The organism is Nitratireductor aestuarii, assembly GCF_014641695.1.
Classification (GTDB): domain Bacteria; phylum Pseudomonadota; class Alphaproteobacteria; order Rhizobiales; family Rhizobiaceae; genus Chelativorans; species Chelativorans aestuarii.
Map to the genome: position 1 here is coordinate 115,344 of NZ_BMIF01000008.1, position 57,671 is coordinate 173,014.

Consider the following 57,671-nt stretch of genomic DNA (forward strand, 5'->3'; position numbering starts at 1 on the left):
TCTCTCGATCATCGACCACCGCGACCATGGGGCGGTAGTGTCCCTACTTGCGAGCGTGGACGACGCGGCAGGCGGCTCTCTATGCGCCCTTGAAGCTACTGAACAGGCGGCACTTCTTGCGCGGCTGCGGGCGGAACGGCCCGGCGTTTTCGCGGTGATCGAGAGCATCGTCGCCCGCGCCTACTACCGCGACTCACGCGTGCTTGCGTCGATTGGCGTGGAACACCGTCCGCCGTTCCCAAAAGGTTATGAAGTTGAGCAGGGCGACTGGTCGCTGCTTGATCCTGTGCGCGAGCGCGGCAAGATCTATCGGGACGCGTAGCGCATCCGATCAAAACGTGGTTCGAATATTAAAGGAAGGGTTGGCTGGGGAACCTGGATTCGAACCAGGACTAACGGAGTCAGAGTCCGTGGGTCTACCGTTAACCTATTCCCCAACAGGCTTTCGCCGAGTCCGTCGAGCCGGTAGCAACTCGATGGGCGCTTATTTACTGATGCCTCACGCATAGTCAACCCACCTTGATGATCAAAATTGACAATTTAACAGGTCAGCCGTCCTGAAAGGCCTATCTGTCGCAGTTGGCGTGCAGGAACCCAACTTTACGCGAGGCACAAAGCTCAAATGTGTCCGTGCCTCTTGGTCATTTGGCCAGAGACTGCTAATCTGGTCTCAACAAGAGATGATACGCCGCACATCGCAAGATGGACGTACGGCGTGAAAGGATTAGCGGTGGACCACGATCAACGTGACGCACCGCCGGTTGCGAGGGCTGCTCGCGATCACACCCCCGCCAGGGGTGGCCGGAATCCGCAGGGACAACGGCCAAAAGCGGCTCCCGCCCCAACGGGCACGGAGCCGGTAAAACGCACACGGAAGCGCAAGAGAAAGCGCAGCCGCAATCGCGTCTTTATGCGGGGTGGTGAGTCGTCAGGACAGACCACTGTACCGGCGGTTCAAGGACAGGCCAAAGCAGGTCAGCCGACCGCGGCTGCCGAATCGGCTCCCTCCCATGAGAATCGCCAGCGACGCGAGAAGAGCGCTTCGACCCGGTATGCGCTCAGCAGGCCGGCCGAACGGCTCTATGCAGCGCTCGACCTCGGAACCAACAATTGCCGGCTGCTCATCGCTTCGCCGAGCAAGCCCGGGCGATTCCGCGTGGTCGACGCATTTTCGCGAATCGTGCGGCTGGGTGAGGGGCTGTCGGCGAATGGCCGGCTTGGCGAGGCGGCAATGGACAGGGCGCTCGGCGCGCTCGCCATCTGTGCGCAGAAGCTTGAGGGCAAGACGTTTTCCGGCATGCAGCTGATTGCGACGGAAGCCTGTCGCTCGGCTGCCAACGGCGAGGATTTCCTGACGCGCGTCAAGAAGGAGACCGGCCTGGCACTCACGATCATCGACCGGCAGACCGAGGCGCGGCTTGCCGTCGCCGGCTGCAGTTCGCTTGTCGGACGTGATACGGACGGCCTCGTGCTGTTCGATATCGGCGGCGGTTCTTCCGAGATCGCGCTGGTCGACCTCACCAAGAAGCGAACCGGTCGGCTTGCCGATCATATCGTTGCCTGGACGTCGCTGCCGGTGGGGGTCGTTTCCATTGCGGAACGCTTCGGCGGTCGCGACGTGACGCCTGAGAATTTCGAGGCGATGGTCGCAAATGTCAGCGATCTCCTGCGTGGCTTTGAGGGGGCCAACAGCCTCAAGCATGTTTCCGCAGGTGATAGGTTCCATCTGCTGGGCACGTCCGGAACGGTGACCACGCTTGCTGGTGTGCATCTCGGCCTGCGCCGTTATGATCGGCGTCGGGTGGACGGCCTCTGGCTCGACCGTGAACATGTGGACAGCATGATCGAGCGTATCCTTGGCTGGAGCTTTGACCAGCGGAAGGCCAATCCCTGCATCGGCGAGGAACGGGCGGACCTGGTTCTGGCGGGTTGTGCAATTCTGGAAGCGATCCGCCGGCAATGGCCGTCGGAGCGACTGAGGGTTGCGGATCGTGGCCTGCGCGAAGGCATGCTGAGTGAAATGATGGCACGGGACGGCGTCTGGCGACGCAAGCGGTTCCATGCGGCAGCGAGAGCATCATGAAAGACAAGAAGGCTGGCACCGGGCTCCGTCAGCTGAAGACCCGGGTCAAGAAAACCAAGCTCAAGAATTCGTCGCGCCGCTGGCTCGAACGGCATCTCAATGATCCCTACGTGCATCGCGCCAATGCGGAGGGCATGCGCTCGCGCGCGGCCTACAAGCTCATCGAGATCAACGAAAAGTACAAGATTCTGGCACCCGGCATGAAGGTGGTGGATCTTGGCGCGGCTCCGGGCGGATGGTGCCAGATCGCGGCGCAGGTGGTGAAGTCGAAGCCAGAATCGCCAAGCGTGGTCGGCATCGACTATCTGCCTGTGGATCCGATGGCGGGCGCGATCATTCTGCAGGCGGATTTTCTCGATGATGACGCGCCGGACAAGCTGATCGAGGCGCTGGGTGGAGCTCCGGACGTGGTGCTCTCCGACATGGCCGCGCCCACAACGGGGCACCGGCGGACCGACCATATCCGCACGATGCACCTTTGCGAGACGGCGGCCCATTTTGCCATTTCCGTGCTGAAGCCGGGCGGACACTTCCTCTCGAAGACGTTCCAGGGCGGGGCGGAAGGTGACGTGCTAACCATGCTCAAGCAGCATTTTGCCTCCGTTCACCATGTCAAGCCGCCGGCATCGCGGGCGGAATCGGTGGAGCTTTACATCCTCGCGCGCAACTTCAAGGGCCGGAAGGATGTACCAGTCGAAGATGGCGACGACGAAGACTAATCGGCTGGATGGCTACGGCCATCCGGTGGCGTTTTACGGCTGACTGCAACAAGTTCGCTGTTGCGACACGTTAACGGCTTTCATTTTTGTTCCGGAAGTGGTACGAACCGCCGCCAATCCTGAAAGGGAATTTTCCAGTGCGGGTCCTTGCTATTGCACGGGCCGGCTTTTTCTATTCCGAGGACTGGCAATGGCAAAAATCATAGAAACTGCGACAGGGTTCGAAGCACTCACCTTTGACGACGTGCTTCTTCAGCCGGGCCACTCGGATGTGATGCCGGGCGAGGTCAACGTCGGCACCACGATCGCCGGCGTGGAGCTGAACCTTCCGATCCTTTCCGCCGCAATGGACACTGTGACCGAGTCGAAGCTCGCGATCGCCATGGCGCAGGCAGGCGGCGTTGGCGTCATCCACCGCAACCTGACCCCGGCCGAGCAGGCCGAAGAAGTCCGCCAGGTCAAGAAGTTCGAGTCCGGCATGGTGGTGAACCCGCTCACCATCGGGCCGGAAGCAACGCTCGCCGACGCGATGGCGCTGATGGCGCAGCACCGCATTTCCGGCATTCCGGTGGTGGAGAATGGCGGCAAGGGCGGTCACACGACCGGCAAGCTCGTCGGCATCCTCACCAACCGTGACGTGCGCTTTGCCTCCAATCCGAACCAGCCGATCCGCGAGCTGATGACGCACGAGAACCTCGTTACCGTCACCGAGAATGTTCGGCAGGACGAGGCCAAGCGCCTGCTGCACGCGCATCGCATCGAAAAGCTGCTGGTGGTCGACAATGCCGGCAATTGCGTGGGCCTGATCACCGTCAAGGACATGGAAAAGTCGCAGCTGAATCCGTTCGCCAGCAAGGATGAGCACGGTCGCCTGCGCGCTGCCGCAGCCACCAGCGTTGGTGACGATGGGTTCGAGCGTGCTGAGCGTCTCATTGATGCTGGCGTCGATTTCCTCGTGATTGACACTGCGCATGGCCATTCTCAGCGCGTGCTCGACGCTGTTACCCGCGCCAAGAAGATTTCCGGCAACGTCAAGATAATCGCCGGAAACGTGGCGACGCCGGACGGCACGCTTGCCCTCATCGATGCCGGCGCAGACGCGGTCAAAGTCGGCATCGGACCAGGCTCCATCTGCACCACCCGTATCGTCGCAGGCGTTGGCGTACCGCAGCTCGCCGCCATCATGGGCGCGGTGAACGTTGCCCGCAAGCATGGCATCTCCGTCATCGCAGACGGCGGCATCAAGTATTCCGGTGATCTTGCCAAGGCGATTGCCGCCGGTGCGGACGCAGCCATGGTGGGCTCACTGCTCGCCGGTACCGATGAGACGCCGGGTGAGGTTTACCTCTACCAGGGCCGCTCGTTCAAAGCCTATCGCGGCATGGGCTCCGTTGGCGCCATGGCTCGCGGCTCGGCCGACCGCTACTTCCAGGCGGAAGTGCGCGACACGCTGAAGCTCGTGCCGGAAGGTGTTGAGGGCCAGGTTCCCTACAAGGGTCCGGTTTCCGGTGTCCTGCACCAGCTCGCCGGCGGTCTCAAGGCTGCCATGGGCTATGTCGGCGCGGGCGACATCAAGGCGTTCCAGGAGAAGGCTACCTTCGTCCGCATTTCGGGCGCTGGCCTGCGGGAAAGCCATGCGCATGACGTGACCATCACGCGCGAGAGCCCGAACTATCACGGCGGCCGCTAAGTACGCCGCTTCAAACGTCTATTTCTCCAAGCCCACTGCCTTGCGGTGGGCTTTTCTTATGCAGTCGGAGAGCGACTGGAGATCTTCGCTGCGGGGATTGGTCGTCCGCCAGCCAAGGCAGATGGTGCGTGAAGGCGAGGGCGCGACAAAGGGCAGGGCGCTGACGCCCGGCAGCCGCTCCGCCGTTTCCCGGGCGATTTCAGGGATCAGCGTCACACCTAACCCGTGGGAAACCATGTGCAGGAGGGTGGCGAGGCTCGTCGCGCCGAAGCTCTGCATCGCGACCGGCTCAACCTTGCTGCAGAGTGCGAGCGCCTGCGCCCGCATGCAGTGACCTTCCTCCAGCAGCATCAGGCGTTCAAGCGCCATCGCCTCATGGGCCACCGGAGGGGCAATGCGGGGAACCTCTGCGGTTGGTACGGCGAGCAGGAAGTGGTCCTCGAAGAGCGGGATATGATCGATGCCACTGGCTGAGAGCGGCTCGGCGGCGATCAGTGCGTCGAGATGCCCGTTGCTCACCTCCTCCAGCAAGGTGTCGGTGACGGATTCCCGCACCTCGAGCTGCAGCTTGGGGAATGCTTCCTTGAGGAGCGGGAGGAGATAGGGGAGCAGATAGGGCGCTACGGTGGGGATAACTCCTAACCGAAAACGGCCTTCAAGTATGTCCCTGCCGCGCATGGCGGCCCGCTCCAGATCTTCAACTTCGCTCAGGATGCGCTGGATGCGCGGGCGAAGCTCAGCGCCCTCGGCGGTCAGGCGGATGGATCCGCGGCCTCGCTCGAACAGGCGTATGCCAAGCTGGCCTTCCATCTCGGCAATCTGGGCGGAAAGGGCTGGTTGCGTGACGCCGGCCTCTTGGGCGGCGCGACCAAAGTGGCCTGTTTCAGCCAGATACTCAAAGTAGGCGAGCTGTTTCAGGGTCAATCGCATGATAAGAAAATCTTATCATCGCGAACAGCAAATGCAATTGGAAATTATTGAAGCGATCGGCTATGTTAGAACCATTCTAGGAAGCTTCAGTGATTCCGGTGCGCATCCAGCGCACGAGCTTTTATTGGGTGAGGTGCAAAAGGCATGGTTGATAAGCCAATTATGACGACGACTGCTGGTTCTCCGATTCCGGACAACCAGAATACGCTGACCGCCGGCGAGCGTGGCCCGGTCCTTCTGACCGATTACCAGCTCATCGAGAAGCTGGCCCACCAGAACCGCGAGCGTATTCCAGAGCGCGCCGTCCATGCCAAGGGCTGGGGTGCATATGGTACGCTGAAGATCACCGGCGACATCTCCAAGTACACCAAGGCGAAGGCACTGCAGCCTGGCGCCGAGACGCCGCTGCTTCTGCGCTTCTCCACCGTTGCCGGTGAGATGGGTGCAGCCGACGCCGAGCGCGACGTTCGTGGCTTTGCCATCAAGTTCTACACGCCGGAAGGCAACTGGGACCTCGTCGGCAACAACACGCCGGTGTTCTTCATCCGCGATCCGCTGAAGTTCCCGGACTTCATCCACACGCAGAAGCGTCATCCGCGCACCAACCTGCGTTCGGCAACGGCTATGTGGGATTTCTGGTCGCTTTCGCCCGAGAGCCTGCACCAGGTCACCATCCTCATGTCCGACCGCGGCCTGCCGGTTGCTCCGATGTACATGAACGGCTACGGCTCGCACACCTACTCGTTCTGGAACGACGCTGGCGAGCGCTACTGGGTGAAGTTCCACTTCAAGACCCAGCAGGGCCACAAGTTCTACACGAACGAGGAAGCCGAGCAGGTCATCGCCAAGACCCGCGAGAGCTATCAGGAAGAGCTGTTCGGCGGCATCGAGCGCGGCGAGTTCCCGAAGTGGACCGTCCAGGTTCAGATCATGCCGGAGCTCGACGCTGAGAAGACCTCCTACAACCCGTTCGACCTGACGAAGGTCTGGCCGCATTCGGAATACCCGCCGATCGAAATCGGTGTGATGGAGCTGAACCGCAACCCGGACAACTACTTCGCGGAAATCGAGCAGGCTGCCTTCTCGCCGTCGAACATCGTTCCCGGCATCGGCTTCTCGCCGGACAAGATGCTGCAGGCGCGCGTGTTCTCCTATGCGGACGCACACCGTCACCGCCTCGGCACGCACTACGAGTCGATCCCGGTCAACCAGCCGCGCTGCCCGGTTCATCACTATCACCGCGATGGCCAGATGAACGTCTACGGCGGCCTGAAGACCGGCAACCCGGATGTCTACTACGAGCCGAACTCGTTCAACGGCCCGGTCGAGAGCCCGGCTGCCAAGGAGCCGCCGCTGCGCATCTCCGGCGACGCCGCTCGCTACGACCACCGCGTTGGCAACGACGACTACTCGCAGCCGCGCGCCCTGTTCGAGCTGTTCGACGCTGGCCAGCGTGAGCGCCTGTTCAAGAACATCGCTGCAGCGATGGGCGGCGTTCCGGGCTTCATCGTTGAGCGTCAGCTTGGCCACTTCAAGCTCGTGCATCCGGAATACGAAGCCGGCGTTCGCCGCGCGCTGAAGGAAGCACACGGCTACGAGGCAACCGCCGTTTCGCTCGAAGAGCAATCGGCAGCCGAGTAAGCTGGATAACTGGTATGATGGGGAGGGCGCGGAGACATCCGCGCCCTTCTTCTTTTCGTGAGGTGCTTTCTCACATTGGCCATCATGCCTCACCCGCTGTGGCTTGCTAATCGGTTCGAGTGAGCTTAGCTAAGCGTCTGATCGGGTAAACCGGAAAGGATAGGCCATGCGTCTTGGTGGCAGGCTGGCAGCCGCTATTGAAGTTCTTGAGGATATCGAGACTCGAAATCGACCCGCCGCCGATGCCATGCGTGATTGGGGCCTGTCGCATCGCTTCGCCGGATCGGGCGATCGTGCCGCCATCGGCAATCTCGTCTATGGCGCACTGCGCCGCAAGGATGCCGCCGCGTGGCTGTTTGGCGAAAGCTCGCCGCGCGCGCTGGTCCTCGGCTCGTACCTTCTCGAAAACGGTCTCAACGTTGATGCGCTCACGGCCTCAATTGCCGGGGACAGTTTCGCGCCGCCGCCGGTAACGGAGGCTGAGCGCGCGAACGTAACAAGCAAGAACGTCGGCGAAATGCCCGAGATTGCCCGCGCCAATGCACCTGACTGGTGCCTGCCGCTCGTGCAACAGGCTTTTGGCGATGATTGGGTGAGGGAGAGCGAGGCGCTTTGCGAGCGGCCACCGCTCGATCTGCGCGTGAACACGTTAAAGTCAACGCGTGGAAAGGTTCTGGAGGCGCTTGAAACGCACGGGGCAGAAGCGGCCAGGATCGCGCACCATGGCATCCGTATCCCAGCCATCAACGGCAACGGCAGGCACCCGAACCTGCAGAGCACACCGGCTTTCCAGGATGGCTGGTTCGAGGTGCAGGACGAGGGCTCGCAGATCGTTGCTGAACTCGCGGGAGCGGCACCGGGCATGCAGGTGCTGGATTTCTGCGCCGGAGCGGGTGGCAAGACGCTTGCCTGTTCCGCACGCATGCAGAACCAGGGTCAGATTTTTGCTTTCGACGCCGATCCGCAGCGGCTGCAGCCGATCCATGATCGCGTGCAGCGAGCAGGATGCCGCAATGTGCAGGTCGTGAGCCAGGCCGCGCGTCTTGCAGAGCTCGAAGGCCATCTGGACCTTGTTCTAGTGGATGCGCCCTGCACCGGTTCGGGCACATGGCGGCGCAGGCCGGATGCCAAGTGGCGGCTGACCCAGCTGCAGCTTGATACGCGGATGGCGGAGCAGGCGGCGATCCTCGATGACGTCGCACGTTATGTGAAGCCGGGCGGGACGCTCGCCTATATCACCTGTTCGGTGTTCGATCAGGAAAACGGCGAGCAGGTGCAGGGCTTTCTCAGCCGCAACCCCGGCTTCAGGCTCGCCGACCACGCCGCGCTCTGGCAGGATCGTTTTCCGGCCGCATCGCTCAACAAGATCCGGACGGGCGCTAACGGCGGGATCACGCTGTCACCCGCGACAACGGGAACCGATGGATTCTTCTTCGCGCTGCTGGAGAAAAGTGTAGATTAACACGTGACGAATGGAATGCGGGATACGCGGCTCGGCAGGGCCAATCCCTTGTAGGAAAACGCAATCGTTCAGGTTTATGCGATTGCACTTGAACCGGACCTTAATTAAAGCCTCGCCATGAGCATTTCACACCACCCAGAAACAGTCCTGATCGTCGACTTCGGAAGCCAGGTCACGCAGCTTATCGCGCGTCGCGTGCGTGAGGCGGGCGTCTATTCTGAAATCGCGCCCTTCCAATCCGCTGAAGAGGCGTTCAAGCGCCTCCAGCCCAAGGCTGTCATCCTCTCGGGCAGCCCAGCTTCCACCGTCGATATCGGCAGCCCACGCGCTCCTGACATCATCTTCCAGTCCGGCCTGCCGATCTTCGGCATCTGCTACGGCCAGCAGCTGCTCTGCGCGCAGCTGGGTGGTAAGGTAGAGTCGAGCGATCATCGCGAGTTCGGCCGCGCGTTCCTTGACATCGCTGACGGCTGCGCCCTGTTTGACGGCCTCTGGGCCCCGGGCACCCGCCATCAGGTGTGGATGAGCCACGGCGACCGCGTCACGGGACTGCCGGAAGGCTTCCGCGTTGTTGGTACCTCCGCTGGCGCGCCCTTCGCGGCTATCGCCGACGACAAGCGCAAGTACTACGGTGTGCAGTTCCACCCCGAAGTGGTTCACACCCCGGACGGCGCGAAGCTGATCGCGAATTTCGTGCATCACATCGCCGGCCTCAAGGGCGACTGGACCATGGCCGCCTACCGCGAGCAGGCTGTCGAGGCGATCCGCAAGCAGGTTGGTTCGGGCAAGGTGATCTGCGCGCTTTCGGGCGGCGTCGACTCCTCAGTTGCAGCCCTTCTGGCCCACGAGGCCGTTGGCGACCAGCTTACCTGCATCCTCGTCGACCACGGCCTTATGCGCAAGGATGAAGCCGCTTCGGTCGTGCAGATGTTCCGCGAGCACTACAACCTGCCGCTCATTCTCGTCGATGCTTCCGACAAGTTCCTGTCGCAGCTCGAGGGCGAAGTTGACCCGGAGAAGAAGCGCAAGACGATCGGCCGTCTCTTCATCGAAGTCTTCGAGGAAGAGGCCAAGAAGCTTGGCGGCGCCGACTTCCTCGTGCAGGGCACGCTTTATCCGGACGTCATCGAAAGCGTTTCCTTTACGGGCGGTCCTTCGGTCACGATCAAGTCGCACCACAATGTCGGCGGTCTTCCTGAGCGCATGAACATGAAGCTGGTGGAGCCGCTGCGTGAGCTCTTCAAGGACGAGGTTCGCGTTCTTGGCGCAGAACTCGGCCTGCCGGAACACTTCATCGGCCGCCATCCGTTCCCGGGTCCGGGCCTTGCCATCCGCTGCCCCGGCGGCGTGACGCGCGAGAAGCTGGACATCCTGCGCCAGGCTGACGCGATCTACCTCGACGAGATCCGCAAGGCTGGTCTCTACGACGCGATCTGGCAGGCCTTTGCCGTGCTGCTGCCGGTCCAGACAGTTGGCGTGATGGGCGACGGACGCACCTACGAATTCGTCTGTGCGCTGCGTGCGGTGACCTCGGTCGACGGCATGACGGCTGACTTCTACCACTACGACATGGACTTCCTTGGCCGCGCTGCGACGCGCATCATCAACGAAGTCCGCGGCATCAACCGCGTCGTCTACGACGTGACCTCGAAGCCGCCAGGCACGATCGAGTGGGAATAATCGGCGCAAGCTGAGCATTTTCGAAACCGTCATCAGCGTGCAGTTGGTGGCGGTTTTTTGTTGGATGAACCATTTTCCCTTCTGGATGTTGTTGCAGTGTTTGGACCGTCCAACCCGATGCGGCAACTGACCACGAAGGAGACTACGTTGAACGCAAAGCTCACCAGCAAGCCAGCTCAGCCCCGCCGCAAAACGTCGACCAAGGCCACCAACCCTTCAGAGGTGCCGGTGCGCGGCAACGAAATTGCCGAGGGAACGCCGGGTGAGGCTCCTTCCATCCATGGCACCGGCTTCCAGCAGGAGAGCGGAGCAGTGCATCCGAGCTTTCCGGATCAGGGAAATGCATCTCTGGACGAGAGTGCCGAGCGGGCAACGGATGAGGAAGCCATCCGCCGCCGTGCCTACCAGATCTGGGAGGAAGAAGGTTATCCAGAGGGCGGACACGAACGCCACTGGGAGCAGGCTGCCCGCGAGCTGCGTGGTGAAAGGGATTAGAGCGGTTCCAGGAAAAGTGGGAACCGGTTTTTTCGTCTGGAACCGCCAAAAAAACAAAGAGCTAGAGCAGTTCAGAGTTTCTGTGAAAGTCTGAACTGCTCTAGCTACTCCAGCCAGAACGTCAGGGACTGCGGGCGCAGGTGCGGTGAGCTGGCCGCCGCGTCCGCCGCGCCGGGATAGCTGTAGAGGCAAACACCGCGCGGTTCCGGCAGGGTCAGTTCCTGCTCAGTGAAATTGCAGCGTAGCTGCAGCAGTTTCTCGCCCAGCTGCCAATCGATGGCGAGCGCTCCTTCTTCGACAGCAACGACGCGGCCGTAGTTTCCGCCCGCATTTTTGAGCAGTGGCACGATGTGCTTCTGTCGCAGGTCCAGCAGATTGCGGAAGCGGGCGAGCTGGGCCTTGCCTTCTGGCGTATCAAGCTTCTCCCAGTCGAGCTTGCTCTGGTTGAAAGTGTTGAGCGCGTTGGGGTCCGGGACAGTTTCTCCCTGATAGCTGGTAAAGTCGGCGAACTCCCTGCGCCGTCCCTCGCGGACGGCTACGGCCAGATCTCCGGTGAAGTCCGTGAAGAAGAGGAAGGGCCGCGTCTCCCCATATTCTTCGCCCATGAAAACCAACGGGATCGCCGGAGAGAGGAGCAGGATTGCCTGCAGCATCTCCAGCGCATGTGGGTCGGTGAGCGTCGTCAGCCGTTCGCCCAGCGCGCGGTTGCCGGTCTGGTCGTGGTTCTGCAGGAAGTTGACGAAGCTCGCGGGCGGCAGGTGCGCCGAAGGCTTGCCGCGCGGTTCGCTCTCCTGATGGGGCGAAGGTTCGCCCTGATAGATGAAGCCCTCTGCAAGCGAGCGGGCGAGCTTTGTCCAGATGTCGTCCGCGAAATCCTGATAGTAGCCGTCCGTCTCGCCAGTCGCGATGACGTGGCAGACGTTGTGGAAGTCATCGTTCCACTCGGCAGTGTGAAGCATCACCTTACCGTTCGGGCCGCGCTCGTGGAGGTGGGTGACGTTGCGGTTATCTTCGGTCGTCAGATGGATGTGGCGCTCGGGAAAGGTTTCGCGGATGCGTCGGGCGATGGTGAGGAGTATTTCCTCGTCCGACTTGTCGTCCTTGATCTGGTCGATGGCGTCGAAGCGCAGGCCGTCGAGGCGGATGTCGCGAAGCCAGTAGAGCGCATTGTCGATGAAGAACTGGCGCACGGGCTCGCGCTCGTAGGCGATGGCCGCACCCCAAGGCGTGTTGCGGCTTGGGTCGAAGAAGTCGGGCGCATAGGACGAGAGGTAGTTACCGTCCGGACCGAAGTGGTTGTAGACCACGTCGAGCAGCACCATCACGCCATGCTCATGGCAGGTGTCGATGAAGGCCTTCATGTCGTCCGGCGAGCCATATGCGTTGTGCGGCGCATAGGGAAGAACGCCGTCGTAGCCCCAGCCACGCGTTCCTCCGAACTGGGCAACCGGCATGATTTCGATCGCCGTGATGCCGAGGCTTGCCAGATGTTCAACCCGCTGGCTCGCCGCAGCAAATGTGCCCTCGGGCGTGAAGGTGCCGACATGGAGTTCGTAGACCACAGCCTCTTCCCACGGCCGCCCAAGCCAGTCGGAGCTGCGCCATTCATAGGCTTCCTGGTCGACGAGGAGGGAGGGGCCGTGCACGTCACCCGCTTGAGCCTGCGAAGCCGGGTCAGGAACGCGCGTTCCATCCGGCAGCAGGAACTGGTAGCGCGCACCGGGAGCGGCCGGCGCCGTGACGCCGAACCAGCCATCAGCTTCCGGGTTCATGGCCACGGCGTTGCCGTCGATCTCGACGGCAAGCGTATGTAGCGCTGGCGCCCAAAGGCGGAAATGTGCCTCGCCATCGTCCAGAAGCCTTGCGCCCCAGTGCTGCGGGCCAATGCTAGGCATATTTCGCCTCCACAAGCTGAAGGCAGCGGGGCGGCAGGTTGAAGGTCGTCTCCGCCGTCTTCCTGCCGAGGGGATCAGCCAGCCCCTCTGCCGTGTCGACCAGAACCTTCCAGCCGCCCTCGCGTTCCGGGAGCTGGAACTCAACGTCCTCGTGCGATGCGTTCATGAGCAGCAGCACGCTTTCGCTGTCGCCGTTGAGCAGCACCATCAGAGCCTTGGTAGCCGGATCGTCCCAGTGGCCGCCTTCCATCTCCTGTCCGGTGGGGCAGAGCCACTGGATCTCGCGCTCACCCCGTGTGGTCTCCCGGTCGTGCAGGAAGCGAGGCTGACGCAGCAGCAGGCGGTCACGCCGGATGGCGATCAGTTTGGCGACGAAATCGAGGAACGCTTCCTCGCGCTCACCGCGGTCTTCCCAGGTCAGCCAGTTGATCTCGTTGTCCTGGCAATAGCCGTTGTTGTTGCCTCCCTGCGAGCGGCCGACCTCGTCGCCCATCAGGATCATCGGCGTGCCCTGCGAGAAGAGAACCGTGGCCAGCATGGAGCGGCGCAGGCGGTCGCGCGTCTCGTTGATCGCCTGGTCTTCGGTAGGTCCTTCAGCGCCCCAGTTGTGGCTGAGGTTGTGGTCATGGCCGTCGCGGTTGTCCTCGCCATTCGCCTCGTTATGCTTGCCGTCGTAGCTGACCACATCCATCAACGTGAAGCCGTCGTGGGCGGCGACAAAGTTGACGCTCGACCAGGGCCGGCGACCACGCCGGTCAAAAATGTCGCTCGAGGCCAGTAGCCGGGGCGCGAGGCGCTTCACGCCGCCGTCATCGCCCTTCCAGAAGGAGCGGACGGTGTCGCGATACTGATCGTTCCACTCGGCCCAGCCGGGCGGATGGTTGCCAAGCTGATAGCCATCCGGCCCGATATCCCAGGGCTCGGCGATCAGCTTCACCTCGGAGAGGATCGGGTCCTGCCGCACAGCCTCGAAGAACACGGCGTTGTGGTCGAATTCCGCGCGGTCACGGCCAAGCGAGCTCGAAAGATCGAAGCGGAAACCGTCGACGCGGCATTCCGTTACCCAGTAGCGCAGCGAGTCCATCACCATCTGCAAGACGCGCTGATTGCGCATATTTACGGTGTTGCCGCAGCCGGTCGTGTCGAAATAATAGCGCTTGTCGTCGCCCAGTACGTAGTAGCTGGCGTTGTCTATGCCGCGGAAGGAGAGGGTGGGACCCATCTGGTTACCCTCCGCCGTATGGTTATAGACGACGTCGAGGATCACTTCGATGTTCGCCTCGTGCAGGCGGCGGACCATCAGCTTGAACTCGTTGATGTTGCTGCCGGGCGAGAGGTAGCGGGGTGCGGGCGAGAAGAAGCCGACCGTGTTGTAGCCCCAGTAGTTCACCAGCCCTTTCTCGACGAGATAGCGGTCGTCGTAGAAGGCGTGAACGGGCATCAGCTCAATTGCGGTTACGCCGAGCTTCACCAGATGATCGATGGCGCTCGGGTCCGCCAGCCCTTCGAACGTGCCGCGAAAGCGTTGCGGCAGCTCCGGGTTGAGCGCGGTCATGCCCTTCACATGGGCTTCGTAGATGATCGTGTTGTGCCACGGATGACGTGGCCTCTGGTCTTCGCCCCAGGTGAAGGCCGGGTCGACAACCACGCATTTCGGCATGACAAAGGATGAGTTGCGGCGGTCGAACGACAGATCCTCGCGCGGATGGCCGACGCGGTAGCCGAACACGGAATCGTGCCAGCGGATGTCGCCCCGCAGTTCCAGCGCATAGGGGTCAAGTAGCAGCTTGTTGGGGTTGAAGCGGTGGCCAGCCTCCGGCGCGTAGGGGCCGTGCACGCGGTAGCCGTATAGCTGACCAGGCCGAACATCCGGCAGATATCCGTGCCAGACCTCGTGCGTATATTCAGGCAGCACTACGCGTTCGGTCTCGCGGCGACCTGAATCATCGAACAGGCAGAGCTCTACTTTGGTGGCATTGGCCGAGAACAGCGCAAAGTTTACGCCTGACCCGTCCCAATGGGCGCCAAGAGGAAAGGGAGATCCTTCAAGAATACGGCGGGCACGCGGCATGATTTAGCTTTCCGATTTGAGGAATACGACTGCCAGCGGGGGAAGAGTGATTTCGATGGACTGGCTCTGACCGTGCCAGGCAACCGGTTGGGAGGGGATGGGAGGGTTGGTCACGTTGGAGCCGCCGAATTCGGCAGCGTCACTGTTCAGGATTTCGCTCCATTGTCCGGCGCGGGGAACGCCAATGCGGAAGTTTTCACGGACAACGGGCGTCATGTTGCAGACCACAACGACGGGGCTGACGTCGCCGCGGCTACGCCGTATGAAGGAGAAGACGCTGTTCTCTGCGTCATTTGCTTCCAGCCAGTCGAACCCGGCAGGCTCCGTGTCGAGTTCGTGGAGTGCAGGCTCTGCGGCATAAAGGTGGTTCAACCCGCGCACCAGCGATTGCACGCCCTTGTGCATCGGGTCGTCGAGCAGATGCCAGTCGAGCGACTGGTCATGGTTCCACTCGCGTTCCTGCGCAAACTCGCCGCCCATGAACAGCAGCTTCTTGCCCGGATGCGCCCACATGAAGGAGAGATAGGCACGGAGGTTGGCGAATTTCTGCCAGGGGTCGCCCGGCATCTTGCCGATCAGCGAACCCTTGCCGTGCACAACCTCGTCGTGGCTAAGCGGCAGGACGAAGTTTTCCGACCAGGCATAGACGAGGCCGAAGGTCATCTTGTGATGATGGTGGCGGCGGTGGATCGGATCATGCTGCATGTAGTCGAGCGTGTCGTGCATCCAGCCCATGTTCCACTTGAACGAGAAACCAAGGCCGCCATCATCGACGGTGCGGCTGACACCGGGCCAGGCGGTGGATTCTTCCGCGATCATCAGCGCGCCGGGATGGCGGGTCGTGACAAGCTGGTTGGTGTTGCGCAGGAAATCGACCGCGTCGAGGTTTTCACGGCCGCCGTAGCGGTTCGGGATCCATTGGCCGGGCTCGCGGCTATAATCGAGGTAGAGCATGGAAGCCACGGCATCGACTCGCAGGCCGTCAATGCGGAACTCATCCAGCCAGTAGAGGGCGCTGGCGGTGAGGAAGTTCGCGACCTCCAGCCGACCGAAGTTATAGATCAGCGTGTTCCAGTCCTGATGGAAGCCGAGGCGCGGGTCTTCGTGCTCATAGAGAGCAGTGCCGTCGAAGCGGACGAGACCGTGCGCATCGGACGGGAAGTGGGCCGGAACCCAATCGAGGATCACGCCGATGTCGGCTGCGTGAAGCCGGTCGACCATGCGGGCGAAGGCTGCGGGCGAGCCGAAGCGGCTTGTTGGCGCAAAGAGGCCAATTGGCTGATAGCCCCAGGAACCGCTGAACGGATGCTCGGTGACCGGCAGAAACTCCACATGGGTGAAACCCATATCCGTAATGTAGTCCACGAGTTGGTCTGCCAGCGTGTCGTAGTCGAGCATCTCGCCGTCGGCAGTGCGCCGCCAGCTGCCAAGATGCACTTCGTAGATCGAGATGGGTTTGTCGGCCCGCCGCAGTTCTTCGCGGCGCGCGGGCCAGCGATCGTCATGAGCGGAAGCATCCACGCCGTCACACACGACAGAGGCGGTGGCGGGCGGCAGTTCATGGGCGCGCGCTACGGGATCCGATTTCAGCGGCAGCACTTCCCCGTGCACGCCAATGATCTCGTACTTGTAGAGCTCGCCCGCCTTGAGGCCGGGAATGAAGAGCTCCCAGACGCCGACGCCAAGGCGTTTGCGCATGGGGTGACGGCGGCCGTCCCAGGCGTTGAAGTTGCCGACGACGCTCACACGCCGGGCATTCGGGGCCCAGACGGCGAAGCCCACCCCCTCAACACCCTCAAGCGTCATGGGATGTGAGCCAAGACGGTTGTAAAGCTCCAGATGCCGCCCTTCGCCCAGCAGATACTCGTCCATCTCGCCGAGTAGCGGCGGGAAGGCGTAAGTGTCGTCTTCCGTCCATTCGGCGTCTCCGGCGGAAAAGCGAAGGCGGTAGTCGAAGGGTTCGCGCTGGCCGAGATCGGCGGAAAAGAAGCCCTCCTGATGGATGCGCTCAAGCTCGCAGACTTCGGAACCGTCAGCCTTGGCGATGAGCCAGACGCGGCCTGCGGACGGGGCGAAGACGTTGACGCGGAGCCAGCCGCCGCCGTCCTGATGCATGCCGAGGATGGCGAACGGATTGCCATGGCGGCCGCGTACGATGGCCTGGATGTCATTGGCCATGGCAGAAGCATAGGCGGCCGTCATGCGTCTTCTCCGCCGAGCAGTTCCAGCAGTCCCGACATTGGCAGCTCCGCCCAAGCGGGCCGGTTGGAGAGTTCGTACATGATTTCGTAGGCAGCCTTCTGGATCAGGAACAGGTCGAGGAGTGCGGTCTCGAATTCACGATCCTCAGGGTGGACCGAAGAGCCTTCGATTTCGGACCGGTAGCCTTCCAGGAACTGCGCAACGGTCGTGTCCCGCCAGAGCTGCAACCGCTCCTGCGCAGCACGAGCACTCTCAGGTGGCAGGCCCCGCACGGTCTCGCGCAGGATGGAGCGGGCGAGATAGTCGATGGAGCGCAGCATTCCGGCCACGTCGCGGAGCGGGGACATCTTCGCGCGGCGTTCCTCGATAGTCCGCCGTGGCTCGCCTTCGAAGTCGATGATGATGAACTCGTCGTGCTCCACCAGCACCTGACCCAGATGATAGTCGCCGTGAATCCGGGTGCGTCCGCCGGAAGGCGTCAACGTCAGACCACGCTGCAGCCGTTCGAGCGTGCTGTCGTGCTTCGCCAGAAGTTCGTTGCGCAGCTCGGCCGCTCCCTCGGTGAGGCTATCTGCAGAAGCCCGCTCGAGCGCATCGAACATTTCCACCACGTCGGTGCGCGCAGCTTCCGTCCAGAGAAGGACATCAGCCTGTGCGGTCGGCTCCATCGCAAAGTCCGCATCTTCCGTTGGGGTGGCAAGGGCTGCGTGAAGCTCTGCCGTGCGACGGCCCAGCCGTTCGCCAACCTCGAGCTCACGTGGGAAAGCTGGCTCCTGTTCCGTCTCAGGTGTGGCGGAGGTTCGGAGGGCTTCCCAATCCTGGAGGTGACGCTGAAGTGCGGAGGTCAGCGCGTACCAGGCATCGCCCTGGTTGCGGACGAAGCTGAAGGCGGTGGCAAGCACCGTGCATTCGCCGTCCTGTGTTTCATGGTCGATGCTGCCCATGAAGGCGGGCATGCCCTTGAAGTCCGTTTCGTTGGTGAGGAAGCGGGCCATCTCGACCTCAGGCTGAGGCCCCGGACGCAGGCGGCGGTAGATCTTCAGGATGACGGAGTCACCGCAGATGATCGACACGTTGCTCTGCTCGATGCCGGTCGGATGGGGTGAATCCACATCAGCGAAAGCCTCCGCCGGTGCGTTCGGCCTGAAGACGACGCGGCCGGCAGGACCCTCAAGTTCCAGTCCCTGCCGCAGCCCATCGAGCAGCGCGAGTGACAGATCCGGATCGTAGGCTCCGTCGATCAGAGCGCCGACGCGCGATCCGCGCCGCAGCTTGGCGAGCGTATAGGACAGCGTTGGAGCGCCGAAGGCGATATGCTCCTCACCCCAGCGGGACGACAGCGGCAGGAAGTATTTCTGCTCCTGATCGCCAAGGTTGACGGTGGAGACTGCCAGCACGAACTTCGTGTCAGGCAGTTCGCTCAAGGTCTTAAGCTTTGCACTCTGGATCGCCTTGTCCTTGGCGCCGAACCAGCGCTGCAGCTCCAGGAAGCGCGGCAGCGTTTCGGCCTCGAACTGGCGGCCTTCACGACCCTCAAGCGCGTTCCGGATGCTTCCGTCGCGGGTCGTCAGGGTGATGAATTCAGGCAGGATGTCCGGCACCTGCTGGTGCCAGTGCGGCGCTTCCGTCTCATTGGTCAAGTGGAACCAGTAGAAGCCGTGGGCTGGAAGCGTCACGAGATAGGGCAGGTCGCCGATCGGCGGGAAGGGCGAGCGGCCGGTTACTTCCAGCGGCACCATGCCCTTCCAGTCATGCAAGTCGAGCTCTACCGCCTGTGCCGCGCGGGACAGGTTCGCCACGCAGAGGATCACGTCATCCTCATGCTGTCTGATATAAGCCAGGATCTTGCGGTTGCGCGGGTAGAGCATGCGGAAGGTACCGCGTCCAAAGGCCGGATGCTGCTTGCGCACGGCGATCAGCTTGCGCATCCAGTTCAAAAGCGAGGACGGGTCGCTCGCCTGCCGCTCCACGTTGATCGCCTGATAGCCGTAGATCGGGTCGAGGATGACGGGCAGGTAAAGCTGCTGCGGGTTGGCACGGGAAAAGCCGGCGTTCAGGTCCGGTGACCATTGCATGGGCGTGCGCACGCCGTCACGGTCGCCGAGATAGTAGTTGTCACCCATGCCGAGCTCGTCGCCGTAATAGAGGATCGGCGTTCCCGGCATTGACATCAGCATCGAATTCATGAGCTCGATCTTGCGGCGATCGTTCTGCATCAGCGGCGCGAGCCTGCGCCGGATGCCGAGATTGATGCGCGCGCGCTTGTCATCGGCATAGGTCTGCCACAGGTAGTCGCGTTCCCTGTCGGTCACCATTTCAAGCGTCAGCTCGTCATGATTGCGCAGGAAAATGCCCCACTGGCATTCGTCCGGGATTTCCGGCGTCTGGCGCATGATGTCGGAGATCGGGTGCCGGTCTTCCTGCGCCAGCGCCATGTACATGCGCGGCATCAGCGGGAAGTGGAAGCCCATGTGGCACTCATCGCCTTCGCCAAAATAGGGCCGCGTATCCTCCGGCCACTGATTGGCTTCGGCAAGCAGCATCCGGTCTTCGTAATGCGCGTCGAGCTCGGCGCGGATCTTCTTCAGGACGTCGTGGGTCTCGGGCAGGTTCTCGTTGTTCGTGCCCTCACGCTCGATCAGGTAGGGGATCGCGTCGAGCCGCAGACCGTCGACACCCATCTCCAGCCAGAAATGCATGACCTTCAGCACTTCCTGCAGAACGCGCGGATTGTCGAAGTTGAGGTCTGGCTGGTGAGAGTAGAAGCGGTGCCAGTAGTACTGGCCAGCCACCGGGTCCCAGGTCCAGTTCGACTTTTCCGTGTCGAGAAAGATGATACGGGTTTCCGGGAATTTCGCGTCCGTATCGCTCCAGACGTAGAAGTCGCGGGCGGGCGATCCGGGCTTCGCCGTGCGCGCGCGCTGGAACCACGGATGCTGGTCCGACGTGTGGTTGATGACGAGCTCGGTGATGACGCGCAGGCCGCGCCGGTGCGCTTCAGCCACGAAGGCGCGGAAATCCTTCATCTGCCCGTAGGACGGATTGATGGCGCGGTAATCAGCGATGTCGTAACCGTCGTCCCGGAGTGGCGAGGGATAGAAGGGCAGGAGCCAGATCGTGTTGACGCCAAGCTCCTGGATATAGTCCAGCCGCTGCATGAGGCCTGCAAAGTCGCCGATGCCGTCGTTGTTGGCGTCCTGAAATGCCTTGATGTGCAGCTGGTAGATGATCGCATCCTTGTACCAGTCGCGCTGGTTGCGATCGATGATCCCGTCGGTCTTGGGGCTGCTGTGCTTCATCTATGGGCTCCAGGCGGGATAAGGCGCCAGATTGCGTAGGGGCGTTGATTGGGATCGAGGTTCAGGCGCTGGGATTTGCCGTGCCAGGTGAAGTGATTGCCGTGAATCAGGTCCTGGACTTCTATGGATGCATCATCCGGCAGGCCGAACTCCCAGAGCGGGATCTCGAAGTCGAATTCCTGCGAGTTCTGCGGATCAAGCAGGACGTGGAACAGCACGAAATCGCCTGACGCCTTGTCATTCTTGGCGTAGTAGAGAACCTGATCGTTCCAGGCATTGTAGAACCTGAGCGAGGTGAACGCCTTCATGGCCGGCTGTTCACGCCGCAGGCGGTTCACGAGGCGGATGTCATCCTGGATATTGCCCTGCTGGTCCATGTCCCAGACGCGGAGCTGGTACTTCTCCGAGTCGAGATACTCTTCCTTGCCGGGAACGGGTGCTGCCTCGCAGATCTCATAGCCGTTGTAGATGCCGTAGCTGCCGGAAAGAGTGGCGGCGAGCACGAGGCGGGTGCGGAAGCCCGGGCGTCCACTCGTCTGCAGGAAGTATGGGTTGATGTCCGGCGTGTTCACGAAGAAGTTCGGCCGCATGTAGTAGCGGCATTCCTCGGTGGTCAGCTCGGTCAGGTACTCCGTCAGCTCCTGCTTGGTGTTGCGCCACGTGTAGTAGGTATAAGACTGGGTGAAGCCGACCTTGGCCAGCCGCTTCATAACCTTGGGTCGCGTGAAGGCTTCTGAAAGGAAGACGACTTCGGGGTGCTGCGTCTTCACTTCGCGGATCATCCATTCCCAGAAGGGGAAGGGCTTTGTGTGCGGGTTGTCGACGCGGAAGATCGTTACCCCATGGCCGATCCAGAACAGGACGATGTCGCGCAGCGCGTACCAGAGGCCCGGGATCGCCTCGCGGTAGAAATGGACGTTGACGATGTCTTCGTATTTCTTCGGCGGGTTCTCGGCGAACTTGATGGTGCCATCCGGCCGCCAGTCAAACCATTCCGGATGCTCCTTGATCCATGGATGGTCCGGCGAGCACTGGATCGCGAAGTCGAGCGCGATCAGGATACCTTCCGCGCGGGCGGCTTCAACCAGCCGGTGAAAATCCTCGAATGTGCCGAGCTCGGGATGTATCGCGTCGTGACCGCCGTCTTCCGAGCCGATGGCATAGGGGCTGCCCGGATCGTTGGGACCAGCTGTCAGGCTGTTGTTCGGGCCCTTGCGGTTGGTCCGGCCGATCGGGTGGATGGGCGGGAAGTAGAGGACGTCGAAGCCCAGATTCTTCACGTAAGGGAGACGGGCGATCACGTCATCGAAGGTGCCATGGCGGCTCATGTCGCCCGACTGCGAACGCGGCATGAGCTCGTACCAGGCGCCGAAGCCAGCGATTTGCGGCTCCACCCAAATCTCCAGCGTGCGCATACAGCGCGACAGGTTGGTGCGCGGACCGGCCTTGCGCATGCAGCGCCGCGTCTCGGGCGCTAGCAGGATCGTCAGCTTGTGGGTGGTTTCGCTGACGGAGTTGAGCGACTTCACGATCGCCTGCAGCGCCGGCTCGTGCTCGGAGCCTGCGGCCTGCTCAGCGGCGGCTTCAACGAGATGATCGCCCTCGATCGTCTCAAGCGAGACGTCCTGACCCGCGTTGATCTTCTTTTCGGTGTCGCGCAGCCATGTCGCGAAGAGGTCGCGCCAGGCGATGATCGTGAACTCGTGGCTGCCGAGCCTTTCGAAGCGGACGGTTCCGGCCCAACGATCGTTGTCGACGAAACGCATCGGGGCGGTGTGCCACATCTCGTCGCCCCGACAACGCCACTCAATGGCGGCGTTGATGACGTCGTGGCCGTCGCTGAAGATATCAGCTTCGATGACGCAGTCTTCGCCCACGACAGCCTTGGCCGGAAAGCGGCCGCCGTCGATCTCGTGGGATACGTTCTCGATGACAACTCGTGTCTGGGCAAGTTCGCGCAACGCCGCGTCGGCGGCGTCCGGAACGTCAGTGATTGGCAGTCTCGATTTTTTGGAGGCTGATATACGCGCCATGTTGCTCCCCGGTTGGCAAGTTAAGAACCGAGCAGGGCGGAAGTTGTTCCGGTCGAGGCCGGTCAAATTTCAGGAACCGGCTAATGCACGAGCGCGACCCACGGGGCGGTGGCGAACCGGCCGAGGTTGAGGCGGGAGCCGGAGGTAATCTGCGCATCTTCGCTGCCGGCCAGCCGGTTCGTGAACGGTTTGCCCTGAAGCGCTTCCGGCAGCGTGATTTCCGTCTGCTGCATCACATCCGGGCGGATATGTCCGGTCTCTTCGATAAGCCCTAGCGTCAGGCGGGGCGCGATGACGATCAGGTGGCGATCACCTCTCGAACGGCTGAAGGCGATCATATGTTTGGCGAATGGTCCGGTGACCTCCAGCGGCTGGTAATCGCCATTATTGAACAGGGCGGGATGCTGGGTCCTTGCGTTGGCGAGGCGAGCGATCATGGCCTGCTTGCGCGCTGGAAGGCTCTCGCCGCCACCTTGCAGCATCTCTTCAAGTTTGGCGAAATCTGGTGGGCGGCGGTTATCCGGATCGACAAGGCTCAGGTCCTCAGCTTCCGAACCCTGATAGATGTCCGGGATGCCGGGGCAGGCCATCTTCAGAAGCGTCTGGGTCAGGCTGTTGTTGTGCGCAGCCATGATGAAGGGCTGAAGCGTGCGTGAGAAATCTTCGCGGAACGCGGCATTCTCAAGCGCGCCATCAACGAAGGTGATGACGGCTTCCTCGTAGGCTTCATCGACTTCCGTCCAGCTGGTCCGCTGCTTTGCCTCCCGCAGCGCTTTCTGCAGGTAAGCCTCCAAACGGTCGTGGAGGGGTGGAAGTGCTGCCTCATTAAACGGATAGGGCCAGACGCCAGCCAATGCCTGATAGACAAGCCATTCAAGTTCCGGCTCCAAAACGTCAGGGAAACGGTTCATGGACTTCCAGCGCTCCAATCCTTCGGCCCAGAGCTCTGGGGCTTCCGAAATGGCATAAAGTCTAGCTCGGGCATCCTCGCCGCGCTTGGTATCGTGCGTTGACGTGCCGGAGAGCGAGTGGTCCAGTCGCGCGGCGCGTTCCTCCATCCGCCGATGAAACCGCTCGACATTGCCGGCGGGATGGGCCGGGTCACAGCCGACCTCGTTCAGCGCCAGAAAACGATGGTCGCGGTAGAAGAGCGTATCTTCCACGCCCTTTGCCATGGCGGGGCCGGAAAGCTGTTCGAAGCGGATGCGGGCGAGGCGGGCAGCCTCCTCGTCGCGGATCGGGGCCTCTCCCTTGAAGAAAGAAACGAGCTCCTGCAGCGTGTCGTGTCCATCGGGGAGATATTGCATCGCCTCCACCGCCGCCGCTTCCAGAACCCGGCCATCGCGCTCCGGCATTGCTCCGCCCGCGCCATAGGTGCGGTAGACCGGCATGGCCGCCAGAAGCGCCAGCAGCGCTTCCTTGATATCGGGATTCGGCTCAACCGCGCGGGAGAGCAGCCCCACCAGCCGATCGACCTCGCCGGCAAAATTGTTCTCAAGGATCTGCCGCTTGGCTTCCCTGCGGATGGAGAGCGTGTCAGCGCTGCCGGTCCGAGTCTCGTAGAGCTGGGAAAGTTTCTCGAGCCCCGCATCCGAGGGCAACACGTCGGCTATCATGTCGATGAACTCGTAGCCGCTGGTGCCCTCGATCGGCCATTCGGACGGCAATAACTCGTCGCCAACCAGAATTTTCTCGACGATGATGTAGGTGTCATCGCCCACGGCCTCACGCAGGCGGGCGAGGTATCCACCGGGATCGGCAAGGCCGTCCACGTGGTCGATGCGCAGGCCATCCACCTTGCCGTCGCGGACAAGTTCCAGCGTCAGGCGATGCACATCGTTGAACACCGGCTCGTCCTCGACGCGTACGCCCACAAGCCCGGTGACTTCAAAGAAGCGGCGATAGCTCAGCCGTTTGGAAGCTTCTTTCCAGTAGGTCAGTTCCCAGGGTTGTGCCGAGAGGATCTCACGGAGGTTGTCCGCGTCGCTGTCAAAGGGCGGGCTTTCGGGGTGAAGCGGAAAGTGGTTGTCGAAATAGGCAAGCGCGGGCGAACCATCCTCGGCGCCTGGTACGATCGCAAGCTCTCCGGCTGCGATCACTTCCTCAAGCGGTGACCCAAGCACCGGCAGCGTCAGCTTCTGCGACCAATCGATGTCGAAGTGGCGGGCGTAGCGGCTCTGCTCGCCCCATCGCAGCACATCCCGCCACCAGGGGTTTTCCAGCGAGGCCGCCATGTGGTTCGGTACAATGTCGAGGATGAGGCCCATGCCAGCCTGTTTCAAGGCTGTGTGCATTCTTTCAAAACCTTCCCGGCCACCCAGCGCCGGGTCGAAGACATTGTGATCGACCACGTCGTAGCCGTGGGTGGAGCCGGAGGTCGCCTGATAGATTGGCGAGGCGTAGAGGTGGCTGATGCCGAGCTTTTGCAGGTAGGGGACCAGCGCGGCTGCGCGGTCGAAATCCATGCCTTCACGAAACTGCAGGCGGTAGGTGGCGGTCGGTAGCTTCATCGGTGGCGCTCCCCGCGCATGGCGTCCGTTATGGGTGTGAACAGGGGCAGTTCCTGCAGTTCTTCAAGCGTGACGGGGAGCTTTCGCCGCCAGTTCGGATATTCCCTATGGGTGCCGGGAAGGTTGGTGGGGTCCTGCTCGCCGACGATATCCGCCAGCCTTACCGCCACCAGCATTGCGGAGGATTGCGCGAGCTTCCTGTGCACATCCGCTGCCAGCTGCAGCTCCAGCACCTCAGGCGCGTTGTCGTTCGAGCCTCGACCATTCGAGACCAGCTTCACCATTGCCTCGCGTTCCTTGGTTCGGGCGAGCGCCTGCTCGGCTGCGCTCTCTTCATCGATGAGCTTGTAGTCGCGTCTCAACTCGATGTCCTTGCCGGACCACCAGCCGCGCAGTGTCGGCAGATCGTGTGTCGAGAGGCAGGCGAGCGTCTGGCGCGGGTACCTTTCTGGCGACAGGAAGCGGCCCGTCTTGTCCTGTTCGAAGTAGAGGATGCTGTTCGACAGGATGGCAGCCGCCGACATGGCCTCGCGAAAACCGTCCGGCACATGGCCCAAGTCCTCGCCGATCATGATGACCTCAAGCTTGCGCGACAGAGCGGCCAGTCGCTCCACCATGTCCTCAAGGGGGAAGCGGAGATATGCACCCTGCGCGGGCGACGAGCCGTATGGAATGAAGAATAGCTGCCAGAGCGCCATGGCGTGATCGATGCGCAGCGCGCCGGCGTGACGGGAAGCGCCACGGATGAGGTCGAGCAACGGGGCGAAATCCTGCTGCCAGAGCGCGAGCGGCGAGAAGCCCGCCACGCCCCAGCCCTGACCCTCCGTGCTGAAATAGTCCGGCGGCGCGCCGATCGTAGCATCCTGGATGTAGTCCTGGGGCCGGCTCCACGTGGCCGATCCACCCGGCGCTTCGCCCACGGCCATATCGAGGTAGAGCCCGATGCGCATGCCCGCTGCTCTGGCGCGGTCGGCGGCATCCTTCAGCTGCCGGTCAGCCAGCCATTGCAGCCATTCGTGGAAGGCGACGTCGTCGCCATTGGTGCTGGCGAAATATTGCACCGTGCGGGTTTCAGGCGACTGGAAATCATCCGGCCAGCTCGTCCATTCCGCGCCGGAGCCCCGCTCAACCATCTCGGCCGATATGGCCTCAAAAAGCGCGTGGAGCCGGAGCATCTCGCCACGCTCGGCACGGAAAGCCTCGAATTCTTCTGAAAGGAAGCTGTCCTGCTGCGTCCAGTTCTTCCAGGCGTCGCGAAGGATGCCCAGCTTGAAACGACTGACGGCGGCGTAGTCGACGAACTCGCCGTCCTCTTCGGGGACTTTTAGTTCCGACACACCCGGAACCTTTTCCAGCGCGATATAGAGCGGATTGAGGAAGCGCCGGTTTGACGGTGAGAAGGGGCTGGTGGCTTCCGGGTCTGCCAAAAAGAGCGCGTGCAGCGGCGTGACGCCGACAAAGTCAGCGCCTGCGGCACCGAAGATTTCGCAGAGCCTGGCCAAATCCTCGAAATCACCGATCCCGAAGTTGCGGGACGAGCGCAGTTCGTAGAGCTGGCAGGCGATTCCCCAGGTCTTTCCGATCTCGAGCCATGGAGGAATGAAGCAGCGGGTGCCCCTCGCGTAGACAGGCTTGGGCGGAATCACCGCCGCAAGTGCATCGAGGGCGGGTTTGTCGCCGCCAGCTTCAAGCGCCCTTATCAATGCGGCTTCAGTCTCGCCGTCGATCAACTGCGGCGCACCTGCCTCCATCGCGAAGCCCGCGATCAGGTTCCTGTATCCATCTGCCGATGTCATGATTTCTTGTCCCTGCCGCGCGGCGTCTTCAATGGCGTTGTTTCCAAGTGTTCCTCCCGCTCAACAGCCAGAACCAACTCCGCACGACGAGCCTTGTTCCGTCGAACAAAAGCCGCGTCTCAAGGTTCGGGTACTCTCATCAAGAAGGTTGCATCATGAGCGAAGCAGGGAATGCGAAGCGCGAAGAGGTTTCAGAACCCCTCGCCAACAATGTCGAGGCGCTCATGAGGCGCAGGGAGCGGGAGGCAGAGCAGGAGATCATCACCGAACGTATCGCCGCGCGGATGGCCGACTTCACCGGCAGCGTCTGGTCCGTGCTGGTTCACGGCGTGATATTCGGGCTTTGGATCCTCATCAATGTCGGGCTGTTGCCGATCTTCGAGCCATGGGATCCGACGCTCGTGGTGCTCGCGATGATCGCCTCGGTCGAAGCGATCTTTCTCTCCACCTTCGTGCTCATGAACCAGCGCCGGCAGGCGCGGCTGGACGAGGATCGGGCCGAACTCACGCTGCAGATCAGCCTGCTAGCCGAACATGAGACGACAAAGCTCGCTAGCCTGCTGATGGCTATTGCTGAGCGGCTTGAGGTCGACGTCCCTGAGGACGTCGACGCCGAGGATCTCACGAAAACCGTATCGCCAGAGGGTGTGCTGGAGGAGATCCGCCGGAAGCGAAGGGACTAACCCTTGCGCTTCCGAAGCGTCACCACCTCAGGCGCCTGGGCGACGAGTTGGCGGGCAGCGGCGAGCAATTGCGCTTCCGTAAAGGGCTTGGTGAGCAGCGGCGCGTTCTGGAAGGCGCGCGGCAGCGTCTCTCGCCCGTAGCCCGTGACGAACACGAAAGGAATATTGCGGCGGGTGAGGGCGGCCGCAATCTCGTCGACAGGCTGGCCGTGAAGGTTGCCATCGAGAAGCGCGCCGTCGATCACCGTCTCGCCGGTGATTGCAGCCAGGGCCTGTTCGGCCGTGCGGGTCTGGCCGACGACGCTTGCGCCGAATTCCTCGACCAGGCCTTCGATCTCCAGCGCTACAAGGGGCTCGTCCTCAATGACAAGGAAGCGCTTGCCAGCCAAAGTTTCTGGTCGATGGTCACTCGCACGCACGACTTCCGCAATGGTTGCGGGGGCCGCAGATGTCGAGATTGAATGCGCGGCGGTTTCCTCGGAATCCGGGTAGTCCGTCAGCTTTGCCGTGATCGTCCAGATCACGCCCTCGGCCCGGAACGAGACATTCGCCTCGCCATCCGCGCCGGAGACGATCTGTTCGATCAGCGTGCTGCCGAAACCGCGCTTGCTTGGAACCTTTACGATTGGGCCGCCCGTCTCCGACCAGCTAAGACGAAGCATGCCGTTGTCGACGGTCCAGTGCAGCTCAATCTTGCCGTCGTCGGTAGAAAGCGCGCCGTACTTGCGCGCGTTGGTGCCAAGCTCGTGCAGGATTAGCGCGAAGTGCAGGGCCGGCTGGCAGGGCAGGCGCACGCCTGGACCGCGCAGGATGTAGCGCTGCTCATCGATGGAGCCCACATGAAGCTGGTTCCTGATCAGCTCGTCTAGGTCTACCGGCTGCCACGTGGTGCTGCTGAAAAGCGAGTGGGCGCGTGCCAGTGACTGAAGGCGACCGGTAAAATTGGCGTTGAACTCCTGCGGGCTTGCCGAGCGCCGCAGCGTCTGGGTAGCGATTGCCTGAACGGTTGCCAGCGTGTTCTTGACGCGGTGGTTGAGCTCGCCAACCAGCAGCTGGCGCGCGTCTTCGGCGCGTTTGCGCTCGGTGACGTCCAGCACCTGCGAGTTGATGGAGATGAGCCTGCCCGACTGATCCTGCAGGGCGGAGTTATACCACTCGCATTCGATGACCGAGCCGTCCTTGTTGTAGACGCGCGCGCTGAACTTGTTGCGCAGCTGATTTCCCGCCAGCATGTCGTTGGCGAGCGCCTTCAGGTCTTCGTGGTCGTCCTCGTGCAGCCACTTGAACTCCAGCGCGTGCTTGCCCAGCGTCTCGTTCGCGCACCAGCCGAACATGCGCTCTGCGCCCTTGGACCAGGAGACGAGGCGGAATTTCGGGTCGAACTCCACGATGGCGAGCGGCGAGTTGTCGCTATGTGCCTGCAGGCGCACCAGCGCCTTGCTCAGGTCTTCCGCCGATTGATGCAGCAGGTCGCGTTGCCATGCGAGCTCCGCCTTCTGGCGCGACAGCTCGAAGAAGATGTCAGTCTTGTTGCGCAGCATCTGCGAATTGATGGGCTTCAGCAGATAGTCGACCGCACCTGCTTCATAGCCGCGGAAGCGCAGGCTTTCGTCCGTCGCAACGGCAGTCAGGAAGATGATCGGGATATGACGCGTACGCGCCGTTCCTCGCATCAGTTCCGCGAGCTCGAAGCCGCTCATGCCGGGCATCTGCACATCGAGCAGCGCCAGGGCATATTCGTTGTGAAGCAGCAACTCCAGCGCTTCAGAGCCGGACTTGGCTGTGTGTAGCTCAAGTCCGTCCCGGTTCAGGAGCGCGACAAGCGCGTTGAGGTTTTCCTCAAGATCGTCGACCAGAAGAAACTTGACTGGTTTACGCCAGGGCATGAGCTGTAACCTCACTGTGGCTGTGCGCAACGTCGCGCCTGTATATGCGCTCCGCCGGCGAAAAGTCTGCAAAATTGCTGAAGTATTTCGAGAAGCGAAGGCTTTCGCGCGAACCGAGGCCCAGGAACCCGCCGCGCGGCAGGGAATCTTTGAAGAGTCCTATCGCACGATCCTGCAGCTCCCGATCGAAGTAGATCAGGACGTTACGGCAGGAGACAAGCTGGACCTCGGCGAAGACCTGATCTGAGACAAGGTTGTGCTCGGCGAAGACCGTGCGGGCTCGCAGGGTCTTGTCAAAGACCGCCCGGCCGTAGGCGGCGGTATAATATTCTGCGAGCGAGACCTTTCCGCCTGCCGCCGCGTGGTTGCGGGTAAACAGCGGAATGCGGTCCATCGCGTAGATCCCGGCCTTCGCACGCTTGACGGCGTCAGGGTTGACGTCGGTAGCATAGAAGATCGTCTTCTCCTCCAGACCCTCTTCCCGAAAGAGGATGGCGAGCGAATAGAGCTCTTCGCCCTCGCTGCAGCCCGCCACCCAGACCTTGAGAGACGGGTAGGTCCGCAGGTGCGGGATCACGGTCTCGCGCAGCGTGCGGAAGTAGGAGGGGTCCCTGAACATTTCACTGACCTGAACGGTCATGAAGTTCAGGAGCTGCGGCATGGTCGAAGGATCATGCAGAACCCTGTGCTGAAGCATCGACAGGCTGTCGCAGCCGAAGTAGCTCTGCGCGCGCTGTAGCCTGCGGGTCACGGAAGGCCGCGAATAGCCATGAAAATCATAGCCGTAGCGCTGGCGGATGGCGCTCAGAAGCAGGTTCAGTTCGATGTCGTCCGGTGCGTCAGTCAACGGCACATCTCCTAGCGCGGCATCCAGACACGGACAAGCGACAGGAGCTTGTCCACGTCCAGGGGCTTGGCAAGATAATCATTGGCGCCTGCGGCAAGGCACTGCTGCTGGTCCTCGGCCATGGCCTTGGCAGTCAGCATGATGACCGGCAGGTCCTTCCACTGCCGCTTTTTGCGGATCTCGCGTGTGGCGGTGAGGCCATCCATCTCCGGCATCATGACGTCCATGAGCACGAGATCGACGGCTGGCTCGGCACTCGACAAGCGTTCGAGCGCTTCCAGCGCCTCGCGGCCGTTGCGGGCGATATCAACCATCACCCCGTGCGGCTCGAAGATGCTCGTGAGGGAGAACACGTTCCGAACGTCGTCCTCGACGACCAGAATGCGCCGGCCTTCCAGCACCGCATCATGGTTGAGCGACTGTGTGAGCATGCGCTGCTGCTTCGGCGGAAGCTCGGAAACCACCTGATGCAGGAAGAGGGTCACCTCATCGAGCAGGCGTTCCGGCGACTTGGCCCCCTTGATGATGATGGAGCTGGAGAACTTCCGCAGACGCATTTCCTCGTCCGCGGAGAGGTCGCGACCGGTGTAAACGATCACCGGCGGGAAGGAGAAATCCTCGTTCTCATGCAGCTGTTCCAGCACGTCGAACCCGGAGACGTCCGGCAGGCTCAGGTCCAGCACCATGCAGTCGAAGGTGGTTTGGCGCAGCTTCTCCAGGCACTCGGCGGCGGTGCGAACGCCCACGGTCTCGACGTCGCGGGAAGCGAGAAGAAGGCCAAGACTTTCGAGCTGCGTCTTGTCGTCCTCGACGATGAGCACCTGGCGAACGCGCTGCGCCATGCGCATTTCCAGCTGCTCGAGCGTATGGATCAGCTCCTCGCGCTTGACCGGTTTCAGCATGTAGCTGATGGCGCCGTAGGCCAGGGCCGTCTGCGCGTAATCGCTGGCCGAAACCACATGCACGGGGATGTGCCGGGTGCGAACGTCACGCTTCAGCCGGTCGAGCACCGAGAGGCCGGTGTGATCGGGAAGCCCGAGGTCGAGGATCACGGCGTGGGGGAGGTATTGACGGGCCAGCGCGACACCTTCCTCGGCCGTGGAGGCTACCAGACAATGGAAGCCAAGCTCATGGGCCATGTCGAAAAGAATGCGGGCAAAGGCCGGATCATCTTCAACCGCGAGGATGACGCGCTCGCTGCCGGCAAGGTTGTCGCGATCATCCTCGATCAACCGTGGGCGGGTAATCTTCGGCTGCGCATCTGCCGTAGGTGGGGTCAGGATTTCGGTAATATGCCGGATTTCTGCGCGGTCCGTCTCGATGGGTGTCCCATCTTTCGCCGCCGCTTCCAGATGAGTCGGCACGGTCAGCGTGAAGACGCTGCCCTTGCCTTCGGTGCTCGTTACGTGGATCTCGCCATTCAGAAGCTGGGCAAGTTCACGGCAGATGGAGAGACCAAGCCCCGTGCCGCCATAGCGGCGATTGATCGTTCCGTCAGCCTGACGGAAGGCCTCGAAGATGATGCCGAGCTGCGTTTCTGGAATGCCGATGCCCGTGTCATGAACGTTGAAGGCAATTCGCCCGTCGCTCATGCTTGAAACGACGAGAGCGACTTCGCCACGCTCGGTGAACTTTACCGCATTCGATAGGAAGTTTTTCAGAACCTGCTCGATGCGCTGGCCATCAGAGACAAAGCTTGCGGGCACGCCGTCCTCGATCTCGACCCGCAGCGTCAGGCCTTTCTGGGAGGCCGCCTGGGCGAAGGTCGTGCGGAGCTTCGAGACCACATCCTTCGTCTGAAGCTCTTCGGGGCGGATTTCGAGGCGTCCCGCTTCGATCTTGGAAATGTCCAGGATGTCGTTGATCAGGTTGAGCAAGTCATTGCCCGAGGCCTCGATCGTCTCCGCATATTTGACCTGATCGTCCGTGAGATTGCCGGAGCGATTATCAGCGAGCAGACGGGCCATGATCAGCAGCGAATTGAGCGGTGTGCGCAATTCGTGAGACATGTTGGCCACGAACTCGGACTTGTACTGGTTTGCCCGCTCAAGCTCGACCGCCTGCGCCTGCAGGGCAAGCTGCCCGCGCTGCAGTTCGTCGCGTTGCTGTTCAAGCTGCTGCGCAAGCTCTTCGAGCTGCACGTTGCTCTGTTCGAGTTCAGCCTGCTGACGTTCGAGACGCGTCTGGGATTCTTCCAGCTCCTCGTTGGAGGCCCGCAGTTCCTCGCTCTGGGTCTGAAGCTCTTCCGCCTGCTTCTGCGTCTGCTCCAGAAGCTCGCGGAGCTGCGCGCGATAGACAGCGGAGCGGACGGCGGTCCCGATTGCAGGTGCTACGCGCTCAAGCAGGGTCAGGGAGGATGGATCCAGGTCGCCGGAGAAACCGAGCTCGACGACACCGTTGACAATGCCGTCGGCCTTCAGCGGTACTGCCAGCACATGACGCGGCTTGCCCTTGCCCATGGCGGAGCCAAAGGAAAGATAGTCGTCGGGGATGTCGCGGATATCGAAGGCACGGCCGTCCTTGACGGCCTGTCCAAGCACACCGTCTTCAGCATTGATGACATCGGGAACATTAGCGCTGGCAGGAAGGGCATAGGTGGCGGTCTTGGTGAGCCCCTGGCCGTTCTGCATGTAGATCACGCCGACGCGGGCACCCAGATATTCAGCCAGGTACCTGAGGATGTTCTCGCCAAGGCTCGCGAGGTTCAGCTCTCCGCCCATGGTCTGCGACAGACCGACTTCGCCCGCCTGCACCCATTCCTGTGCCTGAACAGCGATCTTGTTCTTGACGAAATAGTAGCCTGCGCCGCCCATGATCCAGGCCGTGAGCACGCCGAAGCCACGGTTGATGATCGCCACATCCTCATCCACGCCAACCGGTGACAGCATGTAGCCCGCCACCATGAAGAAGGTGACCAGGGTGGCGAGGATGACGGGGAGCTGTGGGCGCCAACCGAGATAGGTGAGCACGATCGGCAGCAGGTAGGAAACCCAAACTGCGACGCCCAGCGGTACCAGGAGGTCGGCGACAAAGGGGCCAGCCATCAATGCCGCAACGATGCTTAGCAGCAACGGTTCGTTGCTGCGGTCCAGAGCGCGGATCATGACTGCACTTCCGATGCAAGAATGAAGAATTGGAACAGGCCGGCGCTACTACCGCCCGTGCGTCGATTTAGAGTACGACTGATATTCAATTGCTATCCCCCGCCCAAGGTTGAAAGCCAGGTTATGGTGCGACTATCGCAAGTGCAAGAAACGTCCCCAGTGTAGGCCCCGGTTTTGGACGGCTGCTCCAGCACCTTCTAATTACATGAACGCGCAAAAGCCGCCCCAAGGCTTGGGGCGGCTGTTGGCTCTGGTGCCTTGATCAGGCTGCCTTTGCCATTTCATTGGCAGAAGCATCCGCAAGGGCTGTCAGCGACTCGTCGGTCTTTGATTCTTCCTGGAGGGTTTCATCCAGAAGCTGGACCGCTTCCTTCAAACCAAGAACCTCTGCCCAGCGCTTCAGCGTACCGTAGCGGGTGATCTCGTAGTGCTCCACGGCCTGGGCTGCGGAGATCAGGCCGGCATCAAGGGCTGGCATACCCTTGAACTCTTCCATGATCTCTTCTCCTTCCTCGATGATGCCTTCGATCGCAGGGCAGGTCTTGCCCTGGGCTCGCTTGCCGAGCACCTCAAAAACCTGCTGCAGACGTTCGATCTGACCTTCCGTCTCTTCCTTGTGCTGCAGGAAGGCAGCCTTCAGCTCCTCAGACTGAGCCGCGCGCGCCATCTTGGGCAGCGCCTTAAGTATCTTTCGCTCGGCGTAATAGATGTCTTTCAGCGTATCGAGAAAGAGATCGTCCAACGTCTTTTCTTTAGCCATGGGTGTTTCCTCTGAATTCAAGCGACGTTCACGTTTGCGAGACTGAGCGTATAAGTACCCGCGAGCAGAAAGGTTCCGGCCATAATTCTCATTTGCCGTCGCTTTCTGTGCGACAAGCCGAAGCACCGATGGCAAAGAAAAAGGCGGCGCCGGATGACCAGCGCCGCCTTGGATCAAATGCCTTGACGAAAGTTTAGAACGTCGAGCTAAGCTCGCGGTCGCCTTCCTCGTCGCGGATGCGGGTGGGGAGGCCCAGCTTGTCGAGGAGCTTCAGGAACGGACGGGGGGCAAGCTCTTCCACGTTGACCATTTTGCCCACATCCCACTCGCCGGTGGCAACCAGCATTGCCGCAGCGACGGCAGGCACACCTGCCGTGTAGGAGATGCCCTGGCTGCCGACCTCGGCGTAGGCTTCCTCGTGGTCGGCTACGTTGTAGATAAAGACCTCGCGGTCCTTGCCGTCCTTCTGGCCCTTGACCAGGTCACCGATGCAGGTCTTGCCCGTGTAGCTCGGAGCAAGCGACGCCGGATCCGGCAAAACAGCCTTTACAACCTTCAGCGGCACAACTTCCTGGCCGTTGTCGAGCTTCACCGGCTGCTCCGAGAGGAGGCCGAGGTTCTTCAGGACCGTGAACACGTTGATGTAGTGGTCGCCGAAGCCCATCCAGAACCGGACGTCCGGGACGTCAAGGTTCTTGGACAGAGAGTGGATCTCGTCATGGCCCGTGAGGTAGGTCGGGCGGCTGCCGACAACCGGGAGGTCCCAGTCCTTGCGGATCTCGAACATCTGGTTCTGGGTCCACTCACGGTTCTGCCACGACCAGACGCGGCCGGTGAACTCGCGGAAGTTCGTCTCCGGGTCGAAGTTGGTCGCGAAGTAGCGGCCGTGGCTGCCGGCGTTCACATCGATGATGTCGATGGAGTCGAGCTTGTCGAAATATTCGTTGGCTGCAAGCGCGGCATAGGCGTTCACAACACCCGGATCGAAGCCGATGCCGAGGATCGCGGTAACTCCAGCCTTCTCTGTTGCCTCAGCGCGCTTCCACTCGTAGTTGCCGTACCATGGCGGGGTCTCGCAGATCTTCAGCGGATCCTCGTGGATGGCCGTGTCCATGTAGGCAACGCCAGTCTCGATGCAGGCCTGCAGGACCGACATGTTGACGAAGGGGGCGCCGACGTTGATGACAATCTGGACGCCGGTCTTCCCGATCAGCTCCTTGGTTGCCTCAACATCTGTTGCATCAAGCGCATGAATCTCAAGTACGCCCGGCGTTTTCAAGCTTCCCTTCTCATGTACCGAAGCGCGGATTGCCTCGCACTTGGCAACGGTGCGCGATGCGATATGAATATCGCCAAGTACATCGTTGTTCTGCGCGCATTTGTGCGCCACTACCTGGGCTACACCGCCAGCGCCGATGATAAGGACATTCTTTTTCATTTCGCCGGGAACACTCCTTTTTACGTTTCCGAGAGGTGGGTAAGGGTCTGCCTAACTACTTCATGAAAGGCTGGCTTCATAGTCCGCAAAGCCAAACTCGCGAACGAGCCGTTCGGTGCCGTCCAGTTCCTTGACCATGATGGAGGGCATTTTTACCCCGTTGAACCAGTTCTTTTTCACCATCGTGTAGCCAGCCGCATCCTGGATCGACAGACGGTCACCGATCTGTACCTGCTGAGGGAAGCGGAATTCACCGAAAATGTCGCCCGCCAGGCAGGATTTGCCGCAAACCTGATAGGTATGGTCGCCCGTGTTGGGTTCTATCTTTCCGGCCTGACGATAGATCAGGAGGTCGAGCATGTGAGCCTCGACCGAGGAGTCAACGATCAGAAGTTCCTTCTGGTTGACGAGCTTGTCCAGCACCGTCACTTCCAGCGTGGTGGACTTGGTGATCGCGGCTTCGCCGGGCTCCAGGTAAACCTGCACGCCGTACTTTTCAGAGAATGCCTTGAGGCGCGCGCAGAAGGCGTCGACCTCATAGTTCTCGCCGGTGAAATGGATGCCGCCGCCGAGGCTCACCCAGCGCACCTTGTGGAACAAGTCGCCGAAACGTTCCTCGACGCGGGTCAGCAGCTGGTCGAACAGCTCGAAACTGCCGTTCTCACAGTTGTTGTGAACCATGAAGCCATCGATGCGGTCGATCACCGGCAGTACCTTGGCCGGATCCCATTCGCCGAGACGGCTGAAGGGACGGGCAGGATCGGCCAGGTCGAACTCGGAAGACGACACACCGGGGTTCAGGCGCAGGCCTACCGGAATGTGCTTCGCGCGGTCGGCGAAACGCTCGAACTGCGACAGCGAGTTGAAGATGATCTTGTTCGCGTTGGCGATGACTTCGTCGATCTCGTGATCGGCATAGGCCACGCTGTAGGCATGGGTTTCGCCGCCGAAATGCTTGGCGCCGAGCTTTACCTCGTAGAGCGACGAGGACGTTGTGCCGTCCATATGATGCTTCATCAGATCGAAGACGCACCAGGTGGCAAAGCACTTGAGCGCAAGCAGAACCTTGGCTCCGGACTGCTGACGAACGCGATCCATGATCTCCATGTTGGAGAGAAGCTTGGCTTTGTCGATCAGATAGTAGGGCGTCGAAATTTCCGACATGTTCTGGCCTCACGTCCGATTACGGCTATCGCATCGGCTCGCTCTTTCGAGCTGCCTTCGACGCCAATTGTTTCTTGTCGCTTGTTTTGTCCGCAGCACCCGGCTGGCGTGGTGCTATAGGGTAGGGGGGCGACAACTGCAAGTTCCTGCCCCCTCAGATAGGGATTCGAACTCCATTTGTCTGCAATTGAGACAATTTGCCTGTGAAATTATTGGCTTCTGCTACAGGTCTGCCGCGAGCTTGACTTTCGCCGCGAAGAGGGCAAGCTCATGTCCATGAAGCTTAAGCGGACATTTCGCCTTCTTGGCTGCGCATTGAGGGTCGTTCCCATCGCAGGAGGCTAGCCCCGGTTCAGGCATGTCCTGAACACGGGGACTGGAGCTTTCCGACGGGAATTACGATCAGCCTTCGGCTGCATCGTTCTGCGTCGCATCAATTCAGACACATGTCGCGAGTGACAGGTTCGTACCTTTGGTGCGGGCCGCGATCGTCATTTTCGGCGAGTGACTTGGTTTCAATGCATCGGCCCCGGAGCGAGCATCGTCCGAGGGGCAGGAGAACCTTGAATGACGATGGACACTTCATCTTGCCACCTGACGACCAGAGACCATTTGATCCTGGAGCGCATGGCCACGCGCTTTTCGCACCTCGACACATTCTACGCGAGGATGCTGCGGCGGAAGGTTCGCGATAGCCGCCTTTATCTGCGCGATGATATTCCGACCGAGGTAGCGGTGCTCAACAGCTGGATCTCCTACCGGATCGGTAGCGAGGATTTCGGTCCACACCAACTTGTGGAGCTTACGCCGGAAGATGCGGGGCACGCGCACCTTTCCGTTTACACCGTTCGAGGGCTCGGCCTGTTAGGGCTGGCCGAAGGAGCAAGCGCGATGATCGAGACGCCGGAAGGCGCTTGGGAAACCGTCAGGCTGACCCGAGTGCAGCATACGGTTAGAGGACCTCTTGCCGAGAGCCGGACAGGTGGAGAGGTCGTGGCGTTCCGAACGAAGGCGAGGCCTTCAGCAGGCTCTCCGTGGTCCCCGAATGACGATCCGGGGCCAACGGCTGCGTAGGTTGCCTTAAGTTTTAGTGGGTGTTGCGGGCGATCCAGTTGTGCCAGTCGCGCTCGCTGCCGTTGAAGACGTTGAGGTCGATCTTCTCTCCGACGCCCTTCGACAGGCCCGAGCCGGAGTACTGCCACAGCACCCACGGGCGGCCCGGATAGACCTTGGACGGGTGAGCGGCGACCGAGCGCAGCCAGAACGGGTAATCGAGGAATTCGCCCTGGAGGTTGTCCTTGTAGAAGTCGGGAGCGGTGTAGATGATCGGCCGCTGGCCGTAATGCCGCTCCAGCTTATCGAGGAACACCCGCATCTTCTCGATGACCTGTTCGCGCGACGGGCGCTTCTTGCACTGTGACTGGCCGTTCCACTCGACGTCAAGCACCGGCGGCAGAGCGCCCGGTTCCTTGGGCACGTTGCGGATGAACCAGTCAGCCTGCTCGGCGCCCGTGCGGCACCAGTAGAAGAAGTGGTAAGCGCCGTGCCTCATGCCCGAAGCCGATGCCGCAAGCCAGTTCCGGCGGAACATGGGATCGAGATGGTCGCCGCCGTCCGTCGCCTTGATGTAGACGAAGTTGGCGCCGTGTTCGCGCAGGTCCTGCCAGTTGATATTCCCCTGCCAACGGGACACGTCGACGCCATGGACCGGCAAACGATGCGGGGCATGCTGCTTGCCGAAGTTGATCGGCTTGGCATCGCGAAATTTCTGGGCATAGATTTTCTGCTTGCCGCGATGAGGCGACGCCTGGCGGGGCGTTGGCGTGACAAGCGCTGCCATCTGTACGGGCGCTTCGGTCGGAGCAATGGCAAGGGCGGGAAGCTCTTCGGAAGAGGACGGCGCCGCTGCAGAGGCTGGCGCCGCCGCAGCGCTGGGCGCAACGGATGCGGTCGTCTCGTAGGAGAGCTGTGTCATCAACTCTTCGACGCTCATGCCACGTGAAGAGCAACCCGTGAGGGTTGCCACACAGAGCAACAGTATCGCTGTCTTGCCGGAAAAACGCATTGGGACTCGCACGCCAGATCTGAAAATTGCAGCCATCGCTGCAAAGACTTCTCCGACGACGAGGTTAGGTACAAATTATCAAGAATTACTAAACAGAATTATGAAGGGCGCGAGGGGACCCGCGCACCTTCCCTGCATGGTGAACCGTTATCGTTAACTCACCGTAAACTTACCCCGCATCCTGAGAAATCCGCAGGACTTCGCCGTCATCCTCATCGGTGATGACATAGATCGCACCGTCCGGGCCTTCAGCCACATCGCGGATGCGCAGGCCCAAGCTCTCAAGTAGCCGCTCCTCGCCAGAGATGTTGTCGCCATCGACCGTCAGTCGCACCAGCGCGGTGGAGGCCAGGCCGCCTACGAAGAGGTTGCCCTTCCAGTCGGGGAAGACCTCGCCCTGGTAGAACATCATGCCGGAGGGGGCGATGACCGGCGTCCATGTGCGGATTGCATCGACCATGCCTTCCTGGTGCTCGACGCCTTCGCCGATGGTCGTGCCGTCGTAGTTGATGCCGAGCGTGACGATCGGCCAGCCGTAATTGGCGCCGGGCTGAACGATGTTGAGTTCATCGCCGCCGCGGGGTCCGTGCTCAATTTCCCAGAGAACCCCGCTCTCAGGATTGATGGCTGCGGCCTGTACGTTGCGATGGCCATAGGACCAGATCTCCGGCAGCGCATCGGCCTGGTTCACGAAGGGGTTGTCGTCCGGCACCGTACCATCCGGACGTATGCGGACGATCTTGCCGAGGTGTGAGTTCAGCTGCTGGGCCTGTTCGCGGAACTGCGCCTGCGATCTCTCGCCGAGCGTGATGAACAGGTAGCCGTCATTGTCGAAGACGAGGCGGGAGCCGAAATGCTGCTGGCTCTGCACCTTCGGCTTCTGGCTGAAGATGACCTCGACATTGTCGAGCCTTGTCAGGTCCTCGCTCAGCACGCCACGCGCGACGGCGGTGCTGTTGCCGCCTTCGCCAGCTTCGGCAAAGCTCAGGTAGACGAGCCGGTTTTCCTCGAACTGCGGGTCAAGTGCTACGTCGAGCAGTCCGCCCTGGCCTCGTGCATCCACGTCAGGGACACCGGCGATCGGTTCGGACACCTTGTCCGAGACGTGGCGAAGATTGCCGTTTCGCTCGGTCACCAGCATAGAACCGTCGGGCATGAAGGCCAGTGCCCATGGATGCGAGAGGCCATTGGCGATGGTTTCGACGCGGATGGACGGGCCTTCCGTTTCGAAAGTTTCCTCTACGGCCAGAGCAGGAACGGCAAGGGATGCTGCAATCGCAGCCAGCGAAGAACGAAGGATTTGGTGGCGCATTGTGGGCTCCGTGCTAGGTCGATCTCGATGGTGGAACAACCGCCAGGGCAGTGGGTTCCAGCTTATTCGAGACCGAGCCTGAAGCAAAAGGCCGCGCGCGCCGGATTTAAACCTTCGTCGGACTATGCGCGGAAACCTTGAGGTCCAGCGCCACATGGCCTTCGGGCGCACCGAAATTCAGGAACGCTTCCGACATAGTGGCGAAGACGGCGCCCGCATCGCCACGCAGCTTGGTGCAGAAGTTCTTGGAGCGGTCGAAAACGCCGGAGCCTTTGACGAACTCGATGCAGCCGTAGATCTCGTCCATGTGATGGGAAGAGCCCAAGGGATAGAGCGAAAACTGGGCGGCAACGGTCAACCCGGTGACCGGCGCCAGCGCCACAGCCTTGTGCGCGGCTTCAATGCGCTCGGCCAGCGGAGGCTGCTTGCCGAAGTGCGCGCTCGGCGTGCAGATCGGGTCGTCCGGTTCGCCGGGGCAGCCACGCGACACTGTAGACGCCATAACACAATGCTTGCCAGCCGAGCCTGCACTAACGAAAAGGTCGCGCATCGCTGGAAACAGCTGCTCGGGCGGTCCGACCAGAAGGGTGGACACGTCATCGGTTTCGATGCGGAAGTTGGGACGGTAAGGATCGAGCGCCTTGATCGCACCCAAGATGATGCCGACGAAATCGTCGGACATTGGATACAGTGATACCTGTGCACCTGAAAACATGGTTCGCCTCGCTCCGCTGGCATTACCCAGATCAGCTCTAGGGACAGATGGACCATCCATCATCTCAGCCCTGAAAGCCGTTGAAGCGAAGACTTATGCCTTGCCCGGCTTACAGAGCGCCCCTGTCGATGGGCGGGACCATGCCTCAAGAGGAAGCGATAAACAAGGGCGGTGAGTAAAGGTTCAAGCAATATGCAAACGAAAATGTCTCAAAGCCGAAGACGAGCTCCGGCTTTGAGACATGCCTATGAATTCTATTAAGTTTAGTAACCGCGCGGGCAGGCTGCGGTATAACGACGGCCGTACTGGTCGCGATATACGCACTGGCTGCTACCCTCGGATGCCCGGCCGATAAGCGCACCAGCGATTGCGCCGGCTGCGCCGCCAATGACCGCACCCTCGAGGCTGTCATTTGCCACCGCTGCACCGATCGCCGCGCCACCGGCGCCACCGATCGCCGCGCCTTGCTGGGTTGGGGTGCAGGCTGCGACACCGCCAAGCAACAGCGGCAGAACTAAAACAAGCTTTTTCATCGGGACTCTCCAAAGTCATTCAGCATCGAAGTAATTCGCTTTGATGCTATTTGTTCCAAGAGTGGGCGTTCCGATGGTCCCAACTGGGCTCCAGTGGGTCAAGTAACGCTTGTAGAAGCTACGGAAACGAATGTGTATGGCAAATGAACGGCTGTTGACGGCTAAGTAAAATTCACGTCCTCAGCCGTCGGTGCGACCGGGCAGGTGGGCCTGCTTCGATTCCGTTTCATCCAGGTAGCGCTGGTTGCTGACGCAGCGCACATCCTTGCGGGGGCAGACCTCGCGCGCGAAGCGTTCAAGCGCCCGCCAGTAGGCACCGCCGTTCATCAGGGTGAAATGCAGGCCGATCTGCAGCGGCGTGCGCCCGTTGTCATATTGCCTGGTGAAAGCTGCCATGAACGCTTCATAGGCACGCTGTTCGAACTCTGCGCCGCGTTCCGGCTCTTCCTGTGCGCCGGAATGACGGAAATAGAGGTTGTAGTCCATTGCAATGATGGGGCGCTGGCGCGGACCTTCCGGAATCATCGGCAGCGAAAAGCGGTAGACGCCGTCCTTCACCTTCACGGCTACGGGACCGTTTGACACCGTGCTTCCATCATAAAGGAAACTCGTTGCATCCAGCGCCTTGAAGAGGGTCGACGAGGTGGAAAGATAGGGCGCACGGAAGCCCTTGACCTCTTCCCGGGCAAATTTTGCCCAATCGGCTGGCTCGCCCGCGATGTCGTTGAGCTTCCAGGCGTTGAGCAGGACCTTGTCGAACTGTTTGAACTCATGCTGCCAGTCGGCCACGGACCAGTGGGCACCATCCAGATGGCCGCAGCCGTGGTTGGCGATCTCATGCCCTTCAGCGCGGGCCTTCCAGATCTGGTCGAGGCGGGCAGCGACGTCCTCACGCGAACTGGCATAGCCTACGTTGGACTTCGGACCATTGGCGCCTGGCGCGACATAGGTACTACGGTTCTCCCTGGTCAGCAGGTAAACGCAGGAGAGGAAGTAGGTAAATTCTGCCCCCACCTGCGTTGCCAGTTCGCGGCTGCGCTTCCACTGCGCAACGGGGCCGGCTCCGTCAAACGAGATCAATACATATTGTGGAGGACGTTCTCGTGCGTGGGCCGGGGAGAGGGTCAGAAGGGCAGAAAACGCGACCAGACCAATATGCTTTGCGCTCATAAAAATGCTCGGTGAGAATCATATAACCTACTGCCTAAGTCACGAATGTGGCGGTCAGGAGAGTCCCGGCGTGCTTTGCACATCTTTCTGGTATATTGGCTTTTCGAATGGTCTGATGCGCCTGCTTTTCGTCCGACCCCTTCCATGCGCCGTAATTTTCGTTAAAAAGCCCTTCAGAAGAGAGTGCCGGCAACGAGCCCGGCAGAAGAACGAGAGTTTTCATGTCGGACGACAGTTTCATTCGCGAAGTCAATGAGGAGCTTCGCCAGGATCAGCTGAAGGCGTTCTGGAACCGCTTCGGCTCCATAGCGATCGGCGCTGCGGTGCTCATCGTGCTCGCGACAGCGGCATTCGTTGCCTACGAATACTGGTCGACAAACCGCGCCAACAAGGCGGGCGACGCATTCGCGCAGGCGCTGGACCTTGCTGCCGAAGGCAAGAACGATGAAGCCATCGCGAAGCTCTCCGAGCTGCGCGAGGGTGGCATTGGTGCTTATCCGATGCTGGCCCGGCTGCGCGAGGCCACGCTGCTCGCCGGCAGCGGCAAGGCGACTGAGGCTATCGCAGCCTTTGATGCTGTCGCCAACGATGGCTCGGCACCGGCAGCTCTGCGCGACATGGCGCGGTTGCGTGCTGGCCTGCTCCTGGTGGACAATGGCTCTTACGCCGATGTTGCTTCCCGCGTCGAGCAGCTGACGGCAGATACAAACCCGGTCCGGCATTCGGCACGTGAAGTGCTGGCGCTGGCTGCATGGAAAGAAGGAAACCGCGAAACCGCCCTTTCGCTCTTCAATCAGATTCTGGACGATGGTGATGCACCTGCCGGTGTCCGCCAGCGTGCCCAGATGATGTCAGAGCTGATCAGCGGTTCGGGATCGAGCTCGTAATGTCATTCAAGGTCGCAATCGTTGGCCGCCCCAATGTGGGCAAGTCGACTCTCTTCAACAGGCTTGTCGGGAGGCGGATCGCGCTCGTCGATGATACGCCGGGTGTCACGCGTGACCGCCGGGTGCATGCCGCGCGTTTGCAGGACCTGCGCTTCGACGTGATCGACACCGCGGGTCTTGAGGCCGCCGCCGCGCCGACGCTGGAAGGCCGGATGCGCCAGCAGACGGAAATGGCCATCGACGAAGCCGACGTCGTGCTCTTCATGGTGGATGCCCGAAGCGGCATCATCCCTGACGACCAGACCTTTGCTGAACTCGTCCGCCGCAAGGGCAAGCCGGTGATCCTCGTATCGAACAAGACGGAGGGACGCGGTGCCGAGGCTGGCGTGTTCGACGCTTACAGCCTTGGTCTAGGGGAGCCGGTCGCCATCTCGGCCGAGCATGGCCTCGGCATGCCCGATCTTCGCGATGCGATCGCCGACATCATGGGCGACAAGATTGCGGAAGAGGAAGAAGAGGAGCGCGTCCGGCCCTCCAACAATGAACCTCTGCAGGGCGACGACATTGATCCTGAGGCTGAAGAGCCCGAATATGATTCCGGCAAGCCGCTCAGCATTGCGATCGTAGGCCGTCCGAACGTTGGCAAGTCGACGCTGATCAATGCGCTGCTGCGCGAAGAGCGCATGCTCACGGGGCCGGAAGCGGGCATCACGCGCGATTCCATCGCCGTCGACTGGACCTGGCGGGATCGTCCGATCCGTCTGGCCGACACGGCTGGCATGCGCCGCAAGGCGCGCGTCCAGGAAAAGCTCGAGAAGCTGTCGGTCGGCGAGACGCTGCGTGCGATTCGCTTCGCCGAGGTCGTGGTCGTCGTGTTCGACGCAACTCAGGCTTTCGACAAGCAGGACCTGCAGATCGCCGACCTCATCATCCGCGAGGGCAGGGCGCCGGTCATCGCCTTCAACAAGTGGGACATCGTCGAGAACCCGCAGGAGATGCTGGCTGAACTGCGCGAAAAGCTCGAGCGTCTGCTGCCGCAGGTGAAGGGCATGCGCTTCGTCACCATCTCGGCAGAGACCGGACGCGGCCTCGACCGCATGATGGAAACCGTGGTCGAGACCCACAAGGTTTGGAACCGTCGCGTCTCCACCGGCAGACTGAATCGCTGGCTCGAGCGTGCAACGCAGATGCATCCGCCACCCGCCGTTTCCGGACGGCGCCTGAAGGTGAAGTACATCACCCAGATCAAGACGCGTCCGCCCGGCTTCGTGCTTTCCTGCTCGCGTCCAGAGGTCATGCCGCAGTCTTACGTGCGCTACCTGATCAACGGTTTGCGCGAGGCGTTCGACATCTACGGCGTGCCGATCCGCATGCTGTTGCGTACGTCCGACAATCCATTTGCTGGCAAGGCAAGGGACAAGGACTGACAGGTTCGTCGAGAAACGCACTCTGACCCCAGGCTTCGCCCTGGGGTTTTTGTTTGCCGGCAGCGCACGCGTTTGGCTTTGTCAGCGACGCCTCATTCCTTACCGAATCCTTAATGAAATCAGTGACAAAGCGGCAGGCGAATTAACCTTCGATCAAGGTTAATCAAATATCTTCATCCTCAACAACAGCGTATGTGTTTGAGTGAGGTTGGGGTGCGAGGTTCAGTACCGCGTTCGAGTCGTATTCCCGTTGAAAAGCGGTCGCGTCTGGCGCCCACTCTGCTTGGGCTGGCAATCTGGATCGGCTTTCCAACGGTTGCGGCGTATCAGGACATCACAAGTTTGATTACCGGCCAGGAGTCGGGAACCCGCTGGGCGGCGGTGATCGAGCAGTCGGTCGCCGGTTCCATCCACAAAGCCGAGATGCCCTTCAATGATCCGAATGCCCGCCTGGGTTCGCTCTCGGGCGGTGGTATCAATGCCCCGGGCATCGGCGAGATCGCCTTCCGGTCGAAGAACAAGACCAAGGTGGATGCCACGGATGAAGAGCGGGTGAACCGCGACGACAAGCAAGGCCGCATCGTCCAGGTGATGCCAATGGCTCCGCCGAGCCTCTTCAACGCCGGTTCGATTGTGGAGCAGACTGGTGCCTTCCTGAAGACGGAACCGCTGGGTGAGGTCACGATGGCTTTCGTGAAGCCGGACCTCAAGGGCAAGGAAGTCCAAATCGCCACGGCCTTCCACGTCAAGCACAAGGCAAAGCCTGAGCCGAAGATGCTGCCGGCCGTCGCCAAGCTCGTCAACAATGACGAAGCTGACATCCTGGCCACGGCTTACGCTCCGGCGGAACCCGACTATGCGAAGGCTTCACCCTTCGCCAGCATTCTGCGCGACGAGGATGACGGCCGCTTCATCCCGCCGATCAACCCGGCAGACCATATGTGGGCAAAGGCGCCACTGCCGGCCCATGCCTTCTCGGCCAAGGAGCAGAAGTGCCTTGCCGAAGCCGTCTACTTCGAGGCGCGGGGCGAGCCGGTCGAGGGCCAGGCGGCTGTGGCGCAGGTGGTGCTCAACCGCGTCCGCAATCCTGCCTATCCGAACTCCATCTGCGGCGTCGTCTATCAGAACGACAGCTGGTTCAACCGCTGCCAGTTCTCGTTTGCCTGCGATGGCATCAAGGACCGGATCACCAGCCCTTCCCACTACCGCGTGGCGCAGGACGTTGCCATGGCCGTCTCGGCGGGCAAGATCTGGCTCGAAAGCGTTGGCAGCTCCACCCATTATCACGCCACTTATGTGCGTCCGCGATGGGCTGGAACGATGAAGAAGCTGACCAAGATCGGCCAGCACATTTTCTACCGAACCTATGGCGGCGGTTGGAACTGAAGTCGGCTTAAGCGGGAGATTCTCTCCACTTTCTGCGTTGCAAGAACGTAGGCGCATTGTCGCACTGGGCTAAGTCGTTGTTTTTCAAGCGTTCATGCCCTTATGGACAGCGCATATAGTTGGCTTGACTGCTGACAGCCCTCTCACTATGTTGCCCGCGACTTCGAGACGGTTAATTTTCGAGGTTGCGAGCGGCTGGAGGTTCTCATGGCAGAACGAAATGAGCCTGACGAACTCGAGCAGCGGCGACGCAAACTTGAAGATGCCCTGGCGGCGCGAGGCGCTTCATCAGACTCTGGTGAAGGCAACGCAAAGCAGACTAACGGCGGCAGTGGATTCGGGAACGCTTTCAAGCTTTCGGGCGAATTCATCGGCGGCGTTGTCGTAGGGATCGGACTTGGTTGGTTCTTCGACCGCCTGTTCGATACCGCTCCGTGGGGACTAATTATCTTCTTGCTGCTCGGATTTGCAGCAGGTGTTCTAAACGTCCTGCGTGCTGCGGGACGGGTTGCTGAGTTTGGATCACAGGCCCCCAAGGACGGTGGCGCCAATGATCCGCAAAGGAAATAAGAGCGGCAGACGCCGCACAAAGTGAGGGTGCTTCAGTGGCCACGGATCCCATCCATCAATTTCAGATTGCCAAGTGGATTCCGATTGAAGTTGGTGGTGTGGACCTGTCGTTCACCAACGCGTCGGCCTTCATGGTCGCGACCGTTGCTGCCGCTAGCGCTTTCCTGTTCCTGAGCACCTCCAACCGCGGCCTGGTTCCGTCCCGTGCCCAGTCGGTTGCCGAGATGGCTTACGAATTCATCGCGTCGATGTTGCGTGACAGCGCCGGCAATCACGGGATGAAGTTCTTCCCGCTGGTATTTTCGCTGTTCATGTTCGTGTTCGTCGCGAACCTGCTTGGCCTCGTGCCCTACTTCTTCACCGTTACCAGCCAGATTATCGTCACCTTCGCGCTGGCAATGCTGGTGATCGGAACAGTCATCGTATACGGCTTCATGAAGCACGGTCTGGGCTTCCTCAAGCTGTTCGTGCCGAGCGGCGTTCCCGCCGTCGTGGTGCCGCTGGTTGTCGCGATCGAGATTGTTTCCTTCCTCTCGCGTCCGATCAGCCTCTCGGTTCGTCTCTTCGCTAACATGCTGGCTGGTCATATCACCCTCAAGGTGTTCGCTGGCTTCGTAACCTCGCTCAGCGCGCTCGGTGCTGTCGGTGTTGCTGGTTCAATTCTTCCGCTGATCATGACTGTCGCGATCACGGGTCTCGAGTTTCTGGTTGCCTTCCTGCAGGCTTACGTCTTCGCCGTTTTGACCTGCATGTACCTCAATGATGCGGTGCATCCGGGCCACTAGGATCGACTAACGGCGGGCTTTTCCGCCAACTTTCAAAGAGTTCAAACGCTTCACAAGGAGTTGCAAGATGGAAGCAGAAGCAGCAAAGGCGATCGGCGCAGGTATTGCATGCCTCGGCATGGGTGGTGCAGCTATCGGTCTCGGCAATATTTTTGCCAACTACCTGGCGGGCGCCCTGCGCAATCCGTCGGCAGCTGACGGTCAGTTCGGCCGTCTGATCCTGGGCTTCGCCGTTACCGAAGCTCTGGGCATCTTCTCGCTGCTGGTCGCCCTTCTCCTCCTGTTCGTCTAAGCCGTACGATTTTTTGGCTTGCCGGACGCCTCAGGCGTCCGGCCGTGGATAGAGCAAGGGGAAAGCCATGTTCGTGGCACCGGCATTCGCACAGGACGCGGCTCAACCCGCAATTGGCGAAACCCATTCCGAGACTGGCATAGTGGAAGAAGGTGCCCACGGCGGTATCTTCCCTCCATTCGACAGCTCGACATACGCGTCGCAGGTCCTCTGGCTCGCGATCACGTTCGGACTTTTTTACCTGTTCCTGAAGCGCGTGGTCCTGCCACGTATCGGGGGCACGCTGGAAGTCCGTCACGATCGTATCGCCAGCGATCTTGATCAGGCTTCCCGTCTCAAGGAAGAGGCGGATGCTGCCGTTGCCGCATACGAGCAGGAGCTCGCAGAAGCACGGCGCAAGTCGGCTGCGATTGCGCAGGAAGCGCGGGACAACGCCAAGGCCCAGGCTGAGGCAGACCGTCGCGCGATCACTGAGACGCTCGATGCAAAGCTCGGCGAAGCCGAGACCCGCATCGAGGAGATCAAGCGTATCGCTTTGGCCGATGTTGACAACATTGCTGAAGAGACCGCGGCTGAGATCGTTCAACAGCTCACCGGTAACGACGTGAGCAAGGCAACCGTTACGGCTGCTGTGAAAGCAGTGAGCCAGTAGGAGAACCGCTATGGATGCAACATTCTGGGCGTTTATCTCCCTCATCCTGTTCCTCGCGCTGCTCGTGTACGTGAAGGTTCCGGGGATGGTTGCCAAGGCGCTCGATGAGCGTGCCGATCGCATCCGTCGCGAACTGGAAGATGCGCGCGTCTTGCGTGAAGAGGCTCAGCAGTTGCTGGCCGAATATCAGCGCAAGCGTCATGAGGCTGAAAAGGAAGCGGCAGAACTCGTATCTGCAGCCCAACGTGAAGCTGAAAGCATTGTTGCCGACGCGAAAGAGAAGACCGAAGAATACGTGGCACGTCGCACCAAGCTGGCCGAGCAGAAGATCGCCCAGGCCGAGCGCGACGCAGTCAACGAGGTTCGTGCCCGCGCTGTTGACGTTGCTGTAGCTGCCGCAGGCAAGATCCTGAGTGATACGGTCGACGGAAGCGCAAGCGGAGTACTGTTCGATCAGTCTCTCGCTCAGCTGAAAGCCAAGATGAACTAACATCGGTCCTCGACCGGATGTCTCAAATGCCGCCCCAAGGGCGGCATTTTTGTTTTGGGGGATTGGATAGAGCTTGAGTGAGCTGAGTCAGCAGCCGTCAGGATTTTCCGAACAAGCACTTGCATGGCCTGCGGGTTTGCTGTCCGTTGTTCAACGCTGAACAAGCGGAGAGGCAAACATGTCAGTACTGATTCTGGGTCTGGTTCTTTTCCTCGGCATTCACTCGACCCGCATAGTTGCGCCGGGCTTCCGGCAGCAGCTCATTGACCAGCGCGGGGAGAAATTCTGGAAGCTCACTTACACGGTGGTCTCGCTCGTCGGGCTCGTGCTGATCATCTGGGGCTATGGATTGGCGCGGCAGGATCCCGTCATCGTCTATGATCCGCCGGTCGGCATGCGACACCTGACTCTGCTTCTGATGCTGCCGGTGTTCCCGCTGTTTGCCGCCTCGCACAACCCGGGCTTCATCAAGGCGAAGCTCCAGCATCCGATGCTGATAGGGACGCTGCTCTGGGGTGTTGCCCATTTGCTGGCCAACGGAACGCTGGCGGACGTGCTGCTCTTCGGCGGCATCCTCGTCTGGGCGGCCATTGACCTGATCTCCAACGTCTATCGCGGCCCAGTGCGCCTTGGCCGGGAGCCCGTGCTAAGGAAGGATATTTCCTCAATCGTCGCTGGTGTTGTGATCTATCTGATCTTCGTCTTCTGGCTGCATGAGCTGCTCTTCGGCGTTTCGCCGCTCGGAGCTTAGCAGTTCAGACTTTCACAGAAACTCCGAACTGCTTTAACTCTTTGGTCTCTCGTGGTTCCGGACGGACAACCGGTTCCACTTTCGTGGAACCGCTCCAGATTAGACCAGTTCGGCTTCGGTGCCGGCCTCTACAGGCTCGGCGCCTTTCTTCAGTGGCGCGAAGGTCATGCGGTGAAGGCGTGCGAGCGGGCCATGGAGAGCAAGCGCGTCGCGGTGCTTCTTCGTGGCATATCCGACGTGGCTGTCAAAACCGTAGGCAGGCGCCTGCAGGCCTGTACGCACCATCATACGGTCGCGCGTGACCTTGGCGACGATGGACGCGGCAGCGATGGACTGTGAGCGCTGGTCGCCCTTGATCACTGCCTTGCAGGGGCAGGGAAGGCCAGGAGGAACATCGCGGCCATCCGCCAGCGCATAGCGGGGTTCGAGACAAAGGCTCATCACCGCACGGCGCATGCCCTCAAGGCTCGCCCGCAGAATGTTCGACTGGTCGATCGAGGTTGAGCAGAGCGAGGATACGGAGACCGCCTGCGCCGTCGCCATGATCTCTTCGTAGAGCGCATCGCGGGCAGCTTCGGTCAGCAGTTTTGAATCGTTCAGGCCATCCGGGATCTTGTCAGGATCGAGAATGACAGCTGCTGCCACCACAGGTCCGGCAAGCGGACCACGCCCAACCTCGTCCAGCCCGACAACCGGTGCATGCCCATCGCGCATCAAACCGGCTTCCATCGTGAAGTCGGGGCGCAAAGGAATTTCTTCGAAAAGAAGCAGAGAATCGGATTGCGAGGCAGCCATGAAAACCATGCTGACACCGCATCCGATTCTCTGCAAGCCTTAACCCCGGGTGCGGCGGAAAGGGGCCAGGCTACCAAAGGTATCGCTTTCCGGGACGAGAAAGACGACGCCTCTTCAATTCCAATCACTTCGAGCGGGCCAAGGCTGCTCCACCTGCCCGGTGGGGAAGCGGTGCTCCACCGGTTCATCAACAGCTGCCTGCCGGTGCCGAAATCTCAAGGCCGCCCGCCCCGCGGGACGTCCTATCCCGCCCGGTCTAGAGCAGTTCAGACTTTCACAGAAACTCTGTTCTGCTCCCACTCTTTGTTTTCTCACGGGTCCGGACGGAAAACCGGTCCCCACTTTTCCTGGAACCGCCCTAGAGCAGCACCAATTGCTCTGCACCGCGCGACAACGGCCGGAACAGTTCTGTGGTGAGCTTCATGCGCTCCTTGTTCAGGCCGAGGCGCTTGGCGGCCATCTCGAAGCGGCGGCCGATCTGCCATGCATAGGGGCCGGTTCCGCGCATGCGCTTTCCCCATTCAGCATCATAGTCCTTGCCGTCCCGCATCGAGCGGACGAGCGACATGACATGGCGGAAGCGGTCCGGATAATGGCGCAGCAGCCAGTCCTTGAAGATGGGGCTCACCTCAAGCGGAAGTCTCAGCATGACATAGCCAGCTTCACGAGCGCCAGCGGCATGGGCGGATTCAAGAATACGCTCGATCTCGCTGTCGTTGAGGCCAGGGATGACCGGACCCATCATGACGGAGACCGGGATGCCGTGATCGCTCAGCGCGCGTATGGCTTCCAGACGACGCGTGGGTGTCGCAGCCCTCGGCTCCATGGTGCGGGCGAGCTTCCGGTCAAGCGTGGTGACGGAGAGCGCCACCTTCGCCAGTCCCTTTTCCGCCATGCGGCCAAGGATATCCATGTCACGCATGACAAGTGCTGATTTGGTGACGATGCCAACGGGATGGTTATAAGCCTCGAGCACTTCGAGGATCTCCCGCATGATCCGCCACTTCTTTTCCACCGGCTGATAGGGATCGGTGTTTGTACCGATGGCGATCGTGCGGGGTTCATAGCCAGGCTTCGACAGCTCACGCTCCAGGAGCCTCGGCGCATCAGGCTTGGCGAAGAGCTTCGACTCGAAGTCCAGTCCCGGCGACATGCCCATATAGGCGTGAGTGGGGCGGGCGAAGCAATAAACGCAGCCGTGCTCGCAGCCACGGTAGGGGTTGATGGAACGGTCGAAGGAGATATCGGGCGAACTGTTGCGCGTGATGATGGTGCGCGGCTTTTCTATCTGCACCTCGGTCTTGAACGGGGGCAGGTCTTCCAGCGACTCCCAGCCATCGTCGAAGACTTCGCGTGTCGTCGGCTCGAAGCGGCCGGTCGGGTTGATGCCCGCGCCGCGACCACGCCTGCGGTCGATCTCGATCCGCACGCCGCTACGTTCAACGAGAGCATCTGCGATCCTGGCGCGGCCACCGCCAAGGGAAGCCAGACTGTCAGCCTTTACGATCTGTTCCATGCACCGCGCCTCCGCGCTTGTTCTATTTCCTGCATATAGCAGCAGAACGAGAACAAAGCAAGAACAAAACCTGAGAGGCTCTAAGGATCAGCCGGCGTTGCGACGCAGGTGCTCGTCGAGGCGAGGCAGGATTTCCACGAAGTTGCAGGGCTTGTGGCGGTAGTCGAACTGCTCCTTCAGGATGCCGTCCCAGGCATCGCGGCAGGCGCCAGGGGAGCCCGGCAGGGCGAAGACAAAGGTCTGGTTGATCAGCCCAGCCGTCGCGCGCGACTGGATCGTGGAGGTGCCGATCTTGTCGTAGGAGAGCCGGTGGAAGACGATCGAGAAACCGTCCATGTGCTTGTCGAACAGGGGCTCCAGAGCTTCGGGCGTGACGTCGCGGCCGGTGAAGCCGGTGCCACCGGTGGTGATAATCGCATCAATGGAGGGGTTGTGGCTCCAGTCGAGAACCTGCGTGCGGATCTGCTCGACGTCATCGCGGACGATCTGGCGGTCGATGAGCTCGTGGCCAGCGTCAGTGATGCGGTCGGCCAATGTCGCGCCCGACTTGTCGTCCGCCAGCGTGCGCGTATCGGAAACCGTGAGAACGGCAAAGCGGACGGGAATGAAGGTGAGTTCAGCGGCACTCATGGCACAATCTCGTCGGATGCAAGGGTGGATGTCGCGGCGACAAACCACGACGGGTGGCGCTCAGCAATCGTCGTGGCGGCGCGTTCGGCTTCTTCGTCACTCAGGAAGATACCGAAGCAGGTTGCGCCAGAGCCGGACATGCGGGCGATGCCGGCGCTCTCCGACCTAAGTTCTGCCAGAACGTCATTGATGGCCGGAACGAGGCTCGCGGCCGGGGCCTCAAGGTCGTTGCGCGTTTCGCTGAGCCAGCCGATCACGTCTGCCGTGGTGATAAAGGCAGAGAGGGGTGGCAGCGGAGCATTGTCCTTCTTCTGCAACGCTCGGAAGACCGGCGGGGTCGCGAGCGGAACGCCGGGATTGACCAGCACCATCGGCAGACGGGGAAGCCTTACGTATTCTAGCTCTTCACCGGTCCCACGCGCGATCAGGGGGCGGGCCGCGACGCACATCGGTACGTCAGCCCCGAGCGGGAGGAGAAGCGGCGCGAGGTCGGATTCGGTAAGCTGCAGCCCCCAATGGCGGGCAAGCAGGATTGACGCAGCCGCGGCATCGCTGGAGCCGCCGCCAATGCCGGAGGCAATGGGGAGGTTCTTTTCCAGCGACAGGAGAACGGGCTCAAGCTTTTGGCTTGGGAAAGCGCTCGCCAGAAGATCATGGGCGCGCAGGATAAGGTTCGAGCTATCCAGCGGCACTTCGGACGCGAAGGGTCCCGTGGCAGAAAGGCTCGTCGCTTCCGCAGGCATTAGCGAGACGCGGTCACCGAAGCGTGTAAAGGCCACGAGCGATTCCAGCAGATGATAGCCGTCAGCCCGCTGGCCAACGACGTGCAGCGCCAGGTTCACCTTGGCAGGGGCGAGCCTGTGGAGGCTCGGGGACCCATGCGTCATTTCAGTCCTTTTCAAGGTAGTATTCGCCGGTGCGGGGATCCTTCACCAGCGTGCCGGTGCTGCCAGTCGCGGTCTCGCGACGGCGGCGTTCGGCCCGTGCGGTCACCCGCTGGGCTTCGCGGACGAAGGAGCGGTAACCCCAATAGGCGACCACTGCGACGATCAGTAACAAAATCAATTGCGGCATTGGGGCCTCCCTTCTGGGGTTTGCGATTGTTCAGATGATATACCGTCTGGGCTGAATGCGGCGAAAATTGCACGGTCACAACGTGAACCTCTGCCATGCGGCCTTTTCTTCAGCGGCTTCCAGCAAGCCCGCGGCGAAAGCTGATGCAACATCCGTGGTAGAGAACTGTTCCACGCTGAAGAACGGGATCTTCCGGCTGAGCAGGCCCCGGGCGGGCGCGATCAGCCGCAGCTGCGCCTTGGCGCCGTAGCGCCGCTTGATATCGGAGCGCATGTCGCCGAGTGAATCGGCAAGGCCAAGTTCGCGCGCCTTTTCGCCGACCCAGAAGAGGCCGGTAAAGAGGTCATCGTTGTCGGCCAGCTTGGCGCCGCGACGGCTCTTCACCAGATCGATGAAGACGGTATGGATGTGCTGCTGCAACTCCTTCAGGTGCGCGATGTCATCCTCCTTCTCCGGCTGGAAGGGGTCAAGGATGGCCTTGTTGCGGCCGGAGGTGTGGACGCGGCGCTCGACCCCGATCTTGCGGATCATTTCCTGGAAGCCGAAACCGGCCGAGACGACACCGATGGAGCCGACGATGGAGGAGGGGTCAATGATGATCTCGTCGCCGGCGCAGGCGATCATGTAGCCGCCGGATGCCGCGACATCCTCGACATAGACCAGAACCCTGCGCTGCTTCTCCTCGGCAAGATCACGGATGCGCTTGTAGATAAGCCGAGACTGGACAGGGGAGCCGCCGGGCGAATTGATCGAAATTGCCACAGCCGGGGCAGGGATGGAGAATGCCTTTTCCAGTACGCCTGCAACGCCCGCCAGCGACAGGTTCTGCCGCATGGGCGTGCCCGATGCCATGATCGTTCCGTGAAGACGGACGACCGGAATTGAAACTTCGCCGGGACGGAGGGATTTCGGAAGAAGGCGTGAAAAGAACTGTTTCAAAGGAATCCCCAACACAAGCAATTTCTTCAATATGTAAGTACGAGATCGGGCCGCGCAATGCCCCAGATGTCAGATGGGGAAAAGGCTTTGCTCGCCGTTAATTACGGCATTCGCCCGGTCGGTGAAGTCGCGTCCTTCTTCGCCGTGAAGGACCAGCGGCGGCAATAGCTTCAGCATGCCGCGAGCCCCTTTTCGCGCCCGCAGGACGATGCGGATGGCGGCCAACTGCGGACGGGGATGAATGGGGCAGATCTCGATGCCGCCGAAGCGGCCAGCGCAGGCGGTAAGGATCTCTTCCAGCGACTCGGCGCGGGCGATGATGGCAAAGCCGCCACCGGCAGCGGCAATGGCGGCTGCCGAGCGGATCCAGCGTTCCAGCAGGCCCTCTGTCATCACATGGGCGTCGCGGCGCAGGCTGTCCGGCGAGGCGCGATCACGCGGCCCATTGAAGGGCGGGTTCATGATGACGAAGTCGAAGTGGTTGTCGGGAAGGCCAGCCGCGACACGCTGGCGACCGGTGGCTTCGACATCCGCCTGCAGAACATTGATGCGGCCTGCGTAGGGTTCATTCTCGGAGAGTGCGATACTGCAACGGGCGCAGTCCGTCATTTCCGGCGAGCGTTCGACCAGCAGGATTTTTGCATCCTTGCAGCGGGAGGCGACAGCAAATCCCGCAGCGCCTGCGCCAGCGCCGAGATCAGCCACCGTCCCGTCAAATCCATCAGGGACAGCAGCGGCCAGAAGCATCGCGTCCACGCCTGCCCGATGCCCCTTGTCAGCAGGCTGGGACAAGTGGAAGCGGCCCCGATGGAATGCATCGATGGTGAAGGTTTCGGCCGAGGGCATGGATCAGGAAGCCTCTACGATCCCTGAAATTCCAGCGTCGCGCAGAAGTTGGCGCGCCTGTTCCGAAGCATCTTCGGCTACGAGGACCCGGCGCGGCAGAACGCCGAGCGAGCCTTCCATGATGCTCATGTTCTGGTCGGCCACGAGGAATTCGATTCCGGCGTCGCGCAACAGGCTCTCGACGTAGGAAATCGTGACGGCATCATTGGTGCGAAGAAGTTCGATCATTTCGGAACGTTGGCAGGTCTTTCAGGGCTTGTAAATGCGTGATGGTTGTAGACAGCGGCTTCCCGCGCTATTTCGCTCCTTGCAACGGTTCGTTAACGGCCTTTAAGGTCCAACTTACCTGACTATGCGAATTCGCGAAGGAGCTTGCGGTGGGCGTTGTATTGAACATGGATGGCAAGAGGAACATGGCTTCGGTGGAGCCATTGATTGCCCTCACGCAAGAAGAAATGGGCAAGGTGAACGAGCTGATCCTGTCAAAGGCCGGCTCGGACGTCGAACTCATCCCCACGCTCGCCAATCATCTCATTTCCTCCGGCGGCAAGCGCCTGCGCCCGATGATCACCATCGCAGCGGCGCAGATGTTCGGCTATTCAGGCGAAGGCCACGTGAGGCTCGCCACGAGCGTAGAGTTCATGCACACGGCAACGCTGCTCCATGACGACGTCGTGGACGAGAGCGACCTGCGCCGCGGCAAGAAAACCGCGCGCATGATCTGGGGCAACCAGGCCAGCGTTCTCGTCGGTGACTATCTGCTAGGCCAGGCGTTCCGCATGATGGTCGACGTGGGCTCGCTCGACGCGCTGGACGTGCTGGCGTCGGCTGCAGCTGTCATCGCCGAGGGCGAAGTCATGCAGCTTGACGTCGCAAAGAACCTCGAGACGACAGAAGACGAATATCTGCAGGTCATCAAGGCGAAGACCGCAGCGCTGTTCTCTGCAGCGGCAGAAGTCGGGCCGATCATTGCCGGCGTTTCGAAGAACGAGCGCGCTGCCCTCAAGTCGTACGGCACGAACCTGGGCCTCGCCTTCCAGCTGGTCGACGATGCGCTGGACTACGGCGGCAGCGCCAAGGATCTCGGCAAGAACGTCGGCGACGATTTCCGCGAAGGCAAGATTACGCTGCCGGTTATCCTGAGTTACCGCCGCGGTTCCGAAGAAGAGCGCAAGTTCTGGAAGCATGCGATCGAGGAAGGCGCCAGCGACGACGCGGCACTGGAGACTGCAAAGTCGCTGATGACGAAGTATAATGCGATCGGCGACACCATCGCGCGGGCCCGCCATTTCGGTGAAATTGCCCGGGATGCGCTGGCACCGCTCAAGAGCTCGCCGCAGAAGGCAGCTCTCACAGAAGTGATAGATTTCTGCATCAGCCGGGTAACATGAACGGCGAAAACCGTATTACCTTATCGGCTGGTGTGGCATTACAGTTGCAGCATGTTCCTAAAATGGCCATGCTTGGCACATACCGAGGCTGGAACTGGTGAGGGGTGCCTTAGGGGCCCAGCCGATGAAAGGATCATAATGCGGCGCATGAAGGCAGGAATTCGAATTTCGGCGTCAGTAGCGGCCATTCTCGCGCTGTCCATTGGTATGGCTTCGGCCAAGGAGGATGCGAAGGTCACGGAGATTGTTCCGGTCCATTCATTCTCTGGCGCTTACCTCGCCGCGAGGGTGGCCGAGACGGATAACGATCTCGACGCTGCGGTTTCCTATTATAAGCGCGCACTGACTTTTGACGCCGAGAACCTGATGCTGCAGCGCAGGCTCCTGCGTGCGCTGATTGCACAAGGTTCCCTCGAAGAGGCGCTGCCCTACGCGAACAATCTCGTAAAGGATGAGGAAGCCTCGCGGCTTGCCCGTCTCGTGCTGGCGATTGATTCGTTCCGCCGGCAGGACTTCTCCGGCGCGGAGAAGTGGCTGGAGGTTGCTCCCGAATCGGATCTCGACCGTCTGATCACCGAAACCATGGTGGCCTGGTCGAAGATCGGCCAGAAGGACATCGCGGGTGGCCTGAAGGTTCTCGACTCCCTCAGCAAGCCGGAGTGGTTCACGCCGTTCCGCGATTACCAGCGTGCCATCGTCTTTGCCTATGACAAACAGGACGATGAAGCGGAGAAGGCCTTCGAGAAGCTGTTCAGCGGCGCACAGAACGCCATGTCGGCGGAGACCTTTGCCCGCCTGGTGGAGGCCTATGCTACGTTCCTTTCGAGCCGTGGTGAAAACGAACAGGCGCTGGAGGTCCTGAACAAGACCATTGATGCGGGTCTTGGCATTTCGCCGCTGCCGGTCCTCAAGGATCGCATTGCAAAGGGCGAGAAGCTCGATTTCATCATCGATACACCTGCTGCCGGTGCGGCGGAAGTGCTGCTGGCGGTGGCGACCGAGCTTGCAAGCGGCGGCGGCGATGCCTTCGTTCAGCTCTATCTGCATCTCTACCTGC

47 protein-coding genes, 1 tRNA gene and 1 pseudogene (2 of these 49 cut by a window edge) are annotated in these 57,671 nt (G+C 61.1%); 21 read left to right on the top strand and 28 right to left on the bottom strand.

What is annotated here, in order from left to right:
* Positions 1-322, top strand: partial view of a hypothetical protein gene (locus tag IEX27_RS13745; protein ID WP_188721641.1) — the 3' portion only. The gene continues 143 nt to the left of window position 1, outside the view; the window shows 322 of its 465 coding nt (coding positions 144-465); its start codon lies off the left edge, out of view; it ends in the stop codon at positions 320-322.
* 41 nt (positions 323-363) lie between these two features.
* On the opposite strand, the gene IEX27_RS13750 is transcribed toward IEX27_RS13745, so the two are convergent.
* Positions 364-437 (bottom strand) — tRNA-Gln (locus IEX27_RS13750).
* Between the two features lie 293 nt (positions 438-730).
* Between IEX27_RS13750 and IEX27_RS13755 the strand changes: the two genes are divergently transcribed.
* From IEX27_RS13755 to guaB, 3 genes are all read left to right on the top strand, one after another.
* A complete protein-coding gene (locus tag IEX27_RS13755) occupies positions 731-2,083 on the top strand; it encodes a Ppx/GppA phosphatase family protein (RefSeq protein WP_244630370.1) in 1,353 nt (450 codons plus the stop codon).
* Positions 2,080-2,802, top strand: a complete 723-nt coding sequence (locus IEX27_RS13760) for an RlmE family RNA methyltransferase (RefSeq protein ID WP_188721643.1) — start codon at positions 2,080-2,082, stop codon at positions 2,800-2,802. Before IEX27_RS13755 ends, IEX27_RS13760 begins: the two co-directional genes overlap by 4 nt.
* A 190-nt stretch (positions 2,803-2,992) precedes the next feature.
* Complete coding sequence (guaB, locus tag IEX27_RS13765) at positions 2,993-4,492, top strand: IMP dehydrogenase (RefSeq protein WP_188721644.1); 1,500 nt, start codon at positions 2,993-2,995, stop codon at positions 4,490-4,492.
* An 18-nt stretch (positions 4,493-4,510) separates the two neighbouring features.
* Here the strand turns inward: guaB and IEX27_RS13770 are convergent, their stop codons facing one another.
* Positions 4,511-5,425, bottom strand: coding sequence for a hydrogen peroxide-inducible genes activator (locus tag IEX27_RS13770; protein ID WP_188721754.1), 915 nt, complete (start codon positions 5,423-5,425; stop codon positions 4,511-4,513).
* 141 nt (positions 5,426-5,566) lie between these two features.
* Here IEX27_RS13770 and katA point away from each other — a divergent pair, with 141 nt between their 5' ends.
* From katA to IEX27_RS21390, 4 genes and pseudogenes are all read left to right on the top strand, one after another.
* Positions 5,567-7,063, top strand: coding sequence for a catalase KatA (gene katA / locus IEX27_RS13775; RefSeq protein ID WP_188721645.1), 1,497 nt, complete (start codon positions 5,567-5,569; stop codon positions 7,061-7,063).
* Positions 7,064-7,229: 166 nt separating this feature from the next.
* A complete protein-coding gene (locus tag IEX27_RS13780; protein ID WP_188721646.1) occupies positions 7,230-8,525 on the top strand; it encodes an RsmB/NOP family class I SAM-dependent RNA methyltransferase in 1,296 nt (431 codons plus the stop codon).
* Between the two features lie 117 nt (positions 8,526-8,642).
* Positions 8,643-10,205, top strand: coding sequence for a glutamine-hydrolyzing GMP synthase (gene guaA, locus IEX27_RS13785; protein ID WP_188721647.1), 1,563 nt, complete (start codon positions 8,643-8,645; stop codon positions 10,203-10,205).
* A 348-nt stretch (positions 10,206-10,553) separates the two neighbouring features.
* Positions 10,554-10,688, top strand: a pseudogene (locus IEX27_RS21390) (DUF2934 domain-containing protein); the annotation flags it as partial.
* Between the two features lie 116 nt (positions 10,689-10,804).
* On the opposite strand, the gene treZ reads toward IEX27_RS21390, so the two are convergent.
* The 7 genes from treZ to malQ all read right to left on the bottom strand — a co-directional run bounded on the left by treZ (position 10,805) and on the right by malQ (position 26,506).
* The gene (gene treZ, locus IEX27_RS13795; RefSeq protein ID WP_188721648.1) at positions 10,805-12,595 is read right to left on the bottom strand and encodes a malto-oligosyltrehalose trehalohydrolase; all 1,791 of its coding nucleotides are present in this window, start codon (positions 12,593-12,595) and stop codon (positions 10,805-10,807) included.
* On the bottom strand, positions 12,588-14,666 hold the full coding sequence (glgX, locus tag IEX27_RS13800) for a glycogen debranching protein GlgX (protein ID WP_188721649.1): 2,079 nt from the start codon (positions 14,664-14,666) through the stop codon (positions 12,588-12,590). The genes treZ and glgX overlap by 8 nt, the downstream gene beginning before the upstream one ends.
* Before the next feature lie 3 nt (positions 14,667-14,669).
* Positions 14,670-16,868 (bottom strand): 1,4-alpha-glucan branching protein GlgB, encoded by a 2,199-nt coding sequence (gene glgB / locus IEX27_RS13805; RefSeq protein ID WP_188721650.1) that lies wholly within the window; start codon positions 16,866-16,868, stop codon positions 14,670-14,672.
* The gene (treS, locus tag IEX27_RS13810) at positions 16,865-20,167 is read right to left on the bottom strand and encodes a maltose alpha-D-glucosyltransferase (RefSeq protein WP_188721651.1); all 3,303 of its coding nucleotides are present in this window, start codon (positions 20,165-20,167) and stop codon (positions 16,865-16,867) included. The genes glgB and treS overlap by 4 nt, the downstream gene beginning before the upstream one ends.
* On the bottom strand, positions 20,164-22,200 hold the full coding sequence (locus IEX27_RS13815) for an alpha-1,4-glucan--maltose-1-phosphate maltosyltransferase (RefSeq protein ID WP_188721652.1): 2,037 nt from the start codon (positions 22,198-22,200) through the stop codon (positions 20,164-20,166). The genes treS and IEX27_RS13815 overlap by 4 nt, the downstream gene beginning before the upstream one ends.
* An 80-nt stretch (positions 22,201-22,280) precedes the next feature.
* Positions 22,281-24,710, bottom strand: coding sequence for a malto-oligosyltrehalose synthase (gene treY / locus IEX27_RS13820; RefSeq protein ID WP_188721653.1), 2,430 nt, complete (start codon positions 24,708-24,710; stop codon positions 22,281-22,283).
* Positions 24,707-26,506 carry a 4-alpha-glucanotransferase gene (gene malQ, locus IEX27_RS13825; RefSeq protein WP_188721654.1) on the bottom strand — a complete coding sequence of 600 codons (1,800 nt, stop codon included), beginning with the start codon at positions 26,504-26,506 and terminating at the stop codon, positions 24,707-24,709. The genes treY and malQ overlap by 4 nt, the downstream gene beginning before the upstream one ends.
* Before the next feature lie 155 nt (positions 26,507-26,661).
* Between malQ and IEX27_RS13830 the strand changes: the two genes are divergently transcribed.
* Complete coding sequence (locus tag IEX27_RS13830; RefSeq protein ID WP_188721655.1) at positions 26,662-27,189, top strand: DUF1003 domain-containing protein; 528 nt, start codon at positions 26,662-26,664, stop codon at positions 27,187-27,189.
* Here IEX27_RS13830 and IEX27_RS13835 read toward each other — a convergent pair.
* From IEX27_RS13835 to nspC, 6 genes are all read right to left on the bottom strand, one after another.
* Positions 27,186-29,075 carry a response regulator gene (locus tag IEX27_RS13835; RefSeq protein ID WP_188721656.1) on the bottom strand — a complete coding sequence of 630 codons (1,890 nt, stop codon included), beginning with the start codon at positions 29,073-29,075 and terminating at the stop codon, positions 27,186-27,188. The genes IEX27_RS13830 and IEX27_RS13835 overlap by 4 nt on opposite strands.
* Positions 29,062-29,928, bottom strand: coding sequence for a CheR family methyltransferase (locus IEX27_RS13840; protein WP_373869882.1), 867 nt, complete (start codon positions 29,926-29,928; stop codon positions 29,062-29,064). Before IEX27_RS13840 ends, IEX27_RS13835 begins: the two co-directional genes overlap by 14 nt.
* Positions 29,929-29,933: 5 nt before the next feature.
* The gene (locus IEX27_RS13845) at positions 29,934-33,026 is read right to left on the bottom strand and encodes a response regulator (protein ID WP_188721658.1); all 3,093 of its coding nucleotides are present in this window, start codon (positions 33,024-33,026) and stop codon (positions 29,934-29,936) included.
* Between the two features lie 262 nt (positions 33,027-33,288).
* Positions 33,289-33,786, bottom strand: a complete 498-nt coding sequence (locus IEX27_RS13850; RefSeq protein WP_188721659.1) for a YciE/YciF ferroxidase family protein — start codon at positions 33,784-33,786, stop codon at positions 33,289-33,291.
* A gap of 193 nt (positions 33,787-33,979) precedes the next feature.
* A complete protein-coding gene (locus IEX27_RS13855) occupies positions 33,980-35,224 on the bottom strand; it encodes a saccharopine dehydrogenase family protein (protein WP_188721660.1) in 1,245 nt (414 codons plus the stop codon).
* A gap of 60 nt (positions 35,225-35,284) precedes the next feature.
* Positions 35,285-36,388 (bottom strand): carboxynorspermidine decarboxylase, encoded by a 1,104-nt coding sequence (nspC, locus tag IEX27_RS13860; RefSeq protein WP_188721661.1) that lies wholly within the window; start codon positions 36,386-36,388, stop codon positions 35,285-35,287.
* 567 nt (positions 36,389-36,955) lie between these two features.
* Here nspC and IEX27_RS13865 point away from each other — a divergent pair.
* Positions 36,956-37,462 carry a hypothetical protein gene (locus tag IEX27_RS13865; protein WP_188721662.1) on the top strand — a complete coding sequence of 169 codons (507 nt, stop codon included), beginning with the start codon at positions 36,956-36,958 and terminating at the stop codon, positions 37,460-37,462.
* Between the two features lie 13 nt (positions 37,463-37,475).
* Here the strand turns inward: IEX27_RS13865 and IEX27_RS13870 are convergent, their stop codons facing one another.
* From IEX27_RS13870 to IEX27_RS13890, 5 genes are all read right to left on the bottom strand, one after another.
* Positions 37,476-38,453, bottom strand: coding sequence for a glycoside hydrolase family 25 protein (locus IEX27_RS13870; protein ID WP_188721663.1), 978 nt, complete (start codon positions 38,451-38,453; stop codon positions 37,476-37,478).
* Positions 38,454-38,622: 169 nt separating this feature from the next.
* On the bottom strand, positions 38,623-39,765 hold the full coding sequence (locus IEX27_RS13875) for a PQQ-dependent sugar dehydrogenase (protein WP_188721664.1): 1,143 nt from the start codon (positions 39,763-39,765) through the stop codon (positions 38,623-38,625).
* A gap of 106 nt (positions 39,766-39,871) precedes the next feature.
* Entirely contained in the window at positions 39,872-40,480 is a 609-nt protein-coding gene (locus IEX27_RS13880; protein WP_188721665.1) for a YkoF family thiamine/hydroxymethylpyrimidine-binding protein, read from the bottom strand.
* A 263-nt stretch (positions 40,481-40,743) separates the two neighbouring features.
* Positions 40,744-41,013, bottom strand: coding sequence for a YMGG-like glycine zipper-containing protein (locus IEX27_RS13885; RefSeq protein WP_188721666.1), 270 nt, complete (start codon positions 41,011-41,013; stop codon positions 40,744-40,746).
* Between the two features lie 180 nt (positions 41,014-41,193).
* Positions 41,194-42,183, bottom strand: a complete 990-nt coding sequence (locus IEX27_RS13890) for a polysaccharide deacetylase family protein (RefSeq protein WP_188721667.1) — start codon at positions 42,181-42,183, stop codon at positions 41,194-41,196.
* A gap of 221 nt (positions 42,184-42,404) precedes the next feature.
* On the opposite strand from IEX27_RS13890, the gene IEX27_RS13895 reads away from it, so the two are divergent.
* The 9 genes from IEX27_RS13895 to IEX27_RS13935 all read left to right on the top strand — a co-directional run bounded on the left by IEX27_RS13895 (position 42,405) and on the right by IEX27_RS13935 (position 49,423).
* Positions 42,405-43,070, top strand: a complete 666-nt coding sequence (locus IEX27_RS13895) for a tetratricopeptide repeat protein (protein WP_188721668.1) — start codon at positions 42,405-42,407, stop codon at positions 43,068-43,070.
* Entirely contained in the window at positions 43,070-44,497 is a 1,428-nt protein-coding gene (der, locus tag IEX27_RS13900; RefSeq protein ID WP_188721669.1) for a ribosome biogenesis GTPase Der, read from the top strand. The genes IEX27_RS13895 and der overlap by 1 nt, the downstream gene beginning before the upstream one ends.
* 192 nt (positions 44,498-44,689) lie before the next feature.
* Positions 44,690-45,883, top strand: a complete 1,194-nt coding sequence (locus IEX27_RS13905; RefSeq protein ID WP_188721670.1) for a cell wall hydrolase — start codon at positions 44,690-44,692, stop codon at positions 45,881-45,883.
* A 207-nt stretch (positions 45,884-46,090) separates the two neighbouring features.
* The gene (locus IEX27_RS13910; protein WP_188721671.1) at positions 46,091-46,453 is read left to right on the top strand and encodes an AtpZ/AtpI family protein; all 363 of its coding nucleotides are present in this window, start codon (positions 46,091-46,093) and stop codon (positions 46,451-46,453) included.
* Between the two features lie 35 nt (positions 46,454-46,488).
* Positions 46,489-47,238, top strand: a complete 750-nt coding sequence (locus IEX27_RS13915; RefSeq protein WP_188721672.1) for a F0F1 ATP synthase subunit A — start codon at positions 46,489-46,491, stop codon at positions 47,236-47,238.
* Positions 47,239-47,305: 67 nt separating this feature from the next.
* Positions 47,306-47,530 (top strand): F0F1 ATP synthase subunit C, encoded by a 225-nt coding sequence (locus IEX27_RS13920; protein WP_188721673.1) that lies wholly within the window; start codon positions 47,306-47,308, stop codon positions 47,528-47,530.
* A gap of 67 nt (positions 47,531-47,597) precedes the next feature.
* Entirely contained in the window at positions 47,598-48,182 is a 585-nt protein-coding gene (locus IEX27_RS13925) for a F0F1 ATP synthase subunit B (RefSeq protein ID WP_188721674.1), read from the top strand.
* Between the two features lie 10 nt (positions 48,183-48,192).
* Entirely contained in the window at positions 48,193-48,672 is a 480-nt protein-coding gene (locus tag IEX27_RS13930) for a F0F1 ATP synthase subunit B (RefSeq protein WP_188721675.1), read from the top strand.
* Positions 48,673-48,850: 178 nt separating this feature from the next.
* Positions 48,851-49,423 (top strand): NnrU family protein, encoded by a 573-nt coding sequence (locus IEX27_RS13935; RefSeq protein ID WP_188721676.1) that lies wholly within the window; start codon positions 48,851-48,853, stop codon positions 49,421-49,423.
* Positions 49,424-49,522: 99 nt separating this feature from the next.
* On the opposite strand, the gene rnhB is transcribed toward IEX27_RS13935, so the two are convergent.
* The 8 genes from rnhB to IEX27_RS13975 form a co-directional block, all read right to left on the bottom strand.
* A complete protein-coding gene (gene rnhB / locus IEX27_RS13940; RefSeq protein ID WP_188721677.1) occupies positions 49,523-50,218 on the bottom strand; it encodes a ribonuclease HII in 696 nt (231 codons plus the stop codon).
* 358 nt (positions 50,219-50,576) lie between these two features.
* Positions 50,577-51,734 (bottom strand): PA0069 family radical SAM protein, encoded by a 1,158-nt coding sequence (locus IEX27_RS13945; RefSeq protein WP_188721678.1) that lies wholly within the window; start codon positions 51,732-51,734, stop codon positions 50,577-50,579.
* An 87-nt stretch (positions 51,735-51,821) separates the two neighbouring features.
* Positions 51,822-52,364, bottom strand: coding sequence for a molybdenum cofactor biosynthesis protein B (gene moaB / locus IEX27_RS13950; RefSeq protein WP_188721679.1), 543 nt, complete (start codon positions 52,362-52,364; stop codon positions 51,822-51,824).
* Positions 52,361-53,251 carry a 4-(cytidine 5'-diphospho)-2-C-methyl-D-erythritol kinase gene (locus IEX27_RS13955; RefSeq protein ID WP_188721680.1) on the bottom strand — a complete coding sequence of 297 codons (891 nt, stop codon included), beginning with the start codon at positions 53,249-53,251 and terminating at the stop codon, positions 52,361-52,363. Before IEX27_RS13955 ends, moaB begins: the two co-directional genes overlap by 4 nt.
* A 1-nt stretch (position 53,252) precedes the next feature.
* Positions 53,253-53,438 carry a hypothetical protein gene (locus tag IEX27_RS13960; protein WP_188721681.1) on the bottom strand — a complete coding sequence of 62 codons (186 nt, stop codon included), beginning with the start codon at positions 53,436-53,438 and terminating at the stop codon, positions 53,253-53,255.
* Between the two features lie 75 nt (positions 53,439-53,513).
* Positions 53,514-54,377 carry a S49 family peptidase gene (locus IEX27_RS13965; RefSeq protein ID WP_188721682.1) on the bottom strand — a complete coding sequence of 288 codons (864 nt, stop codon included), beginning with the start codon at positions 54,375-54,377 and terminating at the stop codon, positions 53,514-53,516.
* Between the two features lie 69 nt (positions 54,378-54,446).
* The gene (locus tag IEX27_RS13970; RefSeq protein ID WP_188721683.1) at positions 54,447-55,223 is read right to left on the bottom strand and encodes a tRNA1(Val) (adenine(37)-N6)-methyltransferase; all 777 of its coding nucleotides are present in this window, start codon (positions 55,221-55,223) and stop codon (positions 54,447-54,449) included.
* Between the two features lie 3 nt (positions 55,224-55,226).
* Positions 55,227-55,451: a putative signal transducing protein gene (locus IEX27_RS13975; protein WP_188721684.1), complete on the bottom strand. Its 225-nt coding sequence runs from the start codon at positions 55,449-55,451 to the stop codon at positions 55,227-55,229.
* A 149-nt stretch (positions 55,452-55,600) separates the two neighbouring features.
* On the opposite strand from IEX27_RS13975, the gene IEX27_RS13980 reads away from it, so the two are divergent.
* Both IEX27_RS13980 and IEX27_RS13985 read left to right on the top strand, forming a co-directional pair.
* Positions 55,601-56,614: a polyprenyl synthetase family protein gene (locus tag IEX27_RS13980; protein ID WP_188721685.1), complete on the top strand. Its 1,014-nt coding sequence runs from the start codon at positions 55,601-55,603 to the stop codon at positions 56,612-56,614.
* A 147-nt stretch (positions 56,615-56,761) separates the two neighbouring features.
* A protein-coding gene (locus IEX27_RS13985; RefSeq protein WP_244630372.1) for a tetratricopeptide repeat protein crosses the window boundary here: on the top strand, positions 56,762-57,671 show its 5' end (the start). It continues 1,151 nt past the right edge of the window; the window shows 910 of its 2,061 coding nt (coding positions 1-910); its start codon is at positions 56,762-56,764; the stop codon falls past the right edge of the window.

What these genes read in the sequence shown, in the direction of transcription:
- IEX27_RS13760 (WP_188721643.1), top strand. Translation starts at nt 2,080, where the DNA reads ATGAAAGACAAGAAGGCTGGCACCGGGCTCCGTCAGCTGAAGACCCGG.
- guaB (WP_188721644.1), top strand. Translation starts at nt 2,993, where the DNA reads ATGGCAAAAATCATAGAAACTGCGACAGGGTTCGAAGCACTCACCTTT.
- katA (WP_188721645.1), top strand. Translation starts at nt 5,567, where the DNA reads ATGGTTGATAAGCCAATTATGACGACGACTGCTGGTTCTCCGATTCCG.
- IEX27_RS13780 (WP_188721646.1), top strand. Translation starts at nt 7,230, where the DNA reads ATGCGTCTTGGTGGCAGGCTGGCAGCCGCTATTGAAGTTCTTGAGGAT.
- guaA (WP_188721647.1), top strand. Translation starts at nt 8,643, where the DNA reads ATGAGCATTTCACACCACCCAGAAACAGTCCTGATCGTCGACTTCGGA.
- treZ (WP_188721648.1), bottom strand. Translation starts at nt 12,595, where the DNA reads ATGCCTAGCATTGGCCCGCAGCACTGGGGCGCAAGGCTTCTGGACGAT.
- glgX (WP_188721649.1), bottom strand. Translation starts at nt 14,666, where the DNA reads ATGCCGCGTGCCCGCCGTATTCTTGAAGGATCTCCCTTTCCTCTTGGC.
- glgB (WP_188721650.1), bottom strand. Translation starts at nt 16,868, where the DNA reads ATGACGGCCGCCTATGCTTCTGCCATGGCCAATGACATCCAGGCCATC.
- treS (WP_188721651.1), bottom strand. Translation starts at nt 20,167, where the DNA reads ATGAAGCACAGCAGCCCCAAGACCGACGGGATCATCGATCGCAACCAG.
- IEX27_RS13815 (WP_188721652.1), bottom strand. Translation starts at nt 22,200, where the DNA reads ATGGCGCGTATATCAGCCTCCAAAAAATCGAGACTGCCAATCACTGAC.
- treY (WP_188721653.1), bottom strand. Translation starts at nt 24,710, where the DNA reads ATGAAGCTACCGACCGCCACCTACCGCCTGCAGTTTCGTGAAGGCATG.
- malQ (WP_188721654.1), bottom strand. Translation starts at nt 26,506, where the DNA reads ATGACATCGGCAGATGGATACAGGAACCTGATCGCGGGCTTCGCGATG.
- IEX27_RS13830 (WP_188721655.1), top strand. Translation starts at nt 26,662, where the DNA reads ATGAGCGAAGCAGGGAATGCGAAGCGCGAAGAGGTTTCAGAACCCCTC.
- IEX27_RS13835 (WP_188721656.1), bottom strand. Translation starts at nt 29,075, where the DNA reads ATGCCCTGGCGTAAACCAGTCAAGTTTCTTCTGGTCGACGATCTTGAG.
- IEX27_RS13845 (WP_188721658.1), bottom strand. Translation starts at nt 33,026, where the DNA reads ATGATCCGCGCTCTGGACCGCAGCAACGAACCGTTGCTGCTAAGCATC.
- IEX27_RS13850 (WP_188721659.1), bottom strand. Translation starts at nt 33,786, where the DNA reads ATGGCTAAAGAAAAGACGTTGGACGATCTCTTTCTCGATACGCTGAAA.
- IEX27_RS13855 (WP_188721660.1), bottom strand. Translation starts at nt 35,224, where the DNA reads ATGAAAAAGAATGTCCTTATCATCGGCGCTGGCGGTGTAGCCCAGGTA.
- nspC (WP_188721661.1), bottom strand. Translation starts at nt 36,388, where the DNA reads ATGTCGGAAATTTCGACGCCCTACTATCTGATCGACAAAGCCAAGCTT.
- IEX27_RS13865 (WP_188721662.1), top strand. Translation starts at nt 36,956, where the DNA reads ATGACGATGGACACTTCATCTTGCCACCTGACGACCAGAGACCATTTG.
- IEX27_RS13870 (WP_188721663.1), bottom strand. Translation starts at nt 38,453, where the DNA reads ATGCGTTTTTCCGGCAAGACAGCGATACTGTTGCTCTGTGTGGCAACC.
- IEX27_RS13875 (WP_188721664.1), bottom strand. Translation starts at nt 39,765, where the DNA reads ATGCGCCACCAAATCCTTCGTTCTTCGCTGGCTGCGATTGCAGCATCC.
- IEX27_RS13880 (WP_188721665.1), bottom strand. Translation starts at nt 40,480, where the DNA reads ATGTTTTCAGGTGCACAGGTATCACTGTATCCAATGTCCGACGATTTC.
- IEX27_RS13885 (WP_188721666.1), bottom strand. Translation starts at nt 41,013, where the DNA reads ATGAAAAAGCTTGTTTTAGTTCTGCCGCTGTTGCTTGGCGGTGTCGCA.
- IEX27_RS13890 (WP_188721667.1), bottom strand. Translation starts at nt 42,183, where the DNA reads ATGAGCGCAAAGCATATTGGTCTGGTCGCGTTTTCTGCCCTTCTGACC.
- IEX27_RS13895 (WP_188721668.1), top strand. Translation starts at nt 42,405, where the DNA reads ATGTCGGACGACAGTTTCATTCGCGAAGTCAATGAGGAGCTTCGCCAG.
- der (WP_188721669.1), top strand. Translation starts at nt 43,070, where the DNA reads ATGTCATTCAAGGTCGCAATCGTTGGCCGCCCCAATGTGGGCAAGTCG.
- IEX27_RS13905 (WP_188721670.1), top strand. Translation starts at nt 44,690, where the DNA reads ATGTGTTTGAGTGAGGTTGGGGTGCGAGGTTCAGTACCGCGTTCGAGT.
- IEX27_RS13910 (WP_188721671.1), top strand. Translation starts at nt 46,091, where the DNA reads ATGGCAGAACGAAATGAGCCTGACGAACTCGAGCAGCGGCGACGCAAA.
- IEX27_RS13920 (WP_188721673.1), top strand. Translation starts at nt 47,306, where the DNA reads ATGGAAGCAGAAGCAGCAAAGGCGATCGGCGCAGGTATTGCATGCCTC.
- IEX27_RS13925 (WP_188721674.1), top strand. Translation starts at nt 47,598, where the DNA reads ATGTTCGTGGCACCGGCATTCGCACAGGACGCGGCTCAACCCGCAATT.
- IEX27_RS13930 (WP_188721675.1), top strand. Translation starts at nt 48,193, where the DNA reads ATGGATGCAACATTCTGGGCGTTTATCTCCCTCATCCTGTTCCTCGCG.
- IEX27_RS13935 (WP_188721676.1), top strand. Translation starts at nt 48,851, where the DNA reads ATGTCAGTACTGATTCTGGGTCTGGTTCTTTTCCTCGGCATTCACTCG.
- rnhB (WP_188721677.1), bottom strand. Translation starts at nt 50,218, where the DNA reads ATGGCTGCCTCGCAATCCGATTCTCTGCTTCTTTTCGAAGAAATTCCT.
- IEX27_RS13945 (WP_188721678.1), bottom strand. Translation starts at nt 51,734, where the DNA reads ATGGAACAGATCGTAAAGGCTGACAGTCTGGCTTCCCTTGGCGGTGGC.
- moaB (WP_188721679.1), bottom strand. Translation starts at nt 52,364, where the DNA reads ATGAGTGCCGCTGAACTCACCTTCATTCCCGTCCGCTTTGCCGTTCTC.
- IEX27_RS13955 (WP_188721680.1), bottom strand. Translation starts at nt 53,251, where the DNA reads ATGACGCATGGGTCCCCGAGCCTCCACAGGCTCGCCCCTGCCAAGGTG.
- IEX27_RS13960 (WP_188721681.1), bottom strand. Translation starts at nt 53,438, where the DNA reads ATGCCGCAATTGATTTTGTTACTGATCGTCGCAGTGGTCGCCTATTGG.
- IEX27_RS13970 (WP_188721683.1), bottom strand. Translation starts at nt 55,223, where the DNA reads ATGCCCTCGGCCGAAACCTTCACCATCGATGCATTCCATCGGGGCCGC.
- IEX27_RS13975 (WP_188721684.1), bottom strand. Translation starts at nt 55,451, where the DNA reads ATGATCGAACTTCTTCGCACCAATGATGCCGTCACGATTTCCTACGTC.